General features: G+C 71.6%; 34 protein-coding genes and 8 tRNA genes (1 of these 42 only partly in view). 25 read left to right on the top strand and 17 right to left on the bottom strand.

The annotated features are described in order from the left end of the window. From ACIPYQ_RS19510 to ACIPYQ_RS19530, 5 genes are all read left to right on the top strand, one after another. Positions 1-619 carry the final stretch of a DNA polymerase III subunit gamma and tau gene (locus ACIPYQ_RS19510; protein ID WP_401252641.1) on the top strand. The gene continues 1,601 nt to the left of window position 1, outside the view, so only the last 619 of its 2,220 coding nucleotides appear in the window; the start codon falls outside the window, past its left edge; the stop codon is at positions 617-619. A gap of 60 nt (positions 620-679) precedes the next feature. Beyond that, entirely contained in the window at positions 680-1,933 is a 1,254-nt protein-coding gene (gene purD, locus ACIPYQ_RS19515; protein WP_362235739.1) for a phosphoribosylamine--glycine ligase, read from the top strand. A 288-nt stretch (positions 1,934-2,221) separates the two neighbouring features. Then, positions 2,222-4,021, top strand: coding sequence for a hypothetical protein (locus tag ACIPYQ_RS19520; RefSeq protein ID WP_401252645.1), 1,800 nt, complete (start codon positions 2,222-2,224; stop codon positions 4,019-4,021). A 265-nt stretch (positions 4,022-4,286) separates the two neighbouring features. Then, complete coding sequence (locus ACIPYQ_RS19525) at positions 4,287-5,774, top strand: N,N-dimethylformamidase beta subunit family domain-containing protein (RefSeq protein WP_401252648.1); 1,488 nt, start codon at positions 4,287-4,289, stop codon at positions 5,772-5,774. Between the two features lie 112 nt (positions 5,775-5,886). Continuing rightward, the gene (locus ACIPYQ_RS19530; protein ID WP_361753479.1) at positions 5,887-6,792 is read left to right on the top strand and encodes a phosphoribosylaminoimidazolesuccinocarboxamide synthase; all 906 of its coding nucleotides are present in this window, start codon (positions 5,887-5,889) and stop codon (positions 6,790-6,792) included. 48 nt (positions 6,793-6,840) lie between these two features. On the opposite strand, the gene ACIPYQ_RS19535 is transcribed toward ACIPYQ_RS19530, so the two are convergent. The 8 genes from ACIPYQ_RS19535 to ACIPYQ_RS19570 form a co-directional block, all read right to left on the bottom strand. Further along, a tRNA-Gly gene (locus ACIPYQ_RS19535) sits at positions 6,841-6,913 on the bottom strand. Between the two features lie 24 nt (positions 6,914-6,937). Continuing rightward, a complete protein-coding gene (locus ACIPYQ_RS19540; RefSeq protein ID WP_327414865.1) occupies positions 6,938-7,549 on the bottom strand; it encodes a response regulator transcription factor in 612 nt (203 codons plus the stop codon). Beyond that, entirely contained in the window at positions 7,546-8,784 is a 1,239-nt protein-coding gene (locus ACIPYQ_RS19545) for a sensor histidine kinase (RefSeq protein WP_401252652.1), read from the bottom strand. The genes ACIPYQ_RS19540 and ACIPYQ_RS19545 overlap by 4 nt, the downstream gene beginning before the upstream one ends. Positions 8,785-8,813: 29 nt before the next feature. Beyond that, positions 8,814-9,578, bottom strand: coding sequence for an ABC transporter permease (locus ACIPYQ_RS19550; protein ID WP_401252655.1), 765 nt, complete (start codon positions 9,576-9,578; stop codon positions 8,814-8,816). After that, positions 9,575-10,519 carry an ABC transporter ATP-binding protein gene (locus tag ACIPYQ_RS19555; protein ID WP_401252658.1) on the bottom strand — a complete coding sequence of 315 codons (945 nt, stop codon included), beginning with the start codon at positions 10,517-10,519 and terminating at the stop codon, positions 9,575-9,577. The genes ACIPYQ_RS19550 and ACIPYQ_RS19555 overlap by 4 nt, the downstream gene beginning before the upstream one ends. 166 nt (positions 10,520-10,685) lie before the next feature. Then, a tRNA-Gly gene (locus ACIPYQ_RS19560) sits at positions 10,686-10,758 on the bottom strand. 72 nt (positions 10,759-10,830) lie between these two features. After that, positions 10,831-10,902, bottom strand: a tRNA-Gly gene (locus ACIPYQ_RS19565). 88 nt (positions 10,903-10,990) lie between these two features. Further along, positions 10,991-11,308 (bottom strand): Lsr2 family protein, encoded by a 318-nt coding sequence (locus ACIPYQ_RS19570; RefSeq protein WP_361753488.1) that lies wholly within the window; start codon positions 11,306-11,308, stop codon positions 10,991-10,993. A 351-nt stretch (positions 11,309-11,659) separates the two neighbouring features. Between ACIPYQ_RS19570 and purS the strand changes: the two genes are divergently transcribed. The 6 genes from purS to ACIPYQ_RS19600 all read left to right on the top strand — a co-directional run bounded on the left by purS (position 11,660) and on the right by ACIPYQ_RS19600 (position 16,935). Beyond that, positions 11,660-11,905, top strand: a complete 246-nt coding sequence (gene purS / locus ACIPYQ_RS19575; RefSeq protein ID WP_030009438.1) for a phosphoribosylformylglycinamidine synthase subunit PurS — start codon at positions 11,660-11,662, stop codon at positions 11,903-11,905. Positions 11,906-11,907: 2 nt separating this feature from the next. Further along, on the top strand, positions 11,908-12,588 hold the full coding sequence (gene purQ, locus ACIPYQ_RS19580) for a phosphoribosylformylglycinamidine synthase subunit PurQ (protein WP_361753490.1): 681 nt from the start codon (positions 11,908-11,910) through the stop codon (positions 12,586-12,588). Beyond that, a complete protein-coding gene (gene purL / locus ACIPYQ_RS19585; protein WP_361753492.1) occupies positions 12,585-14,834 on the top strand; it encodes a phosphoribosylformylglycinamidine synthase subunit PurL in 2,250 nt (749 codons plus the stop codon). Before purQ ends, purL begins: the two co-directional genes overlap by 4 nt. Positions 14,835-15,028: 194 nt before the next feature. Then, entirely contained in the window at positions 15,029-15,280 is a 252-nt protein-coding gene (locus ACIPYQ_RS19590) for a hypothetical protein (protein ID WP_401252665.1), read from the top strand. A gap of 9 nt (positions 15,281-15,289) precedes the next feature. Further along, positions 15,290-16,081, top strand: coding sequence for a sterol carrier family protein (locus ACIPYQ_RS19595; RefSeq protein ID WP_362235723.1), 792 nt, complete (start codon positions 15,290-15,292; stop codon positions 16,079-16,081). A 47-nt stretch (positions 16,082-16,128) separates the two neighbouring features. Next, a complete protein-coding gene (locus tag ACIPYQ_RS19600; RefSeq protein ID WP_401252668.1) occupies positions 16,129-16,935 on the top strand; it encodes an META domain-containing protein in 807 nt (268 codons plus the stop codon). 55 nt (positions 16,936-16,990) lie between these two features. On the opposite strand, the gene ACIPYQ_RS19605 is transcribed toward ACIPYQ_RS19600, so the two are convergent. After that, positions 16,991-18,424: a sulfatase-like hydrolase/transferase gene (locus tag ACIPYQ_RS19605; RefSeq protein WP_401252671.1), complete on the bottom strand. Its 1,434-nt coding sequence runs from the start codon at positions 18,422-18,424 to the stop codon at positions 16,991-16,993. A gap of 116 nt (positions 18,425-18,540) precedes the next feature. After that, positions 18,541-18,636, bottom strand: coding sequence for a putative leader peptide (locus tag ACIPYQ_RS19610; protein WP_324617183.1), 96 nt, complete (start codon positions 18,634-18,636; stop codon positions 18,541-18,543). Between the two features lie 148 nt (positions 18,637-18,784). On the opposite strand from ACIPYQ_RS19610, the gene purF reads away from it, so the two are divergent. After that, the gene (gene purF, locus ACIPYQ_RS19615; RefSeq protein ID WP_362237484.1) at positions 18,785-20,302 is read left to right on the top strand and encodes an amidophosphoribosyltransferase; all 1,518 of its coding nucleotides are present in this window, start codon (positions 18,785-18,787) and stop codon (positions 20,300-20,302) included. Between the two features lie 105 nt (positions 20,303-20,407). Continuing rightward, positions 20,408-21,478 (top strand): phosphoribosylformylglycinamidine cyclo-ligase, encoded by a 1,071-nt coding sequence (purM, locus tag ACIPYQ_RS19620; protein WP_401252676.1) that lies wholly within the window; start codon positions 20,408-20,410, stop codon positions 21,476-21,478. A gap of 94 nt (positions 21,479-21,572) precedes the next feature. Here the strand turns inward: purM and ACIPYQ_RS19625 are convergent, their stop codons facing one another. Both ACIPYQ_RS19625 and ACIPYQ_RS19630 read right to left on the bottom strand, forming a co-directional pair. Next, complete coding sequence (locus ACIPYQ_RS19625) at positions 21,573-21,836, bottom strand: DUF3073 domain-containing protein (protein ID WP_319723731.1); 264 nt, start codon at positions 21,834-21,836, stop codon at positions 21,573-21,575. A gap of 290 nt (positions 21,837-22,126) precedes the next feature. Then, positions 22,127-23,221: a Glu/Leu/Phe/Val dehydrogenase dimerization domain-containing protein gene (locus ACIPYQ_RS19630; RefSeq protein ID WP_361753506.1), complete on the bottom strand. Its 1,095-nt coding sequence runs from the start codon at positions 23,219-23,221 to the stop codon at positions 22,127-22,129. Between the two features lie 206 nt (positions 23,222-23,427). Here ACIPYQ_RS19630 and ACIPYQ_RS19635 point away from each other — a divergent pair, with 206 nt between their 5' ends. After that, the gene (locus ACIPYQ_RS19635; protein WP_361753508.1) at positions 23,428-24,282 is read left to right on the top strand and encodes a hypothetical protein; all 855 of its coding nucleotides are present in this window, start codon (positions 23,428-23,430) and stop codon (positions 24,280-24,282) included. Between the two features lie 567 nt (positions 24,283-24,849). After that, complete coding sequence (bldC, locus tag ACIPYQ_RS19640; RefSeq protein ID WP_003949541.1) at positions 24,850-25,056, top strand: developmental transcriptional regulator BldC; 207 nt, start codon at positions 24,850-24,852, stop codon at positions 25,054-25,056. 608 nt (positions 25,057-25,664) lie between these two features. Here bldC and ACIPYQ_RS19645 read toward each other — a convergent pair. Together ACIPYQ_RS19645 and hrpA are read right to left on the bottom strand one after the other, a co-directional pair. Next, positions 25,665-25,738: transfer RNA gene (locus tag ACIPYQ_RS19645), tRNA-Asp, on the bottom strand. 93 nt (positions 25,739-25,831) lie between these two features. Continuing rightward, positions 25,832-29,755, bottom strand: coding sequence for an ATP-dependent RNA helicase HrpA (gene hrpA, locus ACIPYQ_RS19650; RefSeq protein WP_401252680.1), 3,924 nt, complete (start codon positions 29,753-29,755; stop codon positions 25,832-25,834). Positions 29,756-29,905: 150 nt separating this feature from the next. Here hrpA and ACIPYQ_RS19655 point away from each other — a divergent pair, with 150 nt between their 5' ends. From ACIPYQ_RS19655 to ACIPYQ_RS19665, 3 genes are read left to right on the top strand one after another with little or no spacing between them, the layout of a single operon-like run. Beyond that, complete coding sequence (locus ACIPYQ_RS19655; protein WP_401252683.1) at positions 29,906-30,316, top strand: hypothetical protein; 411 nt, start codon at positions 29,906-29,908, stop codon at positions 30,314-30,316. Positions 30,317-30,370: 54 nt separating this feature from the next. Then, entirely contained in the window at positions 30,371-31,105 is a 735-nt protein-coding gene (locus ACIPYQ_RS19660) for a DsbA family protein (RefSeq protein ID WP_401252686.1), read from the top strand. Then, complete coding sequence (locus tag ACIPYQ_RS19665) at positions 31,102-31,938, top strand: cytochrome c biogenesis CcdA family protein (protein ID WP_401252689.1); 837 nt, start codon at positions 31,102-31,104, stop codon at positions 31,936-31,938. The genes ACIPYQ_RS19660 and ACIPYQ_RS19665 overlap by 4 nt, the downstream gene beginning before the upstream one ends. A 37-nt stretch (positions 31,939-31,975) precedes the next feature. Here ACIPYQ_RS19665 and ACIPYQ_RS19670 read toward each other — a convergent pair. From ACIPYQ_RS19670 to ACIPYQ_RS19680, 3 genes are all read right to left on the bottom strand, one after another. After that, positions 31,976-32,052 (bottom strand) — tRNA-Phe (locus ACIPYQ_RS19670). A 22-nt stretch (positions 32,053-32,074) separates the two neighbouring features. Then, positions 32,075-32,148: transfer RNA gene (locus tag ACIPYQ_RS19675), tRNA-Asp, on the bottom strand. Between the two features lie 39 nt (positions 32,149-32,187). After that, positions 32,188-32,260 (bottom strand) — tRNA-Glu (locus ACIPYQ_RS19680). A gap of 128 nt (positions 32,261-32,388) precedes the next feature. Here ACIPYQ_RS19680 and ACIPYQ_RS19685 point away from each other — a divergent pair. The 7 genes from ACIPYQ_RS19685 to ACIPYQ_RS19715 all read left to right on the top strand — a co-directional run bounded on the left by ACIPYQ_RS19685 (position 32,389) and on the right by ACIPYQ_RS19715 (position 39,749). Further along, positions 32,389-32,739 carry a metallopeptidase family protein gene (locus tag ACIPYQ_RS19685; protein ID WP_030726307.1) on the top strand — a complete coding sequence of 117 codons (351 nt, stop codon included), beginning with the start codon at positions 32,389-32,391 and terminating at the stop codon, positions 32,737-32,739. Continuing rightward, positions 32,736-33,236 carry a CrcB family protein gene (locus ACIPYQ_RS19690; protein ID WP_401252693.1) on the top strand — a complete coding sequence of 167 codons (501 nt, stop codon included), beginning with the start codon at positions 32,736-32,738 and terminating at the stop codon, positions 33,234-33,236. Before ACIPYQ_RS19685 ends, ACIPYQ_RS19690 begins: the two co-directional genes overlap by 4 nt. Beyond that, on the top strand, positions 33,233-33,607 hold the full coding sequence (gene crcB, locus ACIPYQ_RS19695; RefSeq protein ID WP_401252696.1) for a fluoride efflux transporter CrcB: 375 nt from the start codon (positions 33,233-33,235) through the stop codon (positions 33,605-33,607). The genes ACIPYQ_RS19690 and crcB overlap by 4 nt, the downstream gene beginning before the upstream one ends. Before the next feature lie 94 nt (positions 33,608-33,701). Continuing rightward, the gene (locus ACIPYQ_RS19700) at positions 33,702-34,268 is read left to right on the top strand and encodes a hypothetical protein (protein ID WP_401252699.1); all 567 of its coding nucleotides are present in this window, start codon (positions 33,702-33,704) and stop codon (positions 34,266-34,268) included. A gap of 267 nt (positions 34,269-34,535) precedes the next feature. Beyond that, positions 34,536-36,914 (top strand): DEAD/DEAH box helicase, encoded by a 2,379-nt coding sequence (locus ACIPYQ_RS19705; protein ID WP_401252702.1) that lies wholly within the window; start codon positions 34,536-34,538, stop codon positions 36,912-36,914. Positions 36,915-37,056: 142 nt separating this feature from the next. Further along, positions 37,057-39,600 carry an ATP/GTP-binding protein gene (locus tag ACIPYQ_RS19710; RefSeq protein ID WP_401252705.1) on the top strand — a complete coding sequence of 848 codons (2,544 nt, stop codon included), beginning with the start codon at positions 37,057-37,059 and terminating at the stop codon, positions 39,598-39,600. A 76-nt stretch (positions 39,601-39,676) separates the two neighbouring features. After that, positions 39,677-39,749 (top strand) — tRNA-Lys (locus tag ACIPYQ_RS19715). The last annotated feature ends 1,605 nt before the right edge of the window (positions 39,750-41,354 follow it).

Consider the following 41,354-nt stretch of genomic DNA (forward strand, 5'->3'; position numbering starts at 1 on the left):
GGCCGCTGCCGCGGCTCCCGCCCCCGCGCCCTCTCCCGGCATGGCCGCCGGCGCGGGGCAGGTCCAGGCGATGTGGCCCGGCGTCCTGGAGGCCGTGAAGAACCGCCGCCGCTTCACCTGGATCCTGCTCAGCCAGAACGCGCAGGTCACCGGCTTCGACGGCACCACCCTCCAGCTCGGGTTCCCCAATGCCGGAGCCCGCGACAACTTCGCCAGCAGCGGCAGTGAGGACGTGCTCAAGGCGGTCCTGGCCGAGCAGTTCCAGGTGAACTGGAAGATCGACGCCGTGGTCGGCGGCGGAGGCCCGGCCCCCATGGCCCAGACCTCCTCCTACGCCGCCCCGCCGGCGCCCGCCTACAGCCCGCCGCCCCCGGCGCAGCAGGCCGCCCCGGCGGCCCCCGCGCCCCAGTACCCGCAGCAGCAGCCGCCCCAGCAGCCGCCCCAGCAGTCGGCTCCCGCCCCGCAGCCCCCCGTACAGCAGGCGCCCCCGCCGGTCGCCCCCGAGGACGACTTCGCCGAGGAGGACGATCCCGACCTCGTGGAGAGCGCCCTGACCGGACACGACCTGATCGTGCGCGAGCTGGGAGCCACCGTTGTGGAGGAATACACGAACGAGTAGCGCCTGCCGATTGGGTGGCCGCACGAAACGCGCCACTCCGGCCGGGCTACCCTGGGCGGCGTGAAGGTCCTCGTCATCGGCGGCGGCGCCCGCGAACATGCCCTGTGCCGCTCTCTGTCCCTCGACCCCGACGTCTCCGCGCTGTACTGCGCTCCCGGCAACGCCGGCATCGCCGAGGTGGCCGAGCTCCGCCCGGTCGACGCCCTCGACGGCGATGCCGTCGCCGCCCTCGCCACCGAACTCGGCGCCGGCCTGGTCGTCGTCGGTCCGGAGGCCCCGCTGGTCGCCGGGGTCGCCGACGCCGTGCGCGCCGCCGGCATCCCCGTCTTCGGCCCGTCCGCCGAGGCGGCGCAGCTCGAAGGCTCCAAGGCCTTCGCCAAGGACGTGATGGCGGCGGCCGGGGTCCCGACCGCCCGCAGCTACGTCTGCACCACCCCGGAAGAGGTGGACGCGGCCCTCGACGCCTTCGGTGCCCCGTACGTCGTCAAGGACGACGGTCTCGCCGCCGGCAAGGGCGTCGTGGTCACCGAGGACCTGGCCGCCGCCCGCGCCCACGCGCTCGGCTGCGACCGCGTGGTCATCGAGGAGTACCTCGACGGCCCCGAGGTCTCCCTCTTCGCCATCACCGACGGCGTCACCGTGGTCCCGCTCCAGCCCGCGCAGGACTTCAAGCGCGCCCTGGACGGCGACCAGGGCCCGAACACCGGCGGCATGGGCGCCTACTCCCCGCTGCCCTGGGCCGACCCGAAGCTGGTCGACGAGGTCATGGAGCTGGTGCTCCAGCCCACCGTCGACGAGCTCCGCCGCCGCGGCACCCCCTTCTCCGGGCTGCTCTACGCCGGCCTCGCGATCACCGGCCGCGGCACCCGGGTCATCGAGTTCAACGCCCGCTTCGGCGACCCCGAGACCCAGGTGGTCCTGGCCCGGCTGCGCACCCCGCTCGCGAGCGTGCTGCTGAACGCCGCCAACGGCACCCTGGACAGCGAGCCCCCGCTCGTCTGGCGCGAGGACGCGGCCGTCACCGTGGTCATCGCCTCGCACAACTACCCCGAGACCCCCCGCACCGGGGACCCGATCGAGGGCCTGGCCGAGGTGGCCGCCGAGGACGGGCCCGACGCGTACGTGCTGCACGCCGGGACCCGGCGCGACGGCGACGCGGTCGTCAGCGCGGGCGGCCGCGTGCTGTCGGTGACGGCGACCGGTTCCGATCTGGCACAGGCCCGCGAGAAGGCGTATAAGGCGGTGGCGCGCATCCGGCTGGACGGATCGCAGCACCGTACGGACATCGCGGCGAAGGCCGCCGGGCACGGCTGACCGGCGGCTCCGCAGACCCGCGGGCCCGGTGCGCAGATCCTGCGCCCGGGCCCGCGGGCGTGTCCGCGTACGAGTGCATCCGGCCGCGTTCGAACGCAGCCACCTTTGCCCAAAGCCATTCCATCGGGTGATCGTCACCTTGTCTGCCTGACGACCGGGCGTGCCCCAACTAGGGTGCGATGCCAAGCATTCCGGCACTTGGCCCACCGGCATTGCGATGTCAGTGGCGGGTGTCACAGTGGGGGAGTGAGCAACGTCGCCGCAGGGCAGAGGGGGTGAGGTCCGGCCGTGTCCGGAACCGGTTCGATCTTGGAAGCGGGCGTGCCGTCCGCACGTTCCCGCGCTCTCGCCGTGCTGCGCGTGCGCAGCAGGGCGCTGGCCGTCGGGCTGCTGCCCGCCGCCCTCGCGGTGGTGCTGGTCGCCGCCCGGATGACGGGCCGGCTGGCCGGTGAGCCCTGGCCCGTGGTGACCCTCGCCGTGTGCCTGGTCGCGGCCGTGGTGCTGCTCGTCGGCGGGATCTTCGCCGCCGTGGTGCTGCGGGCGAGCCCCGCCGTGACGCCGACGGTGCCGCTGTCGGAGGCCGCCGCGCCCGATCTCTACCGACTGGTGCGGGACCTGGCCGACCGGATGGACGTGCCGGCACCCTCCGCGATAGCCCTCACGCCGGACTGCGACAGCTGGCTGGAGGACCGCGCCCACGCGGCCCACCGCCGCAGCGCCATATCCGCCGGTCCGGAGTCCGAGCAGGGTGCGGCCCCCGTGCTGGTGATCGGTTCGCCGTTCCTGTGGTGGATGCGGGTCGCGGAGCTACGGGCGGTCCTCGCGCCGGTCGTCGCCGGTACGGGCCCTTCCGCCCACCCGGACATAGCCGACGCGCGCGGCTTCGTACGGGGCCTGGACGCGGCCGTGGACGTGGGCAGCCGGCGCGGCCTCGGCTGGATCGCCGCCCCGGCCCGGCTGCTGCTGCGGCTGTGCCGGACGGACGCCACCGAGATGGAGCGCGGGGTGGCCGCGGCCGCCTCGGAGCGTGCACAGGGTGTGGACTACGGGCTGCGCATCGTCGCCCAGGAGCAGGTCGGCCTCGCCTACGCGGGCTGGGACCGGCTGCTGACCCGGGTCGCGCTGCCCGCTTGGCGGATGGGCCGCTGGCCCGCGCACCTCGACGCCGGGGTGGTCTCCGCGCTGACCGAGCTCTCCCGGCGGGACCGGCTGGCCGAGGGGTTCACCTCGCGGCTCGGCGAGCGCCCCGCCTGTGACCTGCTGGAGCAGCCCGGGGTGGTGGACGAGGCGACCTCGCTGCTGGCCGCGCGCCTCTTCCACGGCGGTCCGGCCGAGCCCGGGCCGGACTGGTCCCCGGTGGACTGGACGGCCTATCCGGAGGAGGTCGTGGACCGCAAGTGGCGTACGGAGGCGGCCCGGCTGCACGCGGCGCTGGACGCCTTGGCCGTCCCGGCGGGTCTGCCCGCCGGCCCGGCCGCACCGGACGCCTCCACCGGGCCTGCCGGGCCCACCGGACCCGGAGCCCTGCCCGGTTCGTCAACGGCCGCGGCCTCCTCGGGCCCGTCCGGGGCGACCGGACCGGCCGGAGCCGCGGCGGCGGGACCGGCCACGATCGAGGCCACCGGTACCGCCCCGCCCACCGCGGACGGCTTCGCCGGCCCCACGCTGGAGCGGGTGCTGGGCTACCTCACGGACCCCGCGGGCGAGGGCTCGGCCGGGGAGGCCCTGGCCGGCCGGCTCAGCGGGGACCTGGCCCGCGAGGAGCGGCCCGCCGGTCCGGCCGGCGGGGCCGGGAAGGCGCGCGGCGCGGACGCCGTGCCGCTGTTCCCGCTCCAGCCGCCGCGCAGCGGCCGGGACCTGCTGGCCGACCACGTGACGGCGATGGTGTGCTGTGCGGCCGTGGACTCGGCCGGGGCCGCACCGGGGCTGGACTGGCTCGACGGGCCGGTCCTGCTGGTCGGCGGCGACCGCCGCTCCGACCTGGCCCCGCGCGTGCTGTGCCTGGTCGAGGACGGGAACCCGGACCCCCTGCGGGACTGGCTCGCGGACCTCGGCGTCCGCCCGGAGAAGCCCGTCCGCCTGGTCTGAGCCGAGCCGGGACCGTATCCCGGCCGAGCGGCCCGGACCGCGCCCCCGGAGGGCTACCACTCGCACGCACAAGCGGATGTAAATGTTCCGATCCCGCCAATTCGCGACGAACGGTGACGGACTGAGTGCGTTATGTGATGTGCTGGGACCGGTCGCGGCGGGATGTCCTGAACCGGGATGTCCGAGAACAGCCGTCTCAGCAGAGCGTCTGCCGCGCACCGACACGATGCACGCCCGTTCGGGGGAGCGAGGGAGGGGAGCGGTCATGGGTGCGGACCAGATCCGGCGTTGGGAGTCAGGTGCGCTCGCGCACGCGGTGACCGATCCCTTCGGACAGGGCCCCCTGCCCTGGTTCCGGGGGAGCGAGCTCTACTTCGACGACACCGGCCACGTCGTCCCCTGGTACGTGGACCCGGCCGCCGCGGCCGCCGGCACCGGCCAGATCCCCCGCGCCCGCGGCAACGGCGGTCCCCGCACCGCCGACGACGTGCACCGCCAGATCAAGGGCTTCGCCTCCACCGGCGCGGTCACCCCCGGCGAGGCCATCGACTTCCACATCACCGTCGACCCGCCCCAGCAGTTCTCCGTCGACGTCTACCGGATCGGCCACTACGGCGGCGACGGGGCCTCCAAGATCACCACCAGCCCCCGTCTCTCCGGCATCGTGCAGCCGGCCCCCCTGGCGGCCGACCGGACCGTCTCCTGCCACCACTGGTGGCTGTCCTGGCGCCTGCAGGTCCCGTCCTACTGGAGCGTCGGCGCGTACGTCGCCGTCCTCACCACCGCCGACGGCTACCGCTCCCACATCCCCTTCACGGTCCGCGACGACCACCCCGCGGACCTCCTGCTCCTGCTCCCCGACATCACCTGGCAGGCCTACAACCTCTACCCGGAGGACGGCCGCACCGGCGCCAGCCTCTACCACGCCTGGGACGAGGACGGCCGGCTGCTCGGCGAGCAGGACGCGGCCCACACCGTCTCCTTCGACCGCCCCTACGCGGGCGCGGGCCTGCCCCTGCACGTCGGCCACGCCTACGACTTCATCCGCTGGGCCGAGCGCTACGGCTACGACATCGCCTACGCCGACACCCGCGACCTGCACGCCGGCCGCGTCGACCCCACCCGCTACCGCGGCCTGGTCTTCCCCGGCCACGACGAGTACTGGTCGGCCCCCATGCGCCGCACCGTCGAGCGCGCGCGCCTGAACGGCACCTCGCTCGTCTTCCTCTCCGCCAACACCATGTACTGGCAGGTCGAGCTCGCCCCCTCCCCCTCCGGCGTCGCGGACCGGCTCCTCACCTGCCGAAAACGGCGCGGTCCGGGCCGCCCCAGCCTGTGGCGCGAGGTCGACCGCCCGGAGCAGCAGCTGCTCGGCATCCAGTACGCCGGCCGGGTCCCCGAGCCCGCGCCGCTGATCGTGCGCAACGCCACGCACTGGCTCTGGGACTCCACCGGCGCAAGCGAGAACGACGAGCTGCCCGGCCTGGTCGCGGGCGAGGCCGACCGCTACTTCCCGCGCACCCAGCTCCCCGAGCACCAGGACCGGATCCTGCTGGCGCACTCCCCGTACCTCGACAGCGAGGGCCACCGGCGCCACCAGGAGACCTCCCTCTACCGGGCGCCCAGCGGGGCACTGGTCTTCGCCTCCGGCACCTTCGCCTGGTCCCCGGCCCTCGACCGCCCGGGCCACGTCGACGAGCGGGTGCAGCGGGCCACCGCCAACCTCCTCGACCGGATCTGCAAGCACGACTGACCCCGCCACCGACCCCCGGCCGACCCGCGGCCGACCCACCCCCTGTCCACAGGAGGGGACCAAGGTGCGCGAGAATCGGGGTGCGCTTCATACAGAACCACAGGGAGACCCCGTGTCCGGATTCGTCGAAAAGCCCGAGCCGGTTCAGGTTCCGGGCCTCGTCCACCTCCACACCGGCAAGGTGCGCGACCTCTACCGCGACGAGGACGACCGCCTCGTCATGGTCGCCAGCGACCGCATGTCCGCCTTCGACTGGGTCCTGCCCACCGAGATCCCGGACAAGGGCCGCGTCCTGACCCAGCTCTCCCTGTGGTGGTTCGACCAGCTCGCCGACCTCGTCCCGAACCACGTCATCTCCACCGACCTGCCCGCGGGCGCCCCCGCCGACTGGGCCGGCCGCACGCTGATCTGCCGCAACCTGGACATGGTCCCGGTCGAGTGCGTGGCCCGCGGCTACCTCACCGGCTCCGGCCTCGCCGAGTACAAGCAGACCCGCACGGTGTGCGGGCTCGGGCTCCCCGAGGGCCTCGTGGACGGCTCCGAGCTGCCCGGCCCGATCTTCACCCCGGCCGCCAAGGCCGAGGTCGGCGAGCACGACGAGAACGTCTCCTACGAGGAGGTCGCGCGCACCACCGGCGCCGAGACGGCGGCGCTGCTGCGCCAGACCACCCTGGCCGTGTACGGCCGCGCCCGGGACATCGCGCGCGAGCGCGGCATCATCCTGGCCGACACCAAGTTCGAGTTCGGTTTCGACCCGAAGGACGGCACCCTGATCGCCGCCGACGAGGTGCTCACCCCGGACTCCTCCCGCTTCTGGCCGGCGGACCAGTGGGAGCCGGGCCGCTCGCAGCCCTCCTTCGACAAGCAGTACGTCCGCGACTGGCTGGCCTCCCCGGCCTCCGGCTGGGACCCCAAGGGCGAGCTCCCGCCGCCGGCCCTCCCCACGCAGGTCGTCGCGCAGACCCGCGCCAAGTACATCGAGGCGTACGAGCGGCTCACCGGACTGACCTGGTCCTGAGACACGAAGAAGCCCCCGGTCCGAGGACCGGGGGCTTCTTCACTGCAGAGCGGACAACGCGACTCGAACGCGCGACATCCACCTTGGCAAGGTGGTGCTCTACCAACTGAGCTATGTCCGCAGGTGCGCCGTAACGCGAGAACTACTATACCCAACCTCGCTCGCGTGCGAGACGTACTGCCGTGTGACGGTTCTCGGCGCCCAGCTTCGTCGCCGCCGAGGACAGGTAGTTCCGTACGGTCCCCTGCGACAGCGCGGCCCGTTCGGCGATCTCCGCGACCGGCGCCCCGTCCGCCGCCAGTTCGAGGACCTCGGCCTCCCGCGCGGTCAGCGGCGAGTCCCCCGCGCTGATGGCATCGGCCGCCAACTCCGGGTCCACGTAACGGCCTCCGGCGTGCACGGTCCGGATCAGTTCGGCCAGCCGCTGCGCCGAGACCGTCTTCGGCGCGAAGGCCCGCACCCCCGCGGCCAGTGCCCGCTTCAGGTGCCCGGGACGGCCGTGACTGGTCACGATCATGGTCCTGCAGTCGGGGAGCTCGGCCCGCAGCGATGTGGCGACACTCACACCGTCGGCCCCCGGCATCTGCAGGTCCAGCACGGCCACGTCCGGCCGGTGCGCCCGCGCCATCGCCAGCGCCTCGGGGCCCGAGGCCGCCTCCGCGACGACGAGCAGGTCGTCCTCCAGGGCGAGCAGGGCCGCCAGCGCCCCGCGGATCAGATGCTCGTCGTCGGCGAGCAGTACGCGTACGGGGCTCACGCCCGCACCTCCAGTCGTTGGGTTTCCCGGTCCGGGATCTCCGCGAGCAGCCGGAACCGGCCGTCGCCCACCAGCCCTGCCTGCAGGGTCCCGTCCAATGCGGCGAGCCGCTCCCGCAGCCCGGCCAGCCCCGAGCCGGGCGGCCCCGCGGGGGCGTCGGGCGCCCCGTCGTTCTCCACCACCAGCGTCACGGAGCCGGTCTCCGGGGCGGTCAGCCGGATCAGGCAGCGGTGCGCGTCCCCGTGCCGCAGCACGTTCGTCGTCGCCTCGCGGACCACCCAGCCGAGGGCCGACTGGACCTCGGAGGGCAGCTCGCGCCCGGGCCGGAAGTCGACCCGGCAGTCCATTCCGGCCGCGCTCAGCACCCCGCGCGCGCCCTCCAGCTCCACCGCGAGGTCCGCCTCCCGGTAGCCCCGCACCACGTCCCGGACCTCCCGCTGGGACTCCTGGGCTATCCGCTGCACCTCGATCATCTGCTCCACCGCCTCCGGCCGTTCGCGCCGCGCCAGCTGTACGGCCAGCTCGCTCTTGAGCGCGATCACGGCCAGGTTGCGGCCCATCACGTCGTGCAGGTCGCGGCCGAAGCGCAGCCGCTCCTCCGCCACCGCGAGGCGGGCCTGGACCTCCCGCGAGCGGTCCAGCTCGTAGACCGTGTTCAGCAGCCAGGCGGAGAAACCGCTGGTGAAGCAGAGGAACAGGCTGCCCACCAGGACCCCGATGAGATACCCGAGGACCTCTCCGCCGGGCAGCCCCAGGGCGAGTGCGGCCAGGCTCGTCCCGGCCGCCGCGACCGGGGCCACGTACCGCATCCTGCGCACCGACCGCAGGCACAGCACCAGCGAGCCGGAGCCGAACGAGGTCAGTCCGGACACCAGCGCCGGCGCCGCCGAGGGCTCCGCGATCCTTCCGCCGGCCTCCAGGGCGAGGACGCCCAGGGTGGCGGCGCCCGTCACGGCGGCCATGAACACCGCGAGCCGGACCGGGCGTTCGCGCCGCCCCACCACCCAGTCCAGCGCCCTGGAGTTCAGCACCCCGCACAGCGCCGCGTGACCGCACAGCACCACGAAGAGCGTGCCGGGCACCAGGGCCGAGGACTTCTGCGCCGCGCCGACCAGCGGAAGCAGCCCGAAGGACACGATCTCCAGGAGCACGAAGAAGTGGAACGACCACCGGGTGTAGAGCTCGAGCTTCCCCGCACTGCTGCGGTTCTTCCACCACCCCGTCAGCTTCGGCATCCTCACGTCTCCCCGTCCCCCGACTCGTCCTACCTGCGCGGTTCCCAGCGGAACCACTTCTGCACAGCAAACACGGTGATCATGACCCAGGCCAGCGTGTTGAGTGCGGCCCCCAGCAGGTCGTAGGCCTCGGCGCCACCGCTCCAGCCGGCCCGCACCAGGGTCATCACCCCGCTCAGCGGCAGCAGTTCGGCCAGGGAGGCCGCGAGGTCCGGCAGCGAGTCCGCCGGCATGAACAGCCCCGAGCCGAGCGCGGTCACGAGGAACAGCGGCAGCGTGGTGAGGCCGGCGGTCTCCACGGTGCGGGTGACGGAGCTGGTCACCGCGGACATCCCGGCCAGCAGCACGACGCCGGCGAGGACGGCCGCCACCAGCAGCAGCGGGTTGCGGGGCAGGCGCACGTCGAGCAGGGCCGCGCCGGCCACGGCGAGCACCGCGATCTGGCCGAGCGCGAGGACGGCGGCGGGCAGCGCGGTCCCGGCGAGGATCTCCAGGTCGTTCGCCTCGCCGGTGCGCAGCCGCTTGAGGACGAGCTCCTCGCGCCGGGCGACGTAGGCGGAGACCAGGTTCATGTAGACGACGAGGACCAGCACCATGCCGATCCCGCCGGTCACGGTGGCCTCGCCGAGGGCCTGCGCGCCCTCGGCCCCGCTGAGGGAGGAGCGCAGGACGAACACCATCAGCAGGGGCATCAGGAAGGCCATGCCGAGCGCGGCCCGGTTGCGCACCAGCAGGGTGAGCTCGGAGCGGCCGAGCGCGGCGAGCCGGCCGGGGTTCAGGGTCAAGGTGTTCATCGGGTCCCCGCCATCGTGTCCTCGGTGCGGCCGCCGGCGTTGCGGCGGTTCTCCGCGATCTCCAGGAAGGCCTCCTCCAGGGAGGCGGACCGGGCGTCGAGCCCGTCCAGTTCCACGCCGTTCTCCCGGGCCCAGCCGAGCAGTTCGGTCAGGTCCGCCTGGAGCCGTTCGGTACGGATCTCCACGCGCCGCCCGTCGGCCGCCGCGCGCAGCGCCAGCGGCAGCCGGGCCGCGGGCACCGCGGCCGGCAGGGTGAAGCGGATCCGGGCCGGCCGGGTGGCGGTCACCTCCGCCGGGGTGCCGGACAGGACGAGCTCCCCCTCGTGGAGGATCGCGAGGCGGTCGGCGAGCTCCTCGGCCTCCTCCAGGTAGTGCGTGGTCAGCAGCACCGTGGTGCCCTGCGCCCGCAGCTCCCGTACCAGCGCCCAGGTGTCCCGTCGCCCTTCGGGATCCATTCCGGTGGTCGGCTCGTCCAGGAAGAGCACCTCGGGGCGGCCGAGGAGGGCCAGCGCCAGGTCCAGTCGCCGCCGCTCACCGCCGGAGAGCTGCTTGACCCGTACGGAGGACCGCGCGCCCAGGCCGACCAGTTCCAGCACCTCCGCCGTCGGGCGGGCGCCGGTGGTGACGCCGGCCCACATCCGGACGGTCTCGGCGACCGACAGGTCGGAGGGGAAACCGCCCTCCTGGAGCATGACGCCGGTGCGCGGGCGGACCTGGGTCCGGCGCGTGTAGGGATCGAGCCCGAAGACGCGCACCCGGCCGTCGCTCGGCGGGGCCAGCCCCTCCAGGAGCTCGACCGTGGAGGTCTTGCCCGCGCCGTTGGTCCCGAGCAGGGCGAAGACCTCGCCCCGCGCGACGGAGAAGGAGACGCCCCGGACGGCCTCGAATCCGCCGGCGTAGCCGCGGCGCAGGCCCTGGGCTTCGATCACGGTGTCAGTCATGACTCAAGCCTCGGCGCGGCCGGACCGGGTCGGCAGTGCGCGCCGTCATCATCCGCGATGACATTTGTCAGGGGAGTCCGCCCTCGCCCGCGGGGGGACGGAGAGGAGAAAGGGAGGGAATACGAAGAAGGCCCCGATCGCAATGATCGGGGCCTTCTGCATACAGAGCGGACGACGCGACTCGAACGCGCGACATCCACCTTGGCAAGGTGGTGCTCTACCAACTGAGCTACGTCCGCATGCAGTGCACCACCGGGGTGGTGCGTGCATCACTCTACCCGATCCACCGTGGTGGTCGGAAAGCGATGCAGAGCGGGTGACAGGAATCGCACACTGCGCCTTCCCTCTGGAAGAGGGATGTTCTGCTACTGAACTACACCCGCACGACCTCGGAGGCTCTGACCTGCGGCCTGGCCCCTTGGCGTGATCCACACACTAGCCGACGGTGGGGGGTGGATGGCAAATCGGCCCTCAGTGAGCCGCGTTGTAGGCCTCGTAGATCTTCTTCGGGATGCGGCCGCGCGGGGGCACGTCGTACTGGTTGGACCGGGCCCAGGCCCGGACGACCGCCGGGTCGGGGGCGACGGCGGTGTGCTTGAAGGCCTTCCCCGAGCGGGACTGGCGGCGGCCGGCGGCCACGAAGGGGGCCAGGCCCTTCCGCAGTTTCTTTGCGTTGGCCACATTGAGGTCGATCTCGTACGACTTACCGTCCAGAGCGAACACGACCGTTTCCGCCGCTTCTCCGCCATCGATGTCGTCGGAGAGCGTGACTACTACGCGCTGCGCCACGGATATCGGTCCCTTCGTGCGACGTCGCCACCTGCTGACGTGCGGTGATGTCGCCTGTGTGGATGTTTCGGGGCAATGCATCTTTCATCCCCCGTTGCGAGGCGACAAATGACACTCGCCCGGAGTGATTCCTTTGTACCTCGATTCCCATTGCATTGCGAAGCCCAGTTAATTCTCTCCGCGTGTCCCGCCGCAATGCCGGGTACGTGGTTTTCCGGCGGATTTTGCGAAGCGTTGGTGAAGCCGAAACGGCCCGGTGATCACGCCCTCCGGATATCTACCCGCGTAGAAATTTTGGCCGGGTACGCTGATGGAACCGCCTTCGCACCAACCACCACACGGGAGTGCCCGATGGCACGCGTCGTAGTCGACGTCATGCTCAAGCCGGAGATCCTCGACCCCCAGGGCCAGGCGGTGCAGCGTGCACTGCCGCGCCTGGGCTTCGAGGGGATCGCCGACGTCCGCCAGGGGAAGCGCTTCGAACTGGAGGTGGAGGGACCGGTCGACCAGGCCGCCCTCGACCGCATCCACAAGATGGCCGAAACGTTCCTCGCCAACACCGTCATCGAAGACTTCACCGTGAAGGTCGAGGCCTGACGGTGACCACTCGCATCGGAGTCGTCACGTTCCCCGGAACGCTCGACGACCGTGACTCGCTGCGCGCCGTCCGCCTCGCGGGGGCCGAGCCGGTCTCGCTGTGGCACCGCGACAAGGACCTGCACCAGGTCGACGCGGTCGTCCTCGCGGGCGGCTTCTCCTACGGGGACTACCTGCGCGCCGGGGCCATCTCCCGCTTCTCGCCGGTGATGGAGACCATCATCGAGCAGGCCAAGGGCGGCATGCCCGTTTTGGGCATCTGCAACGGCTTCCAGGTCCTCACCGAGGCCCACCTGCTGCCGGGGGCGATGCTCCGGAACAACCACCTGCACTTCATCTGCCGCGACCAGAAGCTGCGGGTGGAGAACGCGGAGACCGCGTGGACCGGCGACTACACCGCCGGCCAGGAGATCTCCGTACCGCTGAAGAACATGGACGGCCGGTACGTCGCCGACGAGCGCGTGCTCGACGAACTGGAAGCCGAGGGCCGCGTCGCCTTCCGCTACCTCGACGTCAACCCGAACGGTTCGCTCCGCGACATCGCCGGCATCACCAACGCCGCGGGCAACGTCGTCGGCCTCATGCCGCACCCCGAGCACGCGGTCGAGCCGCTGATCGGGACCGGCCGCACCGACGGCCTCCCGTTCTTCACCTCGGTCCTGAAGAAGCTGGTCAGCGCATGAGCCTCGACACCGTCAAGAACGCCACCGAAACCCCGGACGCCTCCCAGCCGTGGAAGGAGCTCGGCCTCAAGGAGGACGAGTACGCCCGGATCCGGGAGATCCTCGGCCGCCGCCCGACCGGCGCCGAGCTCGCCATGTACTCGGTCATGTGGTCCGAGCACTGCTCGTACAAGAGCAGCAAGGTCCACCTGAAGCAGTTCGGCGAGAAGGCCCCCCAGAACGACGCCATGCTCGTCGGCATCGGCGAGAACGCGGGCGTCGTCGACGTGGGCCAGGGTTACGCGGTCACCTTCAAGGTCGAGTCGCACAACCACCCCTCGTACATCGAGCCCTACCAGGGCGCGGCCACCGGCGTCGGCGGCATCGTCCGCGACATCCTCGCCATGGGCGCCCGCCCGGTCGCCGTCGTGGACCCGCTGCGCTTCGGCGCGGCCGACCACCCCGACACCAAGCGCGTCCTGCCGGGCGTGGTCGCGGGCATCGGCGGCTACGGCAACTGCCTGGGCCTGCCGAACATCGGCGGCGAGGTCGTCTTCGACGCCTGCTACCAGGGCAACCCGCTCGTCAACGCCGGCTGCATCGGCGTGATGAAGCACGAGGACATCCACCTCGCCAAGGCCTCCGGCCCCGGCAACAAGGTCATCCTCTACGGCGCCCGCACGGGCGGCGACGGCATCGGCGGCGTCTCGGTCCTCGCGTCCGAGACCTTCGACGACACCAAGCCCACCAAGCGGCCCGCCGTCCAGGTCGGCGACCCCTTCCAGGAGAAGCTCCTCATCGAGTGCACCCTGGAGATCTTCAAGGAGAAGCTGGTCGCGGGCATCCAGGACCTCGGCGGCGCCGGGCTCTCCTGCGCGACCTCCGAGCTGGCCTCCGCCGGCTCCGGCGGCATGCGTGTCGAGCTGGACACCGTGCCGCTGCGCGACGCGACGCTCTCGCCCGAGGAAATCCTCATGAGCGAGTCGCAGGAGCGCATGTGCGCGATCGTCGAGCCGCAGTACGTCGACCGGTTCATGGAGATCTGCGAGAAGTGGGACGTCATCGCCACCGTCATCGGTGAGGTGACCGACGGCGAGCGCCTGGAGATCTTCTGGCACGGCGAGCAGATCGTGGACGTGCCCCCGGGCACCGTCGCCCACGAGGGCCCGGTCTACAACCGGCCCTACGCCCGCCCCGAGTGGCAGGACGCGCTCCAGGCGGACGACGCGGGCAAGCTGCCGCGCCCGCAGACCTCCGAGGAGCTGCGCGCGCAGGTCCTGGCCCTGGTCTCCTCGCCGAACCAGGCGTCGAAGTCCTGGGTCACCGACCAGTACGACCGCTTCGTGCAGGGCAACACCGTCCTGTCGCAGCCCGAGGACGCGGGCATGGTCCGCATCGACGAGGAGTCGAACCTCGGCGTGGCCATGGCGACCGACGGCAACGGCCGCTTCGCCAAGCTCGACCCGTACACGGGCGCGCAGCTCGCGCTGGCCGAGGCGTACCGCAACGTCGCCGCGACCGGTGCCAAGCCGCTGGCCATCTCCGACTGCCTGAACTTCGGCTCCCCCGAGGACCCGGGCGTCATGTGGCAGTTCGCCGAGGCCTGCCGCGGCCTGGCGGACGGCTGCCTGGAGCTGGGCACCCCGGTGACCGGCGGCAACGTCTCCCTCTACAACCAGACGGGCGACATCGCCATCCACCCGACCCCGGTCGTGGCGGTCCTCGGCGTGATCGACGACGTCAACCGCCGTACGCCGATGGCGTTCTCGGAGGCCGGCCAGCTGCTGTACCTGCTGGGCGACACGGCCGAGGAGTTCGGCGGCTCGGCCTGGTCCCAGGTCGTCCACGACCACCTCGGCGGCATGCCGCCCAAGGTGGACCTGGGCCGCGAGAAGCTGCTCGGCGAGATCCTGATCTCCGCCTCGCGCGACGGCATGATCGACGCCGCGCACGACCTGTCCGACGGCGGCGTGATCCAGGCGCTCACCGAGTCCTGCCTGCGCGGCGGCAACGGTGCGCGGATCGTGGTGCCCGAGGGCCTGGACGCCTTCACCTTCCTGTTCTCCGAGTCCGCGGGCCGGGCCGTCGTGGCCGTCCCGCGCAGCGAGGAGCTCCGCTTCACCGACATGTGCGGTGCGCGGGGCCTGCCGGCCACCCGCATCGGCGTGGTGGACGGTGAGGAGATCGAGATCCAGGGCGAGTTCACCCTCCCGCTGGCCGAGCTCCGCGCGGCCCACGAGGCGACGATCCCGGCCCTGCTGGCCTGATCCCGCCGTAGCGCGTACGAGGCCCCGTCCACCGTGTGGGCGGGGCCTCGGCCGTGCTCGCGCCCGGTTCGCGGCGCGGACCGGGGCAGGCTGCCCGACCGCTCCGTGGGCGCGCCCGTCGCCGCGCACACCTGGGGCGAGCCGGATCCAGGACGGCCACCACCCCTGGTGGATCCGGACGCAGACCTACTTCGGTGACGAGGCGCAGGGCACGTACGTCGCTCCTCCCGAGCCGGATCCCGGTCGTCGAGCGCAAGGCCGGACGGCAGGACGGCGTCCTCTTCGCAGCCGCCGACTGCCAGGGCCGTCCGGCGGCCTTCACCCTGCAGGCGGGCGCCACCGGGTACCGCGAGCTGGTGGGGCCGCGCCTGGCCGAGCTGTTCAAGGCCTACGCCACCGATGCCGCCGCGCGGCGCGGCTGCACGGAGCCGACGCTGCCCGGATAGGGTCGCCGCATGCCGCCCGCCAGGAAGAAGCCGCGCACCTACGACCCCGCCAGGATCCGTACGGCCGTCACCGCGCAGTTCGCGCATGTCGGCGCGGCCGTGGGGGAGTTGGGGCCCGAACAGCTGGCACGCCCCAGCGGGCTCGGGGACTGGAGCGTCGCCGACCTCGCCGGGCACATCGCCTGGATCGCGGACTCGCTGGCCGGCGGCCTCGCCCGGCCGCCCGCCGCCGTCGCCGAACTGTCCGCCGTCGAATGGCCCTTCGCGACCGCCTCCCTCGCCGGGAAGATCTCCGAAGCGGCCCGGGAGACCCTCACCGGCGCCCCGTTGCCCGAGCTGTACGAGCGGGCGGCGGCCCGCATGGCGGAGGCGCTCGCGGCGCATCCGGGCACCCGCGTGCTGGACCTGTGGATCGGGGACATGACCCTGGCCGACTTCCTGGTGACCCGCACCGTGGAGCTGGTGGTCCACACCGACGACCTGAACCGGGCCGCCGGACTGGCCATCCCGATCGAACGGCAGGCGCTGGCGGCCTGCACCCGGCTGCTCGCCGACGCCCTCGCGCTCAAGGCCCCGGGCGGTGCGGTCGAGGTGCGGATCCCGCCCTTCGCGGTGGTCCAGTGCGTCGAGGGGCCGCGCCACACCCGCGGCACCCCGCCGAACGTGGTGGAGACCGACCCGCTGACCTGGATCCGGCTCGCGACCGGCCGTACGGGATGGGCGGAGGAACTCGACGGGGCGCGGGTCAGCGCCAGTGGCGAGCGGGCCGACCTGTCCGCGCTGCTCCCGCTGATGAGCTGAGCGCGGCCATGACGGAACCGTCCCGGCGCCCCGTCCGTCCCAGGGGCATGCGTACCTTCCGGCACGTCCACACTCCCGCGGGGCTGGCCCTCGTACTCGCCCTCGCCCTGGCCGGCTGCGGCAAGGCCGAGGAGGGCGGGAGCGTCTGGCAGCCCGATGTCGTGGGCTCCTGGGCCGTCGAGTCGCTGACGACCGGCGGCCGCACCCTGCACGCCCCCGAGGCCGCCCGGGTCGACTTCGCGCAGGACGCGGCCACCGGCAGCTACGGCTGCAACGGCTTCAAGGCGGCGGTCGTCCGCGACGGCGAATCCGCCCTGACCGTCACCCCCGGCACGACGACCACCATGGCCTGCGAGGACATGGAGTTCGAGACGGCCTTCGCCCGGCTCTTCACGGGCCGGCTGACGATCGACCGGGGGCCCGACCGGCTCACCCTGAAGACCGCCGACGGGAGCACCATCGCGATGAGCTCGAAGCCCCCGGCCGCGGCCGCCCCGCTCACCACGACCGAGTGGACCGTCGAGTCGCTGATCAGCGGCGGGACCGTGTCCTCGGTGCCCGCCGAGGCGGCCGGCAAGGCGCACTTCGCGATCGCCCCCGATTCCACCGCGGGCGGCAGCCTCGGCTGCAACCGGTTCAGCGCCAAGGCCACCGTCGACGGCCCCACGGTCACCTTCGGGCCGCTCACCACGACCCGGATGGCCTGCGAGGGCCCGGTGGGCGAGGTCGAGCGGAACCTCACCCTGCTGTTCGGCAGCGGCCCGCTCACCACGAAGATCGAGGGCCAGACGCTGACCCTCACCGCACAGGACGGCAAGGGCCTGACCGCCCGGGCGGCCTCGGCCGTGGAATGACCACCACCGGGGCCACCATCGGGGCCACAGCCCGGGCCGTGCCCGCGCGGCCGGGTCAGCCCGGGTAGGGCAGCAGCCCGGCGTCCACCTTTTCCCAGGCCGCCCGCAGCTCCGCCAGCCGGGCCGGCTCCACGGCGGCCTTGTCGGCCTGTTCGCGGATGTCCCCGGCCAGGTCGAAGAGCTGGTCCCGGCCCGTCTTGCCGCGGTAGTACTTCCAGTCCCCGCGACGCAGCGCCCGCTCGCCCCGGACCCGCCAGAACAGGTCCCGCGCGGCGGCCTTCTCGCCGCGCAGCAGGTAGCCGGCCAGGCTCACCCCGTCCAGCGGGTAGGCCCGGTCCGGCCGCGCCCCGGCGACCTCCAGCAGCGTCGCCGTCCAGTCCGGGCTGAACACCGGCACGTGGCTGACCTGGCCGCCGTCCAGCCGGGCGGGCCAGCGCGCGATGTTCGGCACCCGGATCCCGCCCTCCTGCAGGGAGGCCTTGTTGCCGGACAGCGGCCAGTTGTACGAGAAGCGCTCGCCGCCGTTGTCGCTGGAGAAGACGACCAGGGTGTCGTCCTCCTGGCCGGAGCGCTTCAGGGCCGCCAGCACCTTGCCGACCGAGCGGTCGAGGTCCTCGACCATCTCCTTGTACTTCTCGACCGAGCCGCCGTCCTGGTGCCACAGGGCCCGGCCGTCGCCCGCCTTGATCCGCCGGACGATCTCGGCGCTCTGCTCGGTGTCCCCGTCGGCGATCCACGGCCAGTGCGGGGTGGTGAAGTTGAGGTTCAGCAGCCACGGCCTGCCGTGGTGGTCGCGGGAGACGTACTCGCTCGCCCGCTCGGTGATGATCCGCGTGTAGTAGCGCAGGTCCTTGTACTCGGCGTCGCCCTCGTAGAGGTCGTACTCGCCGCCCAGGCCCAGCTTGGAGTAGTACTCCAGGGCCCCGCCGAAGTTGCCGAAGAACTCGTCCCAGCCGGACCTGGTCGGGCTGTAGTCGGGCAGGTAGCCCGCGTGCCACTTGCCGATCAGCGCGGTGGCGTAGCCGGCTCCCTTCAGCAGCGAGGCCAGCGTCGGGTGGGTGGGGTCCAGGCCGACCGACTTGTCGGCGATCGGCTCGGCCAGCCCGCCCCTGGTGCGGCCCGGGTAGCGCCCCGTGTAGAGGCTGAACCGGGTCGGCGAGCAGGTCGCGGAGCCCGAGTAGGCGTCGGTGAACCGGACGCCCTGGCGGGCCAGCCGGTCGAGGTTCGGGGTCTTGATGTGCGGGGAGCCGTACGCGGAGAGGTCGGCCCAGCCCAGGTCGTCACCCAGGATGAACAGGATGTTGGGCCTGCGGGCCCGCCGGTCGCGGGCGGCCCGGAACTCCCGCTCCTGGGGGCCCGCGGCCTGTGCGCCGGCGCCCTCGGCGGCCTGGGCCGGGGCGGCGCCCAGCCCCACCGCGGCGGCGGCCGCGGTCACGCCGACGGTGCCCCCGAAGGCACGACGGGACAGCTTGTTCTCGTACGAAGACACAGGTACTCCAGAGCACGGTCCGCCGGCCGGCTCCGGGCGGGGCGCGGGACGGCGCGCGGCACGGCGGAGCAGGGCGGGGCGGAGCGGAAAGGGGAAATGGAGAGGAAGAGTTGTGGCTACGCGGAACAGCGACAGATGGCGCTCGCGACACGGACCAGGTCCACGTGCCGGCGCTCGACGAGGGTGACGGTGCGGTCACCGAGAGGCTGCATGGACCGAGAGCCTGTACGAATGCCTTCGTACATGTCAACAAGGTGATCCGAATACCGAGACGGAGGCGTCCCGTCACCCTCTGTGCTGTGACATTTCCCGGCCGTCCCCAATTCGGACCAGTGGTCGATCTCGCCTACACTCGGAAGCGTGCCTCGTGGTGATGGACGACTCAACCACGACCTGCTCCCCGGCGAAAAGGGCCCCCAGGACGCTTGCGGCGTCTTCGGTGTCTGGGCTCCGGGTGAAGAGGTCGCCAAGCTCACCTACTTCGGACTGTATGCACTGCAGCACCGCGGACAAGAGTCCGCGGGAATCGCTGTGAGCAACGGTTCCCAGATCCTCGTCTTCAAGGACATGGGCCTCGTTTCCCAAGTCTTCGACGAAACCTCTCTCGGCTCGCTCCAAGGTCATATCGCGGTCGGTCACGCCCGCTATTCGACCACCGGGGCCTCCGTCTGGGAGAACGCGCAGCCCACTTTCCGCGCGACCGCCCACGGCTCGATCGCCCTGGGTCACAACGGCAACCTGGTGAACACCGCCGAGCTCGCCGAGATGGTCGCCGACCTCCCCCGTCAGGACGGCCGTGCCACCCAGGTGGCCGCCACCAATGACACCGACCTGGTCACCGCCCTGCTCGCGGGGCAGACCGACGAGGACGGCAAGCCCCTGACGATCGAGGAGTCGGCCACCAAGGTCCTCCCGAAGGTCAAGGGCGCCTTCTCCCTCGTCTTCATGGACGAGGGAACCCTCTACACCGCCCGTGACCCGCAGGGCATCCGCCCGCTGGTCCTCGGCCGCCTGGAGCGCGGCTGGGTGGTCGCGAGCGAGACCGCCGCCCTCGACATCTGCGGCGCCAGCTTCGTCCGCGAGGTCGAGCCGGGCGAGCTCATCGCGATCGACGAGAACGGTCTGCGGACCTCTCGATTCGCGGAAGCGAAGCCCAAGGGCTGTGTCTTCGAGTACGTCTACCTGGCGCGCCCGGACACCGATATCGCCGGCCGGAACGTCTACCTCTCGCGTGTCGAGATGGGCCGGCGCCTGGCCAAGGAAGCCCCGGTCGACGCCGATCTGGTGATAGCGACGCCGGAATCCGGCACGCCCGCCGCCGTCGGTTACGCCGAGGCCAGCGGGATCCCGTACGGCTCCGGCCTGGTCAAGAACGCCTACGTCGGCCGGACCTTCATCCAGCCCTCGCAGACGATCCGCCAGCTCGGCATCCGTCTGAAGCTCAACCCCCTCAAGGAAGTCATCCGGGGCAAGCGCCTGGTGGTCGTCGACGACTCGATCGTCCGCGGCAACACCCAGCGCGCCCTGGTCAAGATGCTCCGCGAGGCCGGCGCGGCGGAGGTTCACATCCGGATCTCCTCGCCGCCGGTGAAGTGGCCGTGCTTCTTCGGCATCGACTTCGCCACCCGGGCCGAGCTGATCGCCAACGGCATGTCGGTCGACGAGATCGCCACGTCCCTCGGCGCGGACTCGCTCTCGTACATCTCGCTCGACGCGATGATCGAGGCCACCACCATCCAGAAGCCCAACCTCTGCCGTGCCTGCTTCGACGGCGAGTACCCGATGGATCTGCCCGACCCGCAGCTCCTGGGCAAGCAGCTTCTGGAGAACGAGCTCGCGGGCGGCACGGACGCCGCCGACGCGCTCCGGCGGCCGTAGGCGTTCCGGGATTCGGCCTGCTCAACCTGCGCTGGGCCCTCTCTTTGAGGCTTCTCCGGGGGCCCAGCACCACACGCAGTAACGACACGAAAGCTCTCTCCTGTCATGACAGAGAAGACCACCGGTGCCAGCTACGCAGCCGCAGGCGTGGACATCGAAGCGGGCGACCGCGCCGTCGAGCTGATGAAGGAGTGGGTGAAGAAGACGCAGCGCCCCGAGGTCCTCGGCGGCCTCGGCGGCTTCGCCGGCCTCTTCGACGCCTCCGCCCTCAAGCGCTACGAGCGCCCGCTGCTCGCCTCGGCCACCGACGGCGTCGGTACCAAGGTGGACATCGCCCGTCAGCTCGGCGTGTACGACACCATCGGCCACGACCTGGTCGCGATGGTCATGGACGACATCGTCGTCTGCGGCGCCGAGCCGCTCTTCATGACCGACTACATCTGCGTCGGCAAGGTCCACCCCGAGCGGGTCGCGGCCATCGTCAAGGGCATCGCCGAGGGCTGCGTCCTCGCCGGCTGCGCCCTGGTGGGCGGCGAGACCGCCGAACACCCCGGCCTGCTGGGCCCGGACGACTTCGACGTGGCGGGCGCCGGCACCGGCGTCGTCGAGTACGACCGCCTGCTCGGCGCGGATCGCATCCGTACGGGTGACGCCGTCATCGCGATGGCATCGTCCGGCCTTCACTCGAACGGGTACTCGCTCGTCCGGCACGTCCTCTTCGACCGGGCCGGGATGTCCCTGGACCAGCACGTCGAGGAGCTCGGCCGCACCCTCGGCGAGGAGCTCCTGGAGCCCACCAAGATCTACTCGCTGGACTGCATGGCGCTCACCCGTATGGCCGAGATCCACGCCTACTCGCACATCACCGGCGGCGGCCTCGCGGCGAACCTGGCCCGGGTCATCCCGGACCACCTGCACGCCACGGTCGACCGGTCGACCTGGACCCCCGGCGCGATCTTCGACCTGGTCGGCAAGGCCGGGCAGGTGGAGCAGCTGGAGCTGGAGAAGACCCTGAACATGGGCGTCGGCATGATGGCCGTGGTCCCGCAGGAGTCGGTGGACGTGGCCCTGACCGCGCTGGCCGACCGGGGCGTCGACGCCTGGGTCGCCGGCGAGATCCTGGACCGGGGCGACCACGCCGAGGGCGCGACCCTCACCGGGTCCTACGCGGGCTGAGCAGCACGGAAACCCGGTCCGGGGCGAGGCCCTGGACCGGGTTTCGATGTTTCGTCAGCTGACGCAGACGCTGCTCTGCAGAAGGATCCGCGCGTCAAGCCCCGCGACGGTGCGCCGACGGACCGGACTCTTCGTCCTCGTCGTCGTCATCGCGGTTGTAGAGCTCCGCGTACCGAGCGTACGGGTCGTCCTCGTCCAGCTCGTCGTCGTCTACCTCGACCGGCTCGCTGACAGGCAGCGGTTCCGCGGTCGATGCGCCCAGCTCGTTGGCCAGACGCGACAAGTCAGTCCCGCCGCTGCTGTACTTCAGCTGGCGGGCGACCTTCGTCTGCTTGGCCTTTGCCCGGCCGCGCCCCATGGCTCGACCCCCTCGGTGACGGGGCTCGACGGCCCCAGAGTCTGACACGCGTTCATGGTTCGGAGCGGGCTCTCCGTGGAGAGACCGTCCGTAGGGGTTTAACGGTACCTGCTTCCGCGGCCATACGGTACGCCGCCCGCATGACGCGCCCCGGTGCAGAACCAACGAGGCGCCCCGTCCTCCCTGGTCAGCTGCGATTTTAACCTTTTCCTGGCGGGCGACCCGCCGAAGCGCAGTGAGTTCCGTCTCGCCGCGCCCCGGCGGGTGCGCCCAAGGGTCCCGCCAGGGGCCTAGAGCGCGCGGGCGGCGCGGGCGTCCGCCATCCGCTGCTCGGCGATCCGGTCGGCCGCGGCGGCCGGCGGAATGCCGTCCGCCTTCGCGCGAGCAAAGATTTCGAGCGTGGTGTCGAAGATCTTCGTGGCCTTGACCTTGCAGCGGTCGAAGTCGAAGCCGTGCAGCTCGTCGGCGACCTGGATGACGCCACCGGCGTTGACCACGTAGTCGGGCGCGTAGAGGATGCCGCGGTCCGCGAGGTCCTTCTCGATGCCCGGGTGCGCGAGCTGGTTGTTCGCCGCACCGCAGACGACCTTGGCCGTGAGGGCGGGGACCGTCTCGTCGTTCAGGGCGCCGCCGAGCGCGCAGGGGGCGTAGATGTCCAGGCCCTCGACGCGGATGAGCGCGTCCGTGTCGGCGACCGCGGTGACCTTGCCCGGGTGCTTGTCGAGGATCCGGCGCACCGACTCCTCGCGCACGTCCGTGATCACGACCTGGGCGCCGTCCTCCAGCAGGTGCTCGACCAGGTAGTGGCCGACCTTGCCGACGCCGGCCACGGCGACCTTGCGGTCGCGCAGGGTCGGGTCGCCCCACTGGTGCTGGGCGCTGGCGCGCATGCCCTGGAAGACGCCGAAAGCGGTGAGGACCGAGGAGTCGCCCGCGCCGCCGTTCTCGGGGGAGCGGCCGGTGGCCCAGCGGGTCTCGCGGGCCACGACGTCCATGTCGGCCACGTAGGTGCCGACGTCGCAGGCGGTCACGTAGCGGCCGCCGAGGGACTCCACGAACCGGCCGTAGGCCTGGAGCAGTTCCTCGCTCTTGATGACGTCCGGGTCGCCGATGATGACGGCCTTGCCGCCGCCGAGGTCGAGACCGGCGAGGGCGTTCTTGTACGACATGCCGCGCGAGAGGTTCAGCGCGTCGAGGACGGCCTCCTCGTCCGAGGCGTACGCGTGGAAGCGCGTACCGCCGAGGGCCGGGCCCAGGGCGGTGGAGTGGATCGCGATGACGGCCTTCAGGCCGGAGGCTCGGTCCTGGCACAGCACGACTTGCTCGTGGCCGCCCTGTTCCGTACGGAACAGGGTGTGCAGGACGCCGTCGGTCATTTCGGTCACGGTGGTGACTCCCATGGAAGAGATGCGGCGGAAAGACGCCCGCCCTGCGGGTGGGGGAGGGCGTGCTGGGAGCAGAGTAAGACCTGCGGGCCCCGCGTAGGCGTCCTGTCCGGGGATCGGAACACACTCGGAGTACGAGGCCCCCCGCGCCCGGCCGGGAGCGCCCCGGAGGTGAACCGGACCCTCAAAGGGGGGAGTACGAGAGCGTGAGCGAATCCCCCGATCCCCTGCTGCCGTCCGCGCGCTCGGCGCCGACCGTTCCGTACGCCTCCTACCTGCGCGTCTACGAGCCCCTGGCCGCCTTCGCGGAGCCGGAGCGCACGCACTGGGCCGCCTACGCCCGGCGCGGGGTGACCCCGACCGCCCAGGACGAACTGCGCAGGTCGCTCGCCGACTTGGTACGGGTCCCCGTGGTGGGGGTGCCGGCGCACGAGAGCGCGGACGCCTTCACGGCGGAAGTGGACGGGGTGCTGCTGGTCTGCCCGTGGCGCACCCGGCTCCGCGGCTGGCTGGCGCTCGAGGAACTGGTGGCGTCCTTCCCCCTTCCGGTGCTGGACGCGGCGCTCCCGCCGGGGACGCGCCGGCGGGCGGCCGAGGAGTACGAGCGCTGGCGCGAGCGGAACCCGGAGGCGCGCCCCTGGATCCGGACGGGCGTGTGGCAGATTCCGCTGCGCTGGTTCGTCCTGGTGGCCGACGAGGAGCGGGAGTACGTCCCGGGCGAGCGGCTGCGCTACCGGACGCCGATGGTGCAGGCCCGGCGGCGCCTCGCCCGGGCCCTGCGGACCCTGCGCGACGCGGAGGGGTACGGGATGCTCGCCGAGGGGCTGGTGGAGGTCGGGAGCTGGCTGGAGGAGTTCCACCCGAGGTCGATGGTCGAGCTGGACTACGGGGGGCTGCTGCACGCGCTGCCGGCGGACCGGCTGGCGGCCGACCGGTCGGCCGGGGATCTGGCGGCGGGGATCGCGGCCCTGCGGGCCGGCGACATGGAGGGGGCTTCCGAGGCCTACGGGGAGCTGGCGGAGCGGTGGCGGGCGGTCCGGGAGCGACTTTTCGCGAATTAGGCCGAAAGTGGCCTGTGTGGCTTTTTTCCTCCCCGAGGGTCGCGTACGTACTGTGGCGTATCGGTCGATCAGCCAATACTGGCTGATCAGGGCCTTGATCGTAAGATTTGGGACGTAGTACCAGGACCTACGTCCCGATACGGGCCATTGGCCCAAGCGTGACGGACCGCACTAACTACACCCTTGCGCCCTTCCCCTACCCTCGTGCCAAAATAGGACAAGGAGTCCGGGGAGGGTTCCTTCCGCCCAACTAAGGGCGGAATGCTCGGCATTGCGCTCTACGGGGGGTCTGACGGCTCCTGATCACTCTGTGACTGATCGTCACAGTGGGGTGACTGTCCGTTATGGGACGGTCCATCGGCTTCCGCCGCTGATGAACACCTCGGAGGGCAATTCCGTCGGTTTGGCCGTCGAGGCTGGACGGATGGTGTAGTTGTAGTGCCGAGGACAAGCCGTTCGTCCTATAACCGACTCGGCCCGCGTATGTCCATTTCGGGCAACGCGGGCCAAGGTGCAGAATTTAGAGGAAAGAACCGAGATGGTTCGGTTCTCCCGAGGAGGCCGCTCATGACCGCTCGCACCCCTGATGCCGAGCCGCTGCTGACCCCGGCTGAGGTTGCCACGATGTTCCGCGTGGACCCGAAGACGGTCACCCGCTGGGCCAAGGCTGGCAAGCTCACGTCCATCCGCACCCTGGGTGGACACCGCCGATACCGCGAGGCCGAGGTTCGCGCACTGCTCGCGGGAATTCCGCAGCAGCGCAGCGAGGCCTGAGGTCGCGTAAACACCCCGCTTTAACGGGTCTATATCGGGTCCCCCAATCCGATGAAACCCACATGGCTTCATGCGACGGAACCTGCCCCAACAGGTTCCAGTCGTTCGATCGCGCTGGACTCCGCCGGGTCCAGCGCGATCTTTTTTATGCCCAGGTCAGGGCGGTTCCGGATGCGCGCGCGGACCCCTGCGAGGTGGGTGCCATTGCACATATTAAATCGAGCAGGCGTAGGGATGCGATAAAAGTAGGAGTCTCAAAAACTCATGCGGTGACTCCCATCACAGATGATCACTCTTGTATATCCGGTTATGCACCCCGTAAAGGGGACGTGCGTCGCGGAGCGCGTCATGCGAACGGGGGATTCTGCGCGACCACCGCACCGGCGGCGCCCGACGGAGGCCCGGACGCGTCGCGGGCGGGCCGCGGTGACCCCGGCCGGGCCCACAGCGGGTGCCGGGGGCGGCCCACGGCCCCGTACCGCCCGGACGGGCCCCGTGTGGCCCGCGGGCGCCCTCGGCGGCCCCCAACGCCCCCGGACGGCCGGGTGTTGGCCCGCCAACGCGTCAGGGCCCGCATCCCCTGGGGGATGCGGGCCCTGACGTTTCTGCGAACCTGACGGGACTTGAACCCGCGACCTCCACCTTGACAGGGTGGCGAGCTAACCAACTGCTCCACAGGTCCTTGATTTGCGGCCGCTCGGCGGCTGCGAATCAGACTGTACCGCAGCTCAGGGGGTGCAGTCGAACCGGAGCATCCGGCCGGTCACCCGGCCGGTCACGGGGCCGCCGCGTCCACCGCCTTCACGATCCGCTTGTCGGAGATCGGGTACGCCGTCCCGAGGGCGTGCGCGAAGTAACTGACCCGCAGCTCCTCGATCATCCAGCGGATGTCCGTGACCGTCGTCGGCACCGGCCGTCCCTTCGGCAACTGCTCCAGCAGCCACGCGTACTCGTCCTGCATCTCGTGGACCTTCTCCATGCGCGTGGTGTCGCGCTGGACGCCCGTGGGCATCTGCTGGAGCCGCCGGTCCGCCGCCACCAGGTACCGCATCAGGTCCGGCAGCCTGCGCAGCCCGGTGAGCGTGACGAAGCCGGCCGGCACGAGAGCCGCCAGCTGCGCCTTGACGTCCTGGATGTTGGCGACCAGGGCGAGGCTGCCGGTGGCCTTCAGGCGGCGCTCACAGGCCTGCCAGGCGGCCAGCACCTGCTGCACCTGGCTCACCGTGCGCACGGTCGTGTCCACGAGGTCGGCACGGACGGCCTCGTAGAGCTTCCGGAAGCCCGCCTCGTCCCACGCGGGACCGCCGTGGTCCGCGATCAGCTTGTCCGTCGCCGCGGTCGCGCAGTCGTCGAACAGGGCCTGGATGGAGCCGTGCGGGTTCCTGGACAGGGCCAGCTTCTGCTGGTTGCTCAGGTGGTCCGAGGCGAACTTCGCCGGGTTCACCGGGATGTTCAGCAGGATGAGGCGCCGGGTGCCCAGCCACATCGCCTGCTGCTGCTCGGCCTCGGTGTCGAAGAGCCGTACGGACACGGTCGCGCCCTCGTCGACCAGCGCCGGGTAGGCCTTCACCGGCTGGCCGGCCCGCCGGGTCTCGAAGACCTTGGTCAGCGTGCCGATCGTCCAGTCGGTCAGCCCGGTGCGCTCCAGCGACTCCCCGCCCGCCCGCTCGGCGGTGGCTGCGGCGGCCTTGGAGAGGGCCTGGCGGGCCTTCGGCTTGAGCTTCAGCCGCAGCGCCTCCAGGTCCTTGTCCTCGGCGAGGTTCTTGCGGCGCTCGTCGATGATCCGGAAGGTGATCTTCAGGTGGTCCGGGATCCGGCCGAGGTCGAAGTCCTCGGCGGAGACCGGGACCCCGACCATCCGCTGGAGCTCACGGGCCAGTGTGACGGGCAGCGGCTCCTGCAGGGGTACGGCCGTGTCCAGGAAGCGGGTCGCGAAGTTCGGCGCGGGCACGTAGTGCCGGCGGATCGGCTTCGGCAGCGAGCGGATCAGCTCGGTGACGACCTCCTCGCGCAGGCCCGGGATCTGCCAGTCGAAGCCCTCGTCGGTGACCTGGTTCAGCACCTGCAGCGGGATGTGGACGGTCACGCCGTCCGCGTCCGCGCCCGGCTCGAACTGGTAGGTCACCCGGAACTTCAGCTGCCCCTGCCGCCAGGTGTCCGGGTAGTCGGCCTTGGTGACCCCGGCCGCCTTCTCGGTGAGCAGCATCTCCCGCTCGAAGTCGAGGAGTTCGGGCTCCTCGCGCTTCTTGTGCTTCCACCAGGAGTCGAAGTGCGCCCCGGAGACCACGTGCGGCGGGATCTTCTGGTCGTAGAAGTCGAAGAGGGTCTCGTCGTCCACCACGATGTCGCGGCGCCGCGCCCGGTTCTCCAGCTCTTCCACCTCGGTGAGGAGCTTGCGGTTGTCGGCGTAGAACTTGTGGTGCGTGCGCCAGTCGCCCTCGACCAGCGCGTTGCGGATGAACAGCTCGCGCGAGACCTCGGGGTCGATCCGGCCGTAGTTGATCTTCCGCTGGGCGACGATCGGGACGCCGTACAGCGTGACCTTCTCGTACGCCATCACGGCCGCCTGGTCCTTCTCCCAGTGCGGCTCGCTGTACGTGCGCTTGATCAGGTGCTGGGCGAGCGGCTCCACCCACTCGGGCTCCACCTTGGCGTTCACCCGGGCCCACAGCCGCGAGGTCTCCACCAGCTCGGCCGACATCACGAACTTCGGCTGCTTCTTGAAGAGCGAGGAGCCGGGGAAGATCGCGAACTTCGCCGACCGGGCCCCCAGGTACTCGTTCTTGTCGGTGTCCTTGAGACCGATGTGGGACAGCAGACCGGCCAGCAGCGAGACGTGGATGACCTGCTCGGGGGCATCGGCCTCGTTGACGTGGATGCCCATGGTCTTGGCGACCGTGCGCAGCTGCGAGTAGATGTCCTGCCACTCGCGGATCCGCAGGAAGTTCAGGTACTCCTGCTTGCACATCCGGCGGAACGAGGAGGAACCGCGCTCCTTCTGCTGCTCGCGGACGTAGCGCCACATGTTCAGGTACGAGAGGAAGTCGCTGGTCTCGTCCTTGAAGCGGGCGTGGTTCTGGTCGGCCTGGGTCTGCTTGTCCGAGGGCCGCTCGCGCGGGTCCTGGATCGACAGGGCCGCCGCGATGACCATGACCTCGCGGACGCAGTTGTTCTTGTCGGCCTCGATGACCATGCGGGCGAGGCGGGGGTCCACCGGGAGCTGGGACAGCTGGCGGCCCATCTGCGTGAGCCGCTTCTTGGGGTCCTTCTCCGCCGGGTCGAGCGCCCCGAGCTCCTGGAGGAGCTGGACGCCGTCGCGGATGTTGCGGTGGTCCGGCGGATCGATGAAGGGGAACTTCTCGATCTCGCCGAGGCCGGCGGCGGTCATCTGGAGGATGACGGAGGCCAGGTTCGTGCGCAGGATCTCGGCGTCGGTGAACTCCGGACGGGCGTCGAAGTCGTCCTCGGAGTACAGCCGGATGCAGATGCCGTCGGAGGTACGGCCGCAGCGGCCCTTGCGCTGGTTGGCGCTGGCCTGCGAGATCCGCTCGATCGGCAGCCGCTGGACCTTGGTGCGGTGGCTGTAGCGGGAGATCCGGGCGGTGCCCGGGTCGATCACGTACTTGATGCCGGGGACGGTCAGGGAGGTCTCGGCGACGTTGGTGGCCAGGACGATCCGGCGCCCGGTGTGCTGCTGGAAGACGCGGTGCTGCTCGGCGTGCGAGAGGCGCGCGTAGAGGGGGAGCACCTCCGTGAAACGAAGGTTCCGTTTGTTCAGGGCGTCGGCGGTGTCGCGGATCTCGCGCTCGCCGGAGAGGAAGACCAGGATGTCGCCCGCGCCCTCGGACTGGAGCTCGTCCACGGCCTCGCAGATCGCGGTGATCTGGTCGCGGTCGGAGTCCTCGGAGTCCTCCTCGAGGAGGGGCCGGTAGCGCACCTCCACGGGATACGTGCGCCCGCTGACCTCGACGATGGGCGCCTCGCCGAAGTGCCGGGAGAAGCGCTCGGGGTCGATGGTCGCCGAGGTGATGACGACCTTGAGGTCGGGGCGCTTCGGCAGCAGCGTGGCCAGGTAGCCCAGCAGGAAGTCGATGTTGAGCGACCGCTCGTGGGCCTCGTCGATGATGATCGTGTCGTAGGCGCGCAGCTCGCGGTCCGTCTGGATCTCGGCGAGCAGGATGCCGTCCGTCATCAGCTTCACGAAGGTCGCGTCCTGGTCCACCTGGTCGGTGAACCGGACCTTCCAGCCGACGGTCTGGCCGATCTCGGACTTCAGCTCCTCGGCGATGCGTTCCGCGACGGTGCGCGCCGCGATCCGGCGGGGCTGGGTGTGCCCGATCATGCCGCGGACGCCACGGCCCAGCTCCATGCAGATCTTGGGGATCTGCGTGGTCTTGCCGGAACCGGTCTCACCGGCGACGATCACGACCTGGTGGTCGCGTATCGCCTCGGCGATCTCGTCCTTCTTCTGGCTGACGGGCAGGTTCTCGGGATACGTGACCTCCGGCATCCGCGAGGCACGGCCGGCCAGTCGCTCGGCGGCCTTCGCGGCCTCCGCGGCGATCTCGTCGAGCACGGCCTGCTTGGCCTCGGGCTTGCGGATACGGCGGGCGCCTTCGAGGCGGCGGCCGAGGCGGTGCGCGTCACGGAGGGAGATCTCACCGAGAAGCGTCTGCAGGGCGGCGAAGGAAGTAGACATACCTGATCGAGGATCTCACCTGGGCCCTCCGGGTGGCGAACGCATTTGTCGGGCGGACCCGTACGATTTCGGGACGACTCAGTCAGCCGTACGTATGAGAGGCAGCCCACCTTGTCCCGCCCGCACCGATTGGCATGCGCCGCTCTGACGGTGTGGGCAGGCCTGCTGGTGGCCGTTCTCGCGGTGGTGCTCCCGGCTGCGGCCGCTCCGGCCCCGGCCGGCCCGGCGGCGGCTTCCGCTTCCGCCCCGGCGTCCGTCCCGGCTTCCGCCCCGGCCCCGGCATCCGACGCGGGGCCCGTCCGGTCCGGGGATCCGAATCCGGCCGCGGCCCCGGCCGTCTTCTCCGGCGGCGGTGGCCCGGCCTGTGCGCCCGGGGCCGCCGATCACGGCGGGCTCCCCGCCGTCCCGGCCCGGGCCGGGGGCGAGCACGCGCACGTACCGCCCGCGCGGCCGCTGCCCGAGGGGGCGCGCCCGTACGCGGCGATGCCCGTACGGGTCCTCGTACGCGGTCCCGACCGGCCGGCGCCCGGCCCGGTGGAGCTGTCCGTGATGCGGGTCTAGGGGGACCGCTCCCCCACCGGTCCGCCTCACCACCCGCAGCACTGGAGCACCCGCATGTCCTCTTCTTCCTCTTCCTCCCGTTCCTCCTCCCGCAAGCCCCTCCTGTACGCCGCCGGGGTCGCCGTCGCCGCGATCACCCTCGGCCTCGTCTCCTGGCAGGCCACCGCCCCCGCCGAGAAGAGCTCCGCCGGCTCCTCCGCCGCGGCCGCGCCCCGGACCGACCCGACCGCCGAGCTCAAGGCGCTGGCCCGCCGCGAGGCCGGCGACAAGCTCGCCGTCGGCCGCGCCGACGCGCCCGTCGTGCTGATCGAGTACTCCGACTTCAAGTGCGGCTACTGCGGCAAGTTCGCCCGGGACACCGAACCCGAACTGGTGAAGAAGTACGTCGAGGACGGCACCCTGCGCATCGAGTGGCGCAACTTCCCGATCTTCGGCGCCGACTCCGAGGCCGCAGCCAAGGCCGCCTGGGCGGCCGGCCGGCAGGACCGGTTCACCGCCTTCCACTCGGCCGCGTACGCCGACGGCGCGAAGGAGAAGGGCTTCGCCGCGCCGCGGCTCGTGGAGCTGGCCCGCGAGGCCGGCGTCCCCGACCTGGAGCGCTTCAAGGCGGACATGGCCGGCGAGCAGGCCGCGGCGGCCCTGCGGAAGGACCAGGAGGAGGGCTACCGCATCGGCGTCACGTCCACCCCGTCCTTCCTGGTCAACGGCAAGCCGATCGCGGGCGCCCAGCCCCTCGGCAACTTCACGGCCGCCATCGCCGAGGCCAAGGCCGCGGCGGCGAAGCAGTGACCGACATCGGATACCTGGCCGCCCTGCTGGGCGGCCTGCTCGCGCTGCTCAGCCCGTGCAGCGCGCTGCTCCTGCCGGCCTTCTTCGCGTACTCGATCGACTCCACCTCGCGGCTGCTGGCGCGCACCGGGATCTTCTACGCGGGCCTCGCGAGCACGCTCGTACCGCTGGGGGCGGCCGGCTCGTACGCGGGGCGGTTCTTCCACAGCAACCGCGACCAGCTCGTCCTCGCCGGCGGCTGGCTGATCATCGCGCTCGGGCTCGCACAGATCCTGGGCCTGGGCTTCGCCTCGAAGCGGATCTCGGAGCTGTCGGGCCGGATCCGGCCGACCACCGCCCTGTCGGTGTACGCGCTCGGCGCCGTCTACGGGCTGGCCGGCTTCTGCGCCGGCCCGATCCTCGGCAGCGTCCTGACGGTCGCGGCGGTCAGCGGCAGCCCCGTCTACGGCGGCCTGCTGCTGGCGGTCTACGCCCTGGGGATGGCCGTGCCCCTCTTCCTGCTGGCCCTGCTCTGGGAGCGGTTCGAGCTGGGCAGGCGGCGCTGGCTGCGCGGGCGGGCCCTCTCGGTGGGCCGCTTCGAGCTGCACACCACCTCGCTGCTGTCCGGGCTGTTCTTCATCACCCTGGGCGCGCTGTTCCTCGTCTACGACGGGGCGAGCGCGCTGCCGGGCCTGCTGGACGTGGACGACTCGTTCGCCGTGGAGCAGTGGGTCGGATCCGTGGCGGACGCGGTCCCGGACTGGGCGCTGCTCGGGCTGGTCGCGGCGGGCGCGTCGGCCGTCGGCCTGGTGCAGTGGCGCCGCCGCTCCAACCCCACGGGTGAGGCCGAGTAACGCAGGAAGGCCCCGTCCGATGGACGGGGCCTTCCGATGGTGGCTGGGGCCGGGGTCGAACCGGCGACCTATCGCTTTTCAGGCGATCGCTCGTACCAACTGAGCTACCCAGCCACGAAACCGTTTCCGGCTTCAGCGATCCTGACGGGACTTGAACCCGCGACCTCCACCTTGACAGGGTGGCGAGCTAACCAACTGCTCCACAGGACCTTGCAGTGTGCGAGACCAAGTCTTGCACACGGTAATGCGTACCCCCAACGGGATTCGAACCCGTGCTACCGCCTTGAAAGGGCGGCGTCCTGGGCCACTAGACGATGAGGGCTAAAGGCCCGCCTGGGCGCTTTCCAGCGCGTCGGGGACGTGAGAAGCATATGGGATCCGGGGAGCTATCGCCAAAACGGTTTCTCCCCCGCACGCGGGAGGCGCCCCCACCGGAGGGACAATGACCGGGTGCTGGAGATGACGCGCGAGGAGTTCGAAGAGCTCGTCGCAGAGGCGCTGGACCGGATCCCGCCGGAGCTGACGCGGCTGATGGACAACGTGGCGGTGTTCGTCGAGGACGAACCGCCCGCCGACGACCCCGAACTGCTGGGTCTCTACGAGGGGACTCCGCTGACGGACCGCGGCGAGTGGTACGCCGGGGTGCTGCCGGACCGGATCACCATCTACCGGAACCCCACGCTGCGGATGTGTGAGGACCGGGAGAGCGTGGTCGCGGAGACGGAGGTCACCGTGGTGCACGAGATCGCCCACCACTTCGGGATCGACGACGACCGGCTGCACGCGCTGGGATACGGGTGACCCGGCCGGACCCCGGGCCCGAGGCGATCGACCCGGACGTCGACCTGCACGTCCCCGCGCAGCGCGGGGAACCGCAGGGCCGGGTGCTCGTGGCGGTGGCGGCGGGCGGGGCCGTGGGGGCCACGGCCCGGTACGGGATCTCCCTGCTGTGGCCTGCGGGGGCGGGGGCCTTCCCGTGGGCGACCTTCTGGATCAACACGTCCGGGTGCGCGCTGATCGGCGTACTGATGGTGTTGATCAGCGAGGGCGGCCGGACCGCGCCCCATCCGCTGCTGCGCCCCTTCGCCGGGGTCGGCGTGCTGGGCGGCTTCACCACCTTCTCCACCTACGCGGTGGACGTCTCGCAGCTCCTCGACGCAGGGGAGGCGGGCACCGCGCTCGCCTACGCCGGGCTCACGGTGGCCGCGGCCCTGGGCGCGGTGTGGGCGGCGGCCTCGGCGACCCGGCTCGCGGTCGGTGCGGGCGGCGGGCGGCGGCCGCACCGGGCCGCCCGGTGAACTGGCTGCTCGTCGTGGTGGGCGCGGTCGTCGGGGCGCCGCTGCGCTACCTGACGGACCGTGCGGTCCAGGCGCGCCACGATTCCGTCTTCCCGTGGGGCACCTTCCTGGTCAACGCGGCCGCCTGTCTGCTGCTCGGGTTCCTGACCGGCGCGCTGCTCGCGGGAGCCTCCTCCGCGCGGCTGCAGCTGCTGCTGGGGACCGGGCTGTGCGGGGCGCTGAGCACGTACTCGACGTTCTCGTACGAGACGCTGCGGCTGGCCGAGCGCGGCCGGGGGTTCCTGGCGGCGGCGAACGTGGTGATGTCGGTGGTGGTCGGGCTCGGCGCGGTGCGCCTCGGGTCGCAGGTGGCGGAGCAACTGTTCGGCTGAGGGCGCCGAGGGCGTGTCCCTTGCGGGTCAAAGGGAGTTGGGCACATTGACCCGCTCATGCGGACTCTCACCCTCAGGCTCCGGAGGTGCCACCGTGCGCCAGTTGTCCGCTTCCCTCCGACTGGCCGTCACCGCGCTCGCGGTCGCGGCGACGGCCGGCTGCATGAGCGTCGGCGCGGACGCGGCGAAGCCCGGTCCCTCTTCCTCGGCGGACCGCCGGGGCGGCGCCGAGGCGGGCGGGTCCGTCTCCGGGCGCGGCTCCGGGGTGCACGGCAACGGGCACGGCGCGAAGGACGGCACCGGGAGCCGGGACGGCAAGTCCAAGGAGGACGGCAAGGCCTCCGGCGCGACCGGCGCCTCGCCCAGCCCGGGTGCGCCGAGCGGCCAGCCGGGCGTCCCCGCGCCGTCGGCGGGGCCGGGCGGCGGCGCGGGCGGGCAGGGTCCGCAGGAACCCCCGGCGGGCAGTCCGGGCGGCTCCTCCGGATCGGGTGGCTCCGGGGCCTCCGGCGGATCGGGCGGACCGGGCGGTTCCGGGGGTGGGCAGCAGCCGGCCAGCCCGACCCCGAGTGCGCCGGCCACGATTCCCCCTGTGACGGAACCCACGCCGCAGTCGTCGAGTCCGCAGCCCGAGCCCACGACCCAGCCGGCGCCGCAGCCGTAGGGCCCGTCGCGGGTTCCGGGGTCTGGCGGGCTGCACCGGGAAAGGGCGTCTTCGCAGGTCAGAGGCGTTTCGACCGAAGCGACTTGCCAGACCCCGGGGAGGGTGCGTATGGTTATAGATCGTTTGATCCCATTGCCCGGCGCCGAATCCGAAGAGCGCCGTGTGGCGCGTACTCTCCCTAGCCGTGGCTGACCGCATTGAGGCGGTCGATTTGCGATTCACGGAGTTTGGGCGCGTGCCGAGACTCCGGAAGGTTTCGCATTTCGCATGTCCATTTCCAGTTCTGACCGTTCCGTCATGCCCGAGAACGACTCCAACGAGATCGTCGACGCCGAGGCCCTTGTGGTCACCGAGGCCATCGAGGCCGCAGAGGCCGACGAGATCATCGAGGCCCTTGAGGCCGACGTGACGAACGGTGAGTCCGTCGAGGACTCCATCGACTCCGACACCGACTTCGACGGTGACGACGACGCCGACGCCGAGCCCTCGATCACCTTCGGAGACCTCGGTCTGCCCGAGGGCATCGTGCGCAAGCTCGCCCAGAACGGCGTCACCGCCCCCTTCCCGATCCAGGCCGCGACCATCCCGGACGCCCTGGCCGGCAAGGACATCCTCGGCCGTGGCCGCACCGGCTCCGGCAAGACCCTCTCCTTCGGTCTGCCGACCCTGGCCTCCCTGGCCGGCGGGCACACCGAGAAGAAGAAGCCCCGCGCGATCATCCTCACGCCGACCCGTGAGCTCGCGATGCAGGTCGCGGACGCCCTCCAGCCCTACGGCGACGTGCTCGGCCTGAAGATGAAGGTCGTCTGCGGCGGTACCTCCATGAGCAACCAGATCTACGCTCTGGAGCGCGGTGTCGACGTCCTCGTCGCCACCCCGGGCCGTCTGCGCGACATCATCAACCGTGGCGCCTGCTCCCTGGAGAACGTCCAGGTCGCGGTCCTCGACGAGGCCGACCAGATGGCCGACCTGGGCTTCCTGCCCGAGGTCACCGAGCTGCTCGACCAGATCCCCGGCGGCGGCCAGCGCATGCTCTTCTCCGCCACCATGGAGAACGAGATCGGCACCCTGGTCAAGCGCTACCTGTCCAACCCCGTCACGCACGAGGTCGACAGCGCGCAGGGCAACGTCACGACCATGACGCACCACGTCCTCGTCGTGAAGCCGAAGGACAAGGCGCCGGTCACGGCCGCCATCGCCGCCCGCAAGGGCCGCACCATCATCTTCGTCCGCACCCAGCTGGGCGCCGACCGCATCGCCGAGCAGCTCGTCGAGGCCGGCGTGAAGGCCGACGCGCTGCACGGCGGCATGACGCAGGGTGCCCGTACCCGCGTCCTCGCCGACTTCAAGGACGGCTACGTCAACGCGCTCGTCGCCACCGACGTCGCCGCCCGCGGCATCCACGTCGACGGCATCGACCTGGTCCTCAACGTGGACCCGGCCGGCGACCACAAGGACTACCTGCACCGCTCGGGCCGTACCGCCCGTGCCGGCAAGTCGGGTGTCGTGGTCTCCCTCGCCCTGCCGCACCAGCGCCGCCAGATCTTCCGCCTGATGGAGGACGCGGGCGTCGACGCCTCGCGCCACATCGTCCAGGGCGCCGGCGCCTTCGAGCCGGAGGTCGCCGAGATCACCGGTGCCCGTTCGCTGACCGAGGTCCAGGCCGACTCCGCGAACAACGCCGCCAAGCAGGCCGAGCGCGAGGTCGCCGAGCTCACCAAGCAGCTGGAGCGCCTGTCGCGCCGTGCCGTCGAGCTCCGCGAGGAGGCCGACCGCCTGGTCGCCCGCTCCGCCCGTGAGCGCGGCGAGGACCCGGAGGCCGCTGTCGCCGAGGTGGCCGAGGCCGCCGAGGCCGAGGTCGCGGCTGCTGCCGCCGCCGCTGCCGCCGAGCTGGCCGCGCAGGAGCGTCGCGAGGAGCAGCGCGCCCAGCGCGACGACCGCGGCAACTTCGAGCGTCGCGACAACCGCGGTGACCGCGGTGGCGACCGTGGCGGCTTCCGCCGTGACGACCGCGGCGACCGCGGCGGCCGTCCGTCCGGTGGCTTCAACCGTGACGACCGTGGTGGCTTCCGCTCCGGTGGCGACCGTCCGTCGGGTGGCTTCCGCTCCGGTGGCGACCGTCCGGCCGGTGGTGGCTTCCGTCGCGACGACCGTCCGTCCGGTGGCTTCAACCGCGATGACCGTGGTGGCGACCGTGGCGACCGTGGTGGCTTCCGCTCCGGTGGCGACCGTCCGTCGGGTGGCTTCCGCTCCGGTGGCGACCGTCCGGCCGGTGGCGGCTTCCGCCGCGACGACCGTCCCTCGGGCGGCTTCAACCGCGACGACCGTGGTGGCGACCGTGGCGGCTTCCGCCGCGACGACCGTCCGTCCGGTGGCTTCCGCTCCGGCGGCGACCGCCCGGCCACGGGCAACGGCACGTACAACCGTGACGACCGCCCCTCCGGCGGCTTCCGCTCCGGCGGCGACCGTCCGTTCAACCGCGACCGTCGTGACGACCGTCCCTCCGGTGGCTTCCGCTCCGGCGGCGCCGGCGACCGTCCCTACGGCCGCCGCGACGACCACCGTCCGTCCGGCTCCGGCTCCGGCTCCACCGGCGGCTTCGGCGGCCGCCGCGACGACAAGCCGCGCTGGAAGCGCAACGGCTGACCACAGCTGAGCTGAACCCCTGAGAAGGGCCCGTACGACACCCGGTGTCGTACGGGCCCTTTCTCGTTCCCGAGGCGCGGACGCCCGCCGATACGATCTTCACGGCAGTAGGGGACTGCCGGTCCAGGGGAGGGACATTTCCATGATTCGTACGCGCAAGAGATCCGCGAGGACCGTCGCACTGCTGGCGGTCTCCACCGCCGTGGCCGCAGGGACGCTCACCCTTCCGGCGGGGTCGGCGTCGGCCGCCCCGGCCGCGGGCACCGCGGCCACCGCGGGTGCGGGCGAGCTCGTCCTGCCCGCGGCGCAGCGCCGCGTCCCGCGCGCCACGCGCATCCTCAAGGCGGGGGAGACGGGCCTGCTCCTCGCCCAGGAGGGCGACGACCGGCTCCTGTGGATCGACTACGCGACCGGCGCGCAGACGCCGCTGGCCACGCGCCTCGACTCCAAGCCGGTCTACAACGTCGACTCCGGCTACTTCGAGTCGCCGCCCTTCAGCTTCGAACCCGGCCACTACGGCGCCGGGTCCGACACGGTGGCCCTGTACTCCGCCGCCCCCGCCCCGCACGTGACCCTGCAGAAGGCCGCCGGCGAGCCGGTGGCCGACCTCGCGATCCCGGAGGGCCGGACCTACGTCGGCACCTTCGGCGACACCGTCGTCACCGTCACGGGCGAGCGCTCCACGCCCACCGGCTACCACCTGCTGAAGGCGGGCGGAGCGGGCGGAGCGGGCGGGGCCGTGACGGACACGCAGGTGACCGGATTCCCCGCCGGGGCGCAGCTCGCCGGGGTGACCGACGGCGACGCCACGTCCCTCGTCGTCCGCTACACGCTTCCGGAGCCCGCGGACTCCTCGCCCCGCTGGGCCCTGGTCGACCTGGGAACCGGCCTGGCCAAGGCGCTGCCCGACCGGCCCTTCCCGGACGACCCGTGGGAGGTCTCCGACTTCCGGCTCGCACCGCAGGGCCTGATCCGGGTCCGCGAGGGCCGGCGGCAGATGGAACTGCTGGACCGCGCCCACCCCGAGGCCGGGCCGACCCGTACGGTCGACACCTCGGTCCTGGGCCAGGCCGAGTACGCCCGGCTCGGCAAGGACACGCTGCTGGGCATGGACTCGTACGCGGGCGGCGCCGGCAACGATCACATCGGCTCCCTGCTCTTCGGCTTCACCCCGGACGGTGTGGTGCGGGTGGCCCTGCCGTCGGCGCGGGCGCAGCTGGTCACCGCCCCCGACGGCTCGGTGCTGACCGTGGGTACGACCTCGGAACTCGCCCACGGGGACATCGACTGGGCCGTCCAGCGGATCGTCCGGGCGGCGGGCAAGGGCGACGGGGCCGAGGCGATCGAGGTCAAGCGCGTCGCGAAGATCGCGCCCGTCACGGCCTCGGTCTACGGCCTGGCGCTCGGCAGCGGCATCCTCAACACCGCGGACAACAGCACCAACTACCTGCCCGCCGACGTCATCGGGGCCTTCCGCACCACCCGCCTCGGCGCGGGCGGCAGCCCGAGGGCCCTGTCGGTGACGGTGGACCGTCTCGTCAGCGGCAGCGACGCCGACTGCAGCGGCTGGGACCGCAAGCGTTGCCTGGAGATGTTCTCCGCCGGCGACGGCAACCACGGCCGCCGCCGGCCCACGGAACAGGGCGGCACCGTCCTCTACCGCAGCGGCTCCGCAGACTGGGGCCCCCGGGTCACCACGGGCGACTCCTCGCCGCGCCTCGCCGACCTGTCGGGCCGCTTCGGCGTGGTCGACGGCGCGAGCTCCGGCAAGCAGCAGATCGTGGAGTTCAAGGAGCCCGACTCCGGCGCCACGCTGATCAACCGCTCCCGGGTCGCGGCCGCGGTGTGGGGTTCCACGCTGTGGAGCGGCTCGGCGACGGACGGCACGGTCACCCGGCAGACGCTGCCCGGCGGCGCCGCGCAGCCGGTGTTCAAGACCCAGGGCGACTGCGTGCCCTCCGAGATCCAGGCCGTCGGCCGCTGGGTGTACTGGGCCTGCCCGTCCGACTGGGGCAAGCCGGCCGTCAGCGGTCTCTACGACCAGGTCTCCGGCCGTACCGCGCCCGCACCGGCCGGGACGGTGCTGCTCGGCGACAACCAGCTGGTGCGCCACCCCGAGGGCAAGGGGCTCGAACTGCACGACCTGAGCGCGGGCCTGCCCACGGGCGGCGCCGGTCTTCCCACCCGCGTCCTGGTGACCGAGGCTCAGCTGGGGGCGTCCACCGGCCGCCGCACCGGCTGGACGGTCGACCGCTTCGGCGGTCACGTGGCCTACGTGGACGACGCCGAGCGCGTCCACATCCTGCCGACGGGGGTCGCCCCGTCCCCGATGTCGGTGATCGACTCCCAGCCGCCCGCCGGCGTGGTGGACCTCAAGACCGTGGCGAAGCAGCCGTGGACGGGCAAGTGGTGGCTGTCCAAGCCCGCGGCGTCCTGGAAGCTGACGATCCGTAACAAGGCGACGGGCCGGTCGACGGTCGTCGCCCACGGCACCGACGCGCGGGGCGCCATCTCGGCCTCGTGGAACGGGAAGGCCCCGGTGGGGACGCTGCTCTTCCCCGGCGACTACGAGTGGAAGCTCACCGCCGTACCGGCCGACGGCCAGGGCGGCGAGTTCAGCACCTCGGGCCCGCTCACCCTTGCCGGCCCGACGGCCGGGAAACCCCGCCCGAAGCCGCTGAACTGACGGCGACAGGCCGGTCGGTCGATACCCGATCGGCTGACCGGCGCGGTCCGGCTATGCTCTGGGGTGAGCACCCGGAGGGCCATTAGCTCAATTGGCAGAGCAGCGGACTTTTAATCCGTTGGTTGTCGGTTCGAGTCCGACATGGCCTACTGCTCGCAGGCGGGGGTCAACCCCTCTGACCTGCTACTGAGCGCCCCACCCGGTTTCGGCCAGGTGGGGCGCTCAGTCGTTTCCGGGCCCGTACGTGAGCGGACGGCCCGGGACGGGGCGCCATCCCGCCCTACGAGACGGGCTCGCGCGGTACTGGCCGTGTCTCCAGCGCAGCTTCGACGGCCTCTACGGCGTCCGCGAGGTGGCGGTGGATCCGCGTCGGGAGTCCCCCGCCGTAGTGGGAGCCCCAGTCGGGAGACAGCGTGCCGAGGCACTCGCATCCGCCCATGAGAAGACTTCGGCGCTCATGACGGCCGTGACGGACAGCTCGAAGTCGGCGGCCGGAATCCCCGGGATGCGGGTGACAGGGGCCGTCCAAAAGAGCACGGCCAGAAGCTTCGGACGGCGTTCGCCGACAAGCTCGGCGGCCTGGTCGAGGACCGGGAAGCCACTGCACGTGCCCAAGGCGCGATGGCGTTGAGCGGGGCCACCCGGCAGGCCCAGTCCGCATACGGGGCCTTGCTGGACGCGGAGGCAGTGCCTGATGGCCGCCATCCCCCCTTGCTCTCGCCGTGTTCGGCCTCGGCGCTTTCCTCGGTGCGCTGTTCACCGGGAAGCTCCATGCGATCGGCCAGGCCTACGCAGCCTTCAAGCAGAACGGTGGCGGAGCTCCATAGACCCATCGTGGTGCGAGACGGGGCCGGGACTTGACACGGCGGAGCACACCGAACTCCCCTGGACGCCGTGCCTCCAACCAACCATGCCGACTCCTCTTCTGGCGGGTCCAGCACCGGAGGCGGATGTGCCGGCATAGTCACTCCCCATGCCTTTCGCCGACGCCTGGCGCAAGGGGCGTCGGCGAATGAACTGCCTTTCCCTGCAGCGGCGTTAATCTGGGACCTTGGCGCTCCCGATGGAAGCGGACATCCCGTTTTCGGTCTCACCGCCACCGTTGAGTCTTTCAACCCCGGCGGGCGTAGCCGTAGAAGGCTGCCCCCATGTCGGATAGGTATTTCGATGCTCCTTTGGGCACTGAAGGCCCGATCTTGGCACATCGAAAACTTGCCATCCTGTCCTAATTCCCTGGCTTCTAGAGGATCTTGGCTGTCATGATGGCCTGCTGGGCGCTGGGAGGTGCCCGTTTCCTGGGGAGGGGCTATTGATGCGATGGCGCATGCGTAGAACTCGTTTGACAGTAGTAGGGTTGGTGACGCTTTCCCTGCTGGGTAGTGGAGTTGCCCCGAGTGTCGCAGCGGAGTTATCCGAGGCCGCGAAGGCTGTCGTCTCGTCGGCTGGGTGGGCGGGCTTGGCTCGTACGTCAAAGCCGCTGGTACCCACCCAGGGGATGACACAGGAGGAGCGGCGAAGGCAAGTCCAGCAGGACGGGATGTTGGACCGTCTGCCTTCGCGGATCCGGCAGTCGGAGGCAGTGCGTGCGGCGGTCGCCAAGACGTCGGATGACAAAGCACAAGAACAGGTGGTACGCCTCCGTAAGGGGCAAGTTCCTAAGAGCTCGTAACACGATCATGAATCGTGTTTCTTGAGGCGTCTCCAGCAGATGAGACTGCAGGCGAGGGAGACGAACGCGTCGTGGAGTTCGGTGC

This window comes from Streptomyces sp. NPDC090045 (assembly GCF_044747975.1).
GTDB lineage: Bacteria > Actinomycetota > Actinomycetes > Streptomycetales > Streptomycetaceae > Streptomyces.

What these genes read in the sequence shown, in the direction of transcription:
- ACIPYQ_RS19610 (WP_324617183.1), bottom strand. Translation starts at nt 18,636, where the DNA reads ATGCAGCCTCTCGGTGACCGCACCGTCACCCTCGTCGAGCGCCGGCAC.
- ACIPYQ_RS19625 (WP_319723731.1), bottom strand. Translation starts at nt 21,836, where the DNA reads ATGGGGCGCGGCCGGGCAAAGGCCAAGCAGACGAAGGTCGCCCGCCAG.
- purM (WP_401252676.1), top strand. Translation starts at nt 20,408, where the DNA reads ATGACAGAGAAGACCACCGGTGCCAGCTACGCAGCCGCAGGCGTGGAC.
- ACIPYQ_RS19600 (WP_401252668.1), top strand. Translation starts at nt 16,129, where the DNA reads ATGCGTACCTTCCGGCACGTCCACACTCCCGCGGGGCTGGCCCTCGTA.
- ACIPYQ_RS19525 (WP_401252648.1), top strand. Translation starts at nt 4,287, where the DNA reads ATGGGTGCGGACCAGATCCGGCGTTGGGAGTCAGGTGCGCTCGCGCAC.
- ACIPYQ_RS19550 (WP_401252655.1), bottom strand. Translation starts at nt 9,578, where the DNA reads ATGAACACCTTGACCCTGAACCCCGGCCGGCTCGCCGCGCTCGGCCGC.
- ACIPYQ_RS19555 (WP_401252658.1), bottom strand. Translation starts at nt 10,519, where the DNA reads ATGACTGACACCGTGATCGAAGCCCAGGGCCTGCGCCGCGGCTACGCC.
- ACIPYQ_RS19710 (WP_401252705.1), top strand. Translation starts at nt 37,057, where the DNA reads ATGATTCGTACGCGCAAGAGATCCGCGAGGACCGTCGCACTGCTGGCG.
- ACIPYQ_RS19595 (WP_362235723.1), top strand. Translation starts at nt 15,290, where the DNA reads ATGCCGCCCGCCAGGAAGAAGCCGCGCACCTACGACCCCGCCAGGATC.
- purL (WP_361753492.1), top strand. Translation starts at nt 12,585, where the DNA reads ATGAGCCTCGACACCGTCAAGAACGCCACCGAAACCCCGGACGCCTCC.
- ACIPYQ_RS19545 (WP_401252652.1), bottom strand. Translation starts at nt 8,784, where the DNA reads ATGCCGAAGCTGACGGGGTGGTGGAAGAACCGCAGCAGTGCGGGGAAG.
- bldC (WP_003949541.1), top strand. Translation starts at nt 24,850, where the DNA reads ATGACCGCTCGCACCCCTGATGCCGAGCCGCTGCTGACCCCGGCTGAG.
- purS (WP_030009438.1), top strand. Translation starts at nt 11,660, where the DNA reads ATGGCACGCGTCGTAGTCGACGTCATGCTCAAGCCGGAGATCCTCGAC.
- ACIPYQ_RS19660 (WP_401252686.1), top strand. Translation starts at nt 30,371, where the DNA reads ATGTCCTCTTCTTCCTCTTCCTCCCGTTCCTCCTCCCGCAAGCCCCTC.
- hrpA (WP_401252680.1), bottom strand. Translation starts at nt 29,755, where the DNA reads ATGTCTACTTCCTTCGCCGCCCTGCAGACGCTTCTCGGTGAGATCTCC.
- ACIPYQ_RS19705 (WP_401252702.1), top strand. Translation starts at nt 34,536, where the DNA reads ATGTCCATTTCCAGTTCTGACCGTTCCGTCATGCCCGAGAACGACTCC.